The sequence below is a fragment of the Mesorhizobium sp. WSM4310 genome (assembly GCF_007003935.1).
GTDB lineage: Bacteria > Pseudomonadota > Alphaproteobacteria > Rhizobiales > Rhizobiaceae > Mesorhizobium.
On the sequence record NZ_VFTA01000005.1, the window covers coordinates 113514 to 168308 of the forward strand.

59 protein-coding genes (2 of these 59 running past the window's edge) are annotated in these 54795 nt (G+C 62.8%); 29 read left to right on the forward strand and 30 right to left on the reverse strand.

What is annotated here, in order from left to right; all coding sequences use genetic code 11:
- The 3 genes in view from FJV80_RS08225 to purB are tightly spaced (at most 59 nt apart) and all read left to right on the forward strand, a layout consistent with a single transcriptional unit that may run on beyond the window.
- A protein-coding gene (locus tag FJV80_RS08225; protein WP_095770877.1) for a DUF2259 domain-containing protein crosses the window boundary here: on the forward strand, positions 1–445 show its 3' portion. 281 nt of this gene lie to the left of the window's left edge; 445 of the gene's 726 nt are visible here — the last part of the coding sequence; the start codon falls outside the window, past its left edge; its stop codon occupies positions 443–445.
- A complete protein-coding gene (locus FJV80_RS08230; protein WP_095791544.1) occupies positions 442–960 on the forward strand; it encodes a hypothetical protein in 519 nt (172 codons plus the stop codon). Before FJV80_RS08225 ends, FJV80_RS08230 begins: the two co-directional genes overlap by 4 nt.
- Before the next feature lie 59 nt (positions 961–1019).
- Positions 1020–2327 (forward strand): adenylosuccinate lyase, encoded by a 1308-nt coding sequence (gene purB / locus FJV80_RS08235; RefSeq protein ID WP_038646437.1) that lies wholly within the window; start codon positions 1020–1022, stop codon positions 2325–2327.
- A 47-nt stretch (positions 2328–2374) separates the two neighbouring features.
- Here purB and FJV80_RS08240 read toward each other — a convergent pair whose 3' ends face one another.
- Entirely contained in the window at positions 2375–3187 is an 813-nt protein-coding gene (locus FJV80_RS08240) for a VOC family protein (protein WP_095770878.1), read from the reverse strand.
- A gap of 245 nt (positions 3188–3432) precedes the next feature.
- On the opposite strand from FJV80_RS08240, the gene FJV80_RS08245 reads away from it, so the two are divergent.
- Positions 3433–3981, forward strand: coding sequence for an alpha/beta hydrolase (locus FJV80_RS08245; RefSeq protein WP_142876089.1), 549 nt, complete (start codon positions 3433–3435; stop codon positions 3979–3981).
- A gap of 124 nt (positions 3982–4105) precedes the next feature.
- Here the strand turns inward: FJV80_RS08245 and FJV80_RS08250 are convergent, their stop codons facing one another.
- Together FJV80_RS08250 and FJV80_RS08255 are read right to left on the reverse strand one after the other, a co-directional pair.
- Complete coding sequence (locus FJV80_RS08250; protein WP_095770350.1) at positions 4106–4879, reverse strand: HpcH/HpaI aldolase/citrate lyase family protein; 774 nt, start codon at positions 4877–4879, stop codon at positions 4106–4108.
- Positions 4880–5046: 167 nt separating this feature from the next.
- Positions 5047–5367, reverse strand: coding sequence for a DUF1476 domain-containing protein (locus tag FJV80_RS08255; protein WP_095770351.1), 321 nt, complete (start codon positions 5365–5367; stop codon positions 5047–5049).
- A gap of 276 nt (positions 5368–5643) precedes the next feature.
- On the opposite strand from FJV80_RS08255, the gene purC reads away from it, so the two are divergent.
- The 7 genes from purC to FJV80_RS08290 all read left to right on the forward strand — a co-directional run bounded on the left by purC (position 5644) and on the right by FJV80_RS08290 (position 9446).
- Complete coding sequence (gene purC, locus FJV80_RS08260) at positions 5644–6438, forward strand: phosphoribosylaminoimidazolesuccinocarboxamide synthase (protein ID WP_010909103.1); 795 nt, start codon at positions 5644–5646, stop codon at positions 6436–6438.
- A gap of 43 nt (positions 6439–6481) precedes the next feature.
- Positions 6482–6724, forward strand: coding sequence for a phosphoribosylformylglycinamidine synthase subunit PurS (purS, locus tag FJV80_RS08265; protein WP_095788262.1), 243 nt, complete (start codon positions 6482–6484; stop codon positions 6722–6724).
- Between the two features lie 19 nt (positions 6725–6743).
- Positions 6744–6998 carry a hypothetical protein gene (locus FJV80_RS08270; RefSeq protein WP_142876090.1) on the forward strand — a complete coding sequence of 85 codons (255 nt, stop codon included), beginning with the start codon at positions 6744–6746 and terminating at the stop codon, positions 6996–6998.
- The gene (gene purQ / locus FJV80_RS08275; RefSeq protein ID WP_142876091.1) at positions 6995–7663 is read left to right on the forward strand and encodes a phosphoribosylformylglycinamidine synthase subunit PurQ; all 669 of its coding nucleotides are present in this window, start codon (positions 6995–6997) and stop codon (positions 7661–7663) included. Before FJV80_RS08270 ends, purQ begins: the two co-directional genes overlap by 4 nt.
- 70 nt (positions 7664–7733) lie before the next feature.
- On the forward strand, positions 7734–8399 hold the full coding sequence (locus tag FJV80_RS08280) for a glutathione S-transferase family protein (RefSeq protein ID WP_142876092.1): 666 nt from the start codon (positions 7734–7736) through the stop codon (positions 8397–8399).
- Positions 8396–8803: a hypothetical protein gene (locus tag FJV80_RS08285; RefSeq protein WP_095770354.1), complete on the forward strand. Its 408-nt coding sequence runs from the start codon at positions 8396–8398 to the stop codon at positions 8801–8803. The genes FJV80_RS08280 and FJV80_RS08285 overlap by 4 nt, the downstream gene beginning before the upstream one ends.
- Position 8804: 1 nt before the next feature.
- Positions 8805–9446 carry a Pr6Pr family membrane protein gene (locus tag FJV80_RS08290; RefSeq protein WP_142876093.1) on the forward strand — a complete coding sequence of 214 codons (642 nt, stop codon included), beginning with the start codon at positions 8805–8807 and terminating at the stop codon, positions 9444–9446.
- 9 nt (positions 9447–9455) lie between these two features.
- On the opposite strand, the gene FJV80_RS08295 is transcribed toward FJV80_RS08290, so the two are convergent.
- Positions 9456–9707 carry a DUF1127 domain-containing protein gene (locus FJV80_RS08295; protein ID WP_142876094.1) on the reverse strand — a complete coding sequence of 84 codons (252 nt, stop codon included), beginning with the start codon at positions 9705–9707 and terminating at the stop codon, positions 9456–9458.
- Positions 9708–9800: 93 nt separating this feature from the next.
- Between FJV80_RS08295 and FJV80_RS08300 the strand changes: the two genes are divergently transcribed.
- Complete coding sequence (locus tag FJV80_RS08300) at positions 9801–11213, forward strand: PLP-dependent aminotransferase family protein (protein WP_142876095.1); 1413 nt, start codon at positions 9801–9803, stop codon at positions 11211–11213.
- 15 nt (positions 11214–11228) lie between these two features.
- Here the strand turns inward: FJV80_RS08300 and FJV80_RS34465 are convergent, their stop codons facing one another.
- Entirely contained in the window at positions 11229–11393 is a 165-nt protein-coding gene (locus FJV80_RS34465) for a hypothetical protein (protein WP_185975163.1), read from the reverse strand.
- Positions 11394–11646: 253 nt separating this feature from the next.
- Between FJV80_RS34465 and purL the strand changes: the two genes are divergently transcribed.
- The 5 genes from purL to FJV80_RS08325 all read left to right on the forward strand — a co-directional run bounded on the left by purL (position 11647) and on the right by FJV80_RS08325 (position 16716).
- Entirely contained in the window at positions 11647–13878 is a 2232-nt protein-coding gene (gene purL / locus FJV80_RS08305; protein WP_142876096.1) for a phosphoribosylformylglycinamidine synthase subunit PurL, read from the forward strand.
- A 47-nt stretch (positions 13879–13925) separates the two neighbouring features.
- Positions 13926–14459 carry a hypothetical protein gene (locus FJV80_RS08310; protein ID WP_095788112.1) on the forward strand — a complete coding sequence of 178 codons (534 nt, stop codon included), beginning with the start codon at positions 13926–13928 and terminating at the stop codon, positions 14457–14459.
- A 122-nt stretch (positions 14460–14581) separates the two neighbouring features.
- The gene (locus FJV80_RS08315) at positions 14582–14815 is read left to right on the forward strand and encodes a BolA family transcriptional regulator (protein ID WP_010909092.1); all 234 of its coding nucleotides are present in this window, start codon (positions 14582–14584) and stop codon (positions 14813–14815) included.
- Positions 14816–14968: 153 nt separating this feature from the next.
- A complete protein-coding gene (grxD, locus tag FJV80_RS08320; protein WP_010909091.1) occupies positions 14969–15304 on the forward strand; it encodes a Grx4 family monothiol glutaredoxin in 336 nt (111 codons plus the stop codon).
- A 143-nt stretch (positions 15305–15447) separates the two neighbouring features.
- Entirely contained in the window at positions 15448–16716 is a 1269-nt protein-coding gene (locus FJV80_RS08325) for a multidrug effflux MFS transporter (protein WP_142876097.1), read from the forward strand.
- Positions 16717–16726: 10 nt separating this feature from the next.
- Here the strand turns inward: FJV80_RS08325 and FJV80_RS34960 are convergent, their stop codons facing one another.
- The 4 genes from FJV80_RS34960 to rpsD form a co-directional block, all read right to left on the reverse strand.
- Complete coding sequence (locus tag FJV80_RS34960) at positions 16727–16960, reverse strand: hypothetical protein (RefSeq protein ID WP_245437693.1); 234 nt, start codon at positions 16958–16960, stop codon at positions 16727–16729.
- Between the two features lie 248 nt (positions 16961–17208).
- Positions 17209–18036: an inositol monophosphatase family protein gene (locus tag FJV80_RS08335; protein ID WP_095791552.1), complete on the reverse strand. Its 828-nt coding sequence runs from the start codon at positions 18034–18036 to the stop codon at positions 17209–17211.
- On the reverse strand, positions 18026–18913 hold the full coding sequence (gene ttcA, locus FJV80_RS08340) for a tRNA 2-thiocytidine(32) synthetase TtcA (RefSeq protein ID WP_095770881.1): 888 nt from the start codon (positions 18911–18913) through the stop codon (positions 18026–18028). The genes FJV80_RS08335 and ttcA overlap by 11 nt, the downstream gene beginning before the upstream one ends.
- Positions 18914–19046: 133 nt before the next feature.
- Positions 19047–19664, reverse strand: coding sequence for a 30S ribosomal protein S4 (gene rpsD / locus FJV80_RS08345; protein ID WP_010909086.1), 618 nt, complete (start codon positions 19662–19664; stop codon positions 19047–19049).
- Positions 19665–20035: 371 nt separating this feature from the next.
- Between rpsD and FJV80_RS08350 the strand changes: the two genes are divergently transcribed.
- Positions 20036–20233 (forward strand): hypothetical protein, encoded by a 198-nt coding sequence (locus FJV80_RS08350; protein WP_027042433.1) that lies wholly within the window; start codon positions 20036–20038, stop codon positions 20231–20233.
- A 95-nt stretch (positions 20234–20328) separates the two neighbouring features.
- Here the strand turns inward: FJV80_RS08350 and FJV80_RS08355 are convergent, their stop codons facing one another.
- Positions 20329–20517, reverse strand: coding sequence for a DUF3008 family protein (locus tag FJV80_RS08355; RefSeq protein ID WP_010909084.1), 189 nt, complete (start codon positions 20515–20517; stop codon positions 20329–20331).
- Positions 20518–20675: 158 nt separating this feature from the next.
- Between FJV80_RS08355 and FJV80_RS08360 the strand changes: the two genes are divergently transcribed.
- Positions 20676–22058, forward strand: a complete 1383-nt coding sequence (locus FJV80_RS08360; protein ID WP_142876098.1) for an RNB domain-containing ribonuclease — start codon at positions 20676–20678, stop codon at positions 22056–22058.
- A 24-nt stretch (positions 22059–22082) separates the two neighbouring features.
- On the opposite strand, the gene murI is transcribed toward FJV80_RS08360, so the two are convergent.
- Positions 22083–22871, reverse strand: coding sequence for a glutamate racemase (murI, locus tag FJV80_RS08365; RefSeq protein ID WP_142876099.1), 789 nt, complete (start codon positions 22869–22871; stop codon positions 22083–22085).
- Entirely contained in the window at positions 22864–23775 is a 912-nt protein-coding gene (locus tag FJV80_RS08370) for an RNA methyltransferase (RefSeq protein ID WP_142876100.1), read from the reverse strand. Before FJV80_RS08370 ends, murI begins: the two co-directional genes overlap by 8 nt.
- 549 nt (positions 23776–24324) lie before the next feature.
- Here FJV80_RS08370 and FJV80_RS08375 point away from each other — a divergent pair.
- From FJV80_RS08375 to FJV80_RS08385, 3 genes are all read left to right on the forward strand, one after another.
- On the forward strand, positions 24325–25302 hold the full coding sequence (locus tag FJV80_RS08375) for a right-handed parallel beta-helix repeat-containing protein (protein ID WP_142876101.1): 978 nt from the start codon (positions 24325–24327) through the stop codon (positions 25300–25302).
- 316 nt (positions 25303–25618) lie between these two features.
- Entirely contained in the window at positions 25619–26830 is a 1212-nt protein-coding gene (locus tag FJV80_RS08380) for an NADP-dependent isocitrate dehydrogenase (RefSeq protein WP_095770367.1), read from the forward strand.
- A 78-nt stretch (positions 26831–26908) separates the two neighbouring features.
- Complete coding sequence (locus FJV80_RS08385) at positions 26909–27535, forward strand: glutathione S-transferase family protein (RefSeq protein ID WP_142876102.1); 627 nt, start codon at positions 26909–26911, stop codon at positions 27533–27535.
- A gap of 14 nt (positions 27536–27549) precedes the next feature.
- On the opposite strand, the gene FJV80_RS08390 is transcribed toward FJV80_RS08385, so the two are convergent.
- From FJV80_RS08390 to recA, 4 genes are all read right to left on the reverse strand, one after another.
- On the reverse strand, positions 27550–28029 hold the full coding sequence (locus tag FJV80_RS08390) for a DUF2269 domain-containing protein (protein WP_142876103.1): 480 nt from the start codon (positions 28027–28029) through the stop codon (positions 27550–27552).
- Complete coding sequence (locus tag FJV80_RS08395; protein ID WP_142876104.1) at positions 28026–29321, reverse strand: SDR family oxidoreductase; 1296 nt, start codon at positions 29319–29321, stop codon at positions 28026–28028. The genes FJV80_RS08390 and FJV80_RS08395 overlap by 4 nt, the downstream gene beginning before the upstream one ends.
- A gap of 10 nt (positions 29322–29331) precedes the next feature.
- Positions 29332–31998 (reverse strand): alanine--tRNA ligase, encoded by a 2667-nt coding sequence (gene alaS / locus FJV80_RS08400; RefSeq protein WP_142876105.1) that lies wholly within the window; start codon positions 31996–31998, stop codon positions 29332–29334.
- 259 nt (positions 31999–32257) lie between these two features.
- Complete coding sequence (gene recA / locus FJV80_RS08405; protein WP_010909075.1) at positions 32258–33355, reverse strand: recombinase RecA; 1098 nt, start codon at positions 33353–33355, stop codon at positions 32258–32260.
- 280 nt (positions 33356–33635) lie between these two features.
- On the opposite strand from recA, the gene FJV80_RS08410 reads away from it, so the two are divergent.
- Entirely contained in the window at positions 33636–34580 is a 945-nt protein-coding gene (locus FJV80_RS08410; protein WP_142876106.1) for a carbohydrate kinase family protein, read from the forward strand.
- Positions 34581–34652: 72 nt separating this feature from the next.
- Entirely contained in the window at positions 34653–35570 is a 918-nt protein-coding gene (locus FJV80_RS08415) for a pseudouridine-5'-phosphate glycosidase (protein WP_095788101.1), read from the forward strand.
- 182 nt (positions 35571–35752) lie between these two features.
- On the opposite strand, the gene FJV80_RS08420 is transcribed toward FJV80_RS08415, so the two are convergent.
- Positions 35753–36076 (reverse strand): TfoX/Sxy family protein, encoded by a 324-nt coding sequence (locus FJV80_RS08420; protein ID WP_095770372.1) that lies wholly within the window; start codon positions 36074–36076, stop codon positions 35753–35755.
- Between the two features lie 89 nt (positions 36077–36165).
- Here FJV80_RS08420 and FJV80_RS08425 point away from each other — a divergent pair, with 89 nt between their 5' ends.
- Positions 36166–36663, forward strand: a complete 498-nt coding sequence (locus FJV80_RS08425; RefSeq protein WP_095791560.1) for a GFA family protein — start codon at positions 36166–36168, stop codon at positions 36661–36663.
- A 10-nt stretch (positions 36664–36673) separates the two neighbouring features.
- On the opposite strand, the gene FJV80_RS08430 is transcribed toward FJV80_RS08425, so the two are convergent.
- Positions 36674–37030 (reverse strand): hypothetical protein, encoded by a 357-nt coding sequence (locus FJV80_RS08430; protein ID WP_142876107.1) that lies wholly within the window; start codon positions 37028–37030, stop codon positions 36674–36676.
- A 121-nt stretch (positions 37031–37151) separates the two neighbouring features.
- Positions 37152–37532, reverse strand: a complete 381-nt coding sequence (sufA, locus tag FJV80_RS08435; RefSeq protein ID WP_013532156.1) for a Fe-S cluster assembly scaffold SufA — start codon at positions 37530–37532, stop codon at positions 37152–37154.
- Positions 37533–37738: 206 nt separating this feature from the next.
- Here sufA and FJV80_RS08440 point away from each other — a divergent pair, with 206 nt between their 5' ends.
- Positions 37739–38353: a hypothetical protein gene (locus FJV80_RS08440; protein ID WP_142876108.1), complete on the forward strand. Its 615-nt coding sequence runs from the start codon at positions 37739–37741 to the stop codon at positions 38351–38353.
- A gap of 4 nt (positions 38354–38357) precedes the next feature.
- On the opposite strand, the gene FJV80_RS08445 is transcribed toward FJV80_RS08440, so the two are convergent.
- The 6 genes from FJV80_RS08445 to FJV80_RS08470 form a co-directional block, all read right to left on the reverse strand.
- Positions 38358–38750: an SUF system Fe-S cluster assembly protein gene (locus FJV80_RS08445; RefSeq protein WP_095770883.1), complete on the reverse strand. Its 393-nt coding sequence runs from the start codon at positions 38748–38750 to the stop codon at positions 38358–38360.
- 5 nt (positions 38751–38755) lie between these two features.
- Positions 38756–40000: a cysteine desulfurase gene (locus FJV80_RS08450; RefSeq protein ID WP_142876109.1), complete on the reverse strand. Its 1245-nt coding sequence runs from the start codon at positions 39998–40000 to the stop codon at positions 38756–38758.
- Positions 40001–40004: 4 nt separating this feature from the next.
- Positions 40005–41273, reverse strand: a complete 1269-nt coding sequence (sufD, locus tag FJV80_RS08455; protein ID WP_095791838.1) for a Fe-S cluster assembly protein SufD — start codon at positions 41271–41273, stop codon at positions 40005–40007.
- Between the two features lie 25 nt (positions 41274–41298).
- A complete protein-coding gene (gene sufC, locus FJV80_RS08460; protein WP_015318168.1) occupies positions 41299–42054 on the reverse strand; it encodes a Fe-S cluster assembly ATPase SufC in 756 nt (251 codons plus the stop codon).
- 27 nt (positions 42055–42081) lie between these two features.
- A complete protein-coding gene (gene sufB, locus FJV80_RS08465; protein ID WP_095770374.1) occupies positions 42082–43599 on the reverse strand; it encodes a Fe-S cluster assembly protein SufB in 1518 nt (505 codons plus the stop codon).
- A 190-nt stretch (positions 43600–43789) separates the two neighbouring features.
- Positions 43790–44953 carry a cysteine desulfurase family protein gene (locus tag FJV80_RS08470; RefSeq protein WP_142876149.1) on the reverse strand — a complete coding sequence of 388 codons (1164 nt, stop codon included), beginning with the start codon at positions 44951–44953 and terminating at the stop codon, positions 43790–43792.
- A gap of 240 nt (positions 44954–45193) precedes the next feature.
- Between FJV80_RS08470 and FJV80_RS08475 the strand changes: the two genes are divergently transcribed.
- Together FJV80_RS08475 and FJV80_RS08480 are read left to right on the forward strand one after the other, a co-directional pair.
- Positions 45194–45868, forward strand: a complete 675-nt coding sequence (locus FJV80_RS08475; RefSeq protein WP_027046762.1) for an alpha/beta hydrolase — start codon at positions 45194–45196, stop codon at positions 45866–45868.
- 21 nt (positions 45869–45889) lie between these two features.
- Positions 45890–46540 (forward strand): FMN-binding negative transcriptional regulator, encoded by a 651-nt coding sequence (locus FJV80_RS08480; protein ID WP_142876110.1) that lies wholly within the window; start codon positions 45890–45892, stop codon positions 46538–46540.
- 12 nt (positions 46541–46552) lie between these two features.
- On the opposite strand, the gene FJV80_RS08485 is transcribed toward FJV80_RS08480, so the two are convergent.
- From FJV80_RS08485 to FJV80_RS08500, 4 genes are all read right to left on the reverse strand, one after another.
- A complete protein-coding gene (locus FJV80_RS08485) occupies positions 46553–47128 on the reverse strand; it encodes a phosphatase PAP2 family protein (protein WP_246688929.1) in 576 nt (191 codons plus the stop codon).
- A 285-nt stretch (positions 47129–47413) separates the two neighbouring features.
- Positions 47414–49063, reverse strand: coding sequence for a glycosyltransferase family 39 protein (locus FJV80_RS08490; protein ID WP_185975164.1), 1650 nt, complete (start codon positions 49061–49063; stop codon positions 47414–47416).
- A 40-nt stretch (positions 49064–49103) separates the two neighbouring features.
- Complete coding sequence (locus FJV80_RS08495) at positions 49104–49436, reverse strand: lipid-A-disaccharide synthase N-terminal domain-containing protein (protein WP_010909058.1); 333 nt, start codon at positions 49434–49436, stop codon at positions 49104–49106.
- Complete coding sequence (locus tag FJV80_RS08500; RefSeq protein WP_115139404.1) at positions 49429–50163, reverse strand: glycosyltransferase family 2 protein; 735 nt, start codon at positions 50161–50163, stop codon at positions 49429–49431. Before FJV80_RS08500 ends, FJV80_RS08495 begins: the two co-directional genes overlap by 8 nt.
- Positions 50164–50470: 307 nt before the next feature.
- Here FJV80_RS08500 and tyrS point away from each other — a divergent pair, with 307 nt between their 5' ends.
- Positions 50471–51724 carry a tyrosine--tRNA ligase gene (tyrS, locus tag FJV80_RS08505; RefSeq protein WP_142876112.1) on the forward strand — a complete coding sequence of 418 codons (1254 nt, stop codon included), beginning with the start codon at positions 50471–50473 and terminating at the stop codon, positions 51722–51724.
- A gap of 6 nt (positions 51725–51730) precedes the next feature.
- Here tyrS and FJV80_RS08510 read toward each other — a convergent pair whose 3' ends face one another.
- Positions 51731–54795, reverse strand: the 3' portion of a protein-coding gene (locus tag FJV80_RS08510; protein WP_142876113.1) for a DUF3971 domain-containing protein. 310 nt of this gene lie beyond the right edge of the window; only the last 3065 of its 3375 coding nucleotides appear in the window; its start codon lies off the right edge, out of view — the gene reads right to left on this strand; the stop codon is at positions 51731–51733.

Sequence of the window (54795 nt, forward strand, 5' to 3'; positions counted from 1 at the left end):
GCAAAAGGGCGAGGCCATTGTCAGCCAGGCCGAGCTGAGCGCCAATCGCGGCATCACCGCCGGTTTCAACCCGGTGACCGAGCTTTCGGCCGATCCGCACCGCATGGCGGTCAATCCGCGGCCGATCTTCTCTCCGGTCGACCAACCGCTCGAGTTCCGGCTGGACGAGATCGGCATGAACAGCACCGAAGGCTGCGACAGCCAGGGCGAGATCAATGGCTTCCGGCTGCTGCGCGTCGCGGCGCAGGATGGCGGCACCACCAAATTGCTGCACGAGGACAAGTCGATCCCCAAAAGCCGCGGCTGCCCGAACGGTTACCGCATCGGTGCGGTCCAGACATTCTCCATGGATAGCCTCAGCGCCTATGCGGTGCTGATCGCGGTGCGCCAATATGGCTTCGAGGGTCCGGACTTCCGCTGGATCGCCGTGACCGGCCGCCTGTGAGTACGCACGTCGCCATACTCAGCCGCAACCTGAACTTCGTCCGCCGCGCCTTGCCAGGGTGGCGCGCGACGCTTTTCGGCTCGTTCTTGTGGGCCGCAACCATGGGCACGAGCGCGCTCATCAACCTGTTGCTGGACGATTGGGTGACGCCGGAGAAAATCCGCACCGTATCGCTGCTGTTTGCGGGCGGCGGCGCCCTCGCCTTTCCGGTCGGCCTGTTCGTGGCACGGCTGGTCTCACTGGGAAGGCGCCGGGAGGCAGCCTTCGCGGCGACAATGGTATGCCTTGCCGCCGCGACGATCGGGCTGACCGACGGGCTCTATGCCTTGCAGTACCGGTCATACTATGCCGAATGGCATGCACCGGTCTTCACCCTCACCTGGGGGTTTCAACTCGCCTTCACGATGGCGGTGGCGTCCTACCAGTTCATGGTGCTGGGCATCAGGCTCTATTTTCCGCTTGGGTTCATCGCCTTGTTTGCCGCCAGTCTCTGGTTTGCACAGCAGCGGCGTTGAGCATTTCGTCTGTCTCTGTTAGGAGGCGGGCTAACCCTCCGACACATCAGGACTGACCGATGATCCCTCGCTATTCCCGGCCGGAAATGGTCGCCATCTGGTCGCCCGAAACCCGGTTTCGCATCTGGTTCGAAATCGAGGCCCATGCCTGCGACGCGCTGGCCGAACTCGGCGTCATCCCGAAGGAAGCGGCAAAGACCATCTGGGAAAAGGGCGGTGCCGCGAAATTCGACGTCGAGAAGATCGACGAGATCGAACGCGTCACCAAGCATGACGTCATCGCCTTCCTCACACATCTTGCCGAATTCGTCGGACCGGATGCGCGTTTCATCCACCAGGGCATGACGTCTTCGGATGTCCTGGACACCTGCTTTGCCGTCCAGCTTACCCGCGCCAGCGACATTCTGCTCGCCGACATTGACGGCCTGCTTGCCGCGCTCAAGCGCCGCGCCTTCGAACACAAGGACACCGTTACCATCGGCCGCAGCCACGGCATCCATGCCGAGCCGACAACCTTCGGCATCAAGCTGGCGCAGGCCTATGCCGAATTCTCGCGCTGCCGCGAGCGGCTGGTGCACGCACGCGAAGACATCGCCACCTGCGCCATTTCCGGGGCGGTCGGCACCTTCGCCAACATCGAACCCTATGTCGAGGAGCATGTCGCGGCAAAGCTCGGGCTGAAGCCGGAGCCGGTGTCGACGCAAGTGATCCCGCGCGACCGCCACGCCATGTTCTTTGCCACGCTCGGCGTCATCGCCTCGTCGATGGAGCGGCTGGCGACCGAGATCCGGCACCTGCAGCGCACCGAGGTGCTGGAAGCGGAGGAATATTTTTCGCCGGGCCAGAAAGGCTCGTCGGCAATGCCGCACAAGCGCAACCCCGTGCTGACGGAAAACCTCACCGGCCTTGCCCGCATGGTGCGCTCCATGGCGCTGCCGGCGATGGAGGATGTGGCGCTCTGGCACGAGCGCGACATCTCGCACTCCTCCGTCGAGCGCATGATCGGTCCGGACGCCACGGTGACGCTGGATTTCGCGCTGTCACGGCTGACCGGCGTCGTCGACAAGCTGGTCGTCTATCCCGAGAACATGCTGAAGAACATGAACAAGTTCCGCGGCCTGGTGCATTCGCAGCGCGTCATGCTGGCGCTGACGCAGGCAGGCCTGTCGCGCGAGGACTCCTACCGGCTGGTGCAGCGCAACGCCATGAAGGTGTGGGAACAAGGCGCTGATTTTCTTGAGGAACTTTTGGCCGACAAGGAAGTCACCGCTGCCCTGCCGGAGGCGGAAATCCGTGAGAAATTCGACCTGGGCTACCACACCAAGCATGTCGACACGATCTTCAGGCGGGTGTTTGGAGAGGCTTGAGCTTCCTTCACCCCGTAGACGGGAGAAAGAAGCCGTGCCGACGCCGATCACGCCTTTCCGGGAACGGTCCTGATCACCGTGCCCCAGGGATCCTCACGGGTCGTTTCGCCGGTCACATTGTCCGAACGCATCTCGACCCAGGCGAGGCCCGAGCGCGACGGGTCGCGACGGCCGGCGCCGGCGCTCTGCCAGGCATTGGCGCCGATGTGATGATGGTAATGGCCTGACGACAGGAACACTGCCTGACCGCCATATCTGGCCACCGTGTCGAAGCCGAATTCCTGGTTCCACCAGGCTTCCGCCTCTTCCGGCCTGCCGACACGCAGATGGACATGGCCGACGATGCTGTTTTCCGGCGCGCCTCGCCACCCCGCATCGCCGGCCGGCACTTCGCCGACGACAGCCGGAATGTTGAGCCGCTCGGTCGCCATGGCGATCTTGTCGCCGTTCCATTTCCAGTCCTGCGGCCGGCGGTCGGCATAGATCTCGATGCCGTTGCCTTCGGGGTCGGTCAGGTAAAGCGCTTCGCTGACCAGATGGTCGGACGCGCCCTCGATGGCGATCTTGTCTGATATGGCGTGGTTGATCCAGCGGCCGAGATCGGCACGGCTGGGCAGCAGGAAAGCCGTGTGGAACAGGCCGGCGCTGCGCGGATCGTCCGGCTTGGCCGAAGCATCCGGCTCGAGGACCAGCAACGGACGGCTGCCGGCGCCGAGCGTGATCGCGCCATCGGCACGGCTCAATTCCTGCAGGCCGACAACCCGGCGATAATAGGCAGCGAGGCTCTCAGCATCGCGCGCCTTCAGCCCGACGCGGGCAACGCTCACCGGCGTGGTGGCGGCAAATGGCAGTTCGCTCATCATGGTCTCCATCGCGGCGACGCTTGATGAAGCTCCCAATGCCAGGGGCTCGGCGCCGCCGATTATTGTACGTCGTGTCAGCGCCAAAATCCCGGTCCTCCACGGCTGTTTCTCTCCTAACGACAGATCGTCGATCGCGATCGTTCACACAAGACAGCGAAAAGCGAACATGGTGTTCACCATTACGAGCAGAAGCGCGTCCATCAACGGTTGCACGAGGCAATCACGCTCGCTATCTCAGCTCCATGAAAGTCAAAGATGCAGATATCCTGATCGTCCCGGGCTACACCAACTCCGGACCCGAGCACTGGCAAACCCGCTGGCAATCGAAACTGTCGACGGCGCGGCGCGTCGAGCAGGCTGAATGGTCGAAGCCGGTCCGCGAGGACTGGACGGCGAGCGTGGCCAAAGCGGTCAACGAGGCCGAGAGGCCTGTGGTCATCGTCGCGCACTCGTTAGGGGTGGCTGCGGCCGTGCAGGCCATCCCGCAATTCGTCAGACCGGTCGCCGGCGCCTTCTTCGTGGCGCCGCCCGATGTTGCCAACCCTGGGATCAAGCCGAAGCACCTGATGACCTTCGGACCCTACCCGCGCGAGCCGCTGCCCTTTCCGTCGGTCGTGATCGCCAGCCGCAACGACCCGTTCTGTCCCTTCGGTGTCGCCGAGGACATAGCCGGCGCCTGGGGTTCGCTGTTCATCGATGCCGGCGAGACCGGCCATCTCAACCAGGATTCTGGCTTCGGCCCCTGGCCCGAAGGCTCGATGACCTTCGCCAAGTTCCTGACGGATCTGTGATTGAGACCCAAAGTCGGCGCACAGACTCCCGAAGAAACCGCCGAGCTCCAATAAACAATAATTTAAGGTGGCTCGCGAGCGCCTAACCGCCCGGCGCCGTGACGGCAGTTCCTCCGGTTCGGGTTCAGACTCCGATCGAATCCTTGATATCTTTCAGCAGGGTCCTTGCCCCCAACGAAATCAACGCGTGCTCGGAACCGGTGGCGAGCAGGCGATAGCCCATCGAGACGACCCGGCCGGCAATTGCTGGTTCGACGACATAGATCGCAGCATGTTTTCCGGCCTTGCGGGTGCGCTCGGCCACCGACGCCACCGTCTCCATCATGCTCTCCAGCGTCGAACTGACCGTGGCGCCATTGGTCCAGGCAATCGAGAAATCCGACGGCCCGAGGAAGATGCCGTCAATGCCGGGCGTGTCGAGAATGCCGTCGAGCGCGTCGAGCGCGGCGCGCGTCTCGACCATGGCAAAGGCCATGGTGCGCTGATTGGTGTCGCGCAGCCATTCGGCATAGTCGCCCTTGCCGTGGCGCGGAAAGGCATAGGTGGGGCCCCACGAGCGCTCGCCGAGCGGTGGGTATTTCATCGCCGCGGCGAACAGCTTTGCATCGGCCACCGAATTCACCATCGGCGCGATCACCGCCTCTGCGCCGAAATCGAGCGCCCGGCTTGCCATGTCGAAACGGCCGACGGGGATGCGCACCAGCGCCGGCTTGTTTGCGGCAAGCACGGGCAAGAGACCGCGCAGCACGCTGTCCTCGTGATGACCGCCATGCTGCATGTCGAGCGTGATGGCATCGAAGCCCTGTTTGGCGAGGATCTCGACGGTCAGGGCATCCGGCACGCCGGACCAAGCGGTGACCAGCGTTTCATCGGCGGCAAGGCGGGACTTCAGGGACATCTAGTCTTCTTCCTCGTTAATGTCGGCAGTTTCAGCCGGAAACCACGCCAAAGGCAAAGAAAAACCGCCCGGCTTGGCCGGGCGGTCGATTGGTCCAGTCATTCATTTTTGCCGCAGGTTCCGTCGCAAAACCGGGACACTCTTGCGAAACCCTGCGTCGGCCCGGATCAGGTGTTCTTGATCTGCTCGATCGCCTGCGCCATCAGTTCGTCCATGGTGCGGCGGATCTGATGGTCCGACTGGTCGACGCCGGCGGCATCGAAATCCTTACGGATCTTGCGGAACACGTCGTGATCACCGGCTTCCTCGATGTCGGAAACAACGACTTCCTTGGCATAGGTATCGGCGTCGGCACCCGACTTTCCGAGCTTTTCGGCGGCCCACAGGCCGAGCGCCTTGTTGCGGCGCGCCGACGCCTTGAACCGAAGCTCTTCGTCGAACACAAATTTGCGCTCGAAGCCCTCTTCGCGATCTTTCATGCTGCTCATGGCGTCCCTCCGGGTCAAATGCGATTCGTTGGCAAGAGATATGTGTGTTGCCAAAGCACAAACCAAAACGTCGCGAGCCGGTCAATACGCTTCGTCATATGCTGCGCTGCGGCATTTCAGTCCGGAAAGCGGTTGATTGGACGGATTTGCCGATTGAGCAAACGGTGTGATTGGGATAGACCCGGCATTGAACCCAACCGTCGCCGCAACTAATATAGGCAGACGGACAGGAACTGGTCGCTTGCCGCCTGCCCGCAAATCCAGAGAAAAAATCAGATGAAAAATCGCCGCCGCATTTATGAAGGCAAGGCCAAGATCCTCTATGAGGGACCGGAGCCGGGTACGCTCATCCAGTTCTTCAAGGATGACGCGACCGCTTTCAACAAGAAGAAACACGAGGTCGTCGACGGCAAGGGCGTGCTCAACAACCGCATTTCCGAGCACATCTTCAACCACTTGAACCGCATGGGCATCCCGACCCACTTCATCCGCCGGCTCAACATGCGCGAGCAGCTGATCAAGGAAGTCGAGATCATCCCGCTCGAAGTGGTGGTGCGCAACGTCGCCGCAGGTTCGCTGTCGAAGCGCCTCGGCATCGAGGAAGGCACCGTCCTGCCGCGCTCGATCATCGAATTCTACTACAAGGCCGACGCGCTCGACGATCCGATGGTGTCGGAAGAGCACATCACCGCCTTCGGCTGGGCAAGCCCGCAGGAGATCGACGACGTGATGGCGCTCGCCATCCGTGTCAACGATTTCCTCTCCGGCCTGTTCATGGGCGTCGGCATCCAGCTCGTCGACTTCAAGATCGAATGCGGCCGCCTGTTCGAGGGCGACATGATGCGCATCGTCGTCGCCGACGAGATTTCGCCGGACTCCTGCCGCCTGTGGGACGTGGCAACGCAGGACAAGCTCGACAAGGACCGTTTCCGCCGCGACATGGGCGGCCTCGTCGAGGCCTACCAGGAAGTCGCCCGCCGCCTCGGCATCATGAACGAGAACGAGCCACCGCGCCCGACCGGCCCGGTGCTTGTCGCCTCGACCGACGTCGTCAAAGGCAAGCCGCACTGATAGCGGTTCGCGATCCGATACTTAGAACAGGAGCATGTCCAGCGTGATCAAGGCCCGCATTACCGTCACCCTCAAGAACGGCGTCCTCGACCCGCAAGGCAAGGCGATCGAACACGCGCTGTCCGGTCTGGGCTTCGACGGCGTCGGCGCGGTACGGCAGGGCAAGGTGTTTGACGTCGAACTGGCGGAAAGCGACAAGGCCAAGGCCGAAGCCGATCTGAAAGCTATGTGCGACAAGCTGCTGGCGAATACGGTGATTGAGAATTATAGTGTGGCCATAACCTGAGGTTGTGTCGGAGGGGTTGGTGGCCGAGATCGATGGCAGCTTGATATTTGAAACCCTCAAGTCCATCCAGTCTCGGTTAGACAGGATGGACTTGACGCTCGGAGAGGTGAAATCCGAGCTTGGTTCCATTCGAGGTCATCTCATAGCCACTGAAAATGACGTGAAAAACATCTATGGTGTGCTCGCTCGCCAGGATGATCGGCTCGAACATATCGAACGCCGTCTCGACCTGCGCGAACTAGCCGAAGCCCAGAGGCCTTACGAACCAAAATGAAATCTGCCGTCGTCCTCCTGCCTGGCCTCAACCGCGACCGCGACATGATCGCGGCGCTGACCAAGATTTCGGGAAAACCGCCGGTTACCGTCTGGCAGACCGCCACTGAAATCCCTGACGTCGACCTGATCGCCATTCCAGGCGGCTTCTCCTTCGGCGACTATCTGCGCTGCGGCGCGATCGCGGCGCGCATGCCGGTGATGCGGGCCGTCGCCGAAAAGGCCGCCAAGGGCGTCACGGTCATCGGCGTCTGCAACGGTTTTCAGATCCTGGTCGAGGCCGGCCTGCTGCCGGGGGCGCTCATGCGCAACACCTCGCTGAAGTTCGTCTGCCGGCAGATCAAGCTCGAGGTCACCAACGCCAACACCATGTTCACCCGCCGTTACCAGCCGGGTCAGATCATCCGCTCGCCGGTGGCGCATCACGACGGCAATTACTTCGCCGAAGCCGAAACCCTTGCCCGCCTCGAAGGCGAAGGCCAGGTGGTGTTCCGCTATGCCGAGGGTACCAATCCCAATGGCTCGATCAACGACATTGCCGGCATCATCAACGAACATGGCAATGTGCTTGGCCTGATGCCACATCCGGAAAACCTGATCGAGGCCGCCCATGGCGGCAGCGACGGCCGGGCGCTGTTCGAAGGCGCGCTCGGTATCGCCGCTTGACGATCTCAGCCGAGAATGCGGTAAGCCTTACACGGACATCGAGTCCATTGCTCTGGGGAGAGAGACGGTCATGAAACTCTATTCGCGGCCGTTGTCGCCCTATTCGTCGATCGTGCGGGCGCTTGCCTATATCAAGGACGTGCCGCTCAAGATCATCGCGCCGCCGCCGGGTTTTCCAATCCCCGAAGCGTTTCGCGCCATTTCGCCACTGAACCGGATTCCGGTGCTGATCACAGGCTCGGGCGAGACGATCCTCGAATCGGTGGTCATCGCCGAATATCTCGAGGAGCGGTTCCCGGAGCCAGCGCTGCTGCCGCCTGACTCCAAGGATCGCGCGCTGGTGCGCATGTTCGCCCGCATCACCGACCTCGACGTGCTGACGCCGACCATGAAGCTTTTCGAGCTTCATTTCGTGCCGAAGCGCAACAATGCCGACATCGATGCCCAGTTCGCCCGTCTGCATCACGGACTGGCAGCGATCGAGGCGCGCATGGCGCAAGGCCCCTTCGCGCTCGGCAACGACATCAGCCTTGCCGACGCCTGGCTGACGCCGACCCGGTTCATCTTCAACAATTTCCGCGCCATGACGGGCCGCCACGACCTGCTCGACGCCTATCCCAAATTCGATGCCTATGAGCAGATCGCCTCGCAGCATCCGGCCTTGTCGCGGGTCTGGGGCGAGATGACCGACGGCTTGAAGATCTTTCTGTCCGAACTCGAGATGGGTGCCGCTTGATCAAGAGCAAGACGATCGTTCTCGTCGCAGCCGCAGGCTTAGCCCTGGCGTCCTGCCAGTCGAGCCCGAAGAGCACGCCTGTGCCGTCGGGCAAAAGTGCGGCGCTGCTGGCCATGGAACAAGTGGCGATCGCAGCCCACAAATGCTGGATCGCCAGCAAGGACCCGGCCTTCAAGCAATATCAGATGGCTAATGAACTGAACTCGTTCAGCGGCACGCCGCGTTTCCTTTTGGTGCCGGCCAAGCATTATGGCGGCAAGCCGCTGCTGGTCGTGCAGGCGCAAGGCAATTCGAGCCGTGTCGACGTGTTCGGACCGCTGATGAACGACCCGCTCGGCGCACGCATCGGCTCGGACATTGCCCGCTGGCAGACGGGCAATCCGGCCTGCGCCGCGACCGCCTGACATGGGCCGCTTCCTGCAGGTGGTGGGTCTGGCCATCGGCCTGGCCGGCCTCGTCCTGCAGTTCTGCATCACCGTTCCGGCATCGATGGAGGCCGGCCGCAGCCTGCTCGGCTCTATCGTGTTCTACTTCAGCTTCTTCACCATCCTGACCAACATTGGTGCCGTGCTGGTGTACACATCCCTGCTCTCATCCACGGGCTATGCCTGGCTGCCGGCCTTCGCCGTGCCGCAGATGCGTGCGGGTGTTGCGGTTTCGATCACCGTCGTCTTCATCTTCTATGCCACCGTTCTGGCACGGCTCTGGCAGCCGCAGGGCCTGTTCCTGCTCTGCGATGTGCTGCTGCACTATGTGACGCCGGTGCTGTTCGTGCTGTGGTGGCTGGCAGCAGGGGCCGACGGCAGAACGAGGTGGAGCGACATTTCCTGGTGGATGCTCTACCCCATCGCCTATCTCGCCTATGCGCTGGTACGGGCACCGATCGCGGGCGAAGTGCCCTACCCCTTCCTCGATGTCGCCAAGAACGGCGCCGCCAGCGTCGCCATTGCGGCCTTGGCCATCACCGCGCTGTTCCTGGTGATCTCGATCATTGCCGCTTTTATCGATCGCGGCATCGGCCATCGCGAGGCCAAACCGGTCCGTTAAGAATGGCGTCTATTCCCAAAAGCGCCTGATGCCCTCGCGGTGGGCATCGCAGCGGGAGATACCGATATCCTTGAGCTGATCGTCGGTCATCTCCAGCAAAGCCAGCCGGCCGCGCCGGCGCTCCAGCAAATGGCCGATCCATCGTGCCAGCGAGCTGACCAGACGCACCAGACGGCCGACAAAGCCTCGCTGGCCTGACGGGCGCAGCGCCTCGCCTGGAAATGCGGCTCTGGGATGACGGATTGTCGCGATTGTATCCATTTTCTTTCTGCCAAGACTCTCAATTGCACCCCTTTTGGCGCCCGATTGATATGTATTGACTCATAATTCGGTGCAATATAGAAAATTGTCACCATGACAAATTGGCTTCCAGATCTGACCGGCGGCGCCGGACCCCTCTATCAACGCCTCGCGGACTCCGTTGAGGCGGGCATCGACCAGGGCGTGATCGGCGCCGGAACAAAACTGCCACCCCAGCGCGACCTCGCCTATGACATCGGCACCACGGTCGGTACGGTCGGCCGGGCCTACCAGTTGCTGCGTGAGCGCGGGCTGGTGAGCGGCGAAGTCGGGCGTGGAACCTATGTGCTTGGCCGGCGCGCCGAAGGCGTGAAACCGGAGGCGCCCGACGTCAGCGTGGAAGGCACGCGCTATGTCGATGCGCCTCAGGACAAACTGCGTTTCGACAGCACGGCGGCACCCGATGTCGGCCAGGGCACTGATATCGCCGATGTGCTGTCGCGCACCGCGCAGGATCATCCCCATGAAATCTCGAGCTACACGCGTGATTTTCCTGGCCGCTGGTACGAAGCCGGCGCCCGCTGGCTGTCGAGAAACACCTTCCGCCCGGCCGCCGACAGCATCGTTCCGACGCTCGGCACCCATGCCGCGGTGATGGCGGCGATCGCCGCACTCACCACGCCGGGCGACTATGTCGCCTTCGAACACCTCACCTATTCGCAGATCTCGCGCAGCGCCGGGCTGATCGGCCGGCGCACGGCACTGGTGGCCTCGAATGACGAAGGCCTCGACCCTGCCGATTTCGAGCGCGTCTGCGCGCAAAAGCATCCGAGGATGATCTTCCTGATGCCGACGGCGCAGAATCCGACCTTGACGACACTGTCCGCAGCGCGCCGCGAGGCGATCGCGCGTGTCGCGCGCGAATACAACGTCATCCTGATCGAGGATGATCTTTACGGCCACCTGACGGACGATCCGACACCGTTGCTTGCTGAATATGCCCCAGAGAGAACCATCGTCGCCGGCGGTCTGTCGAAATCGGTAGCGGCCGGTATCCGCGGCGGCTGGCTCTCCTGCCCTCCCGCCTATCGCCACCGGATCCGTGTCGCCCACAAGATGATCACCGGCGGCATGCCCTTCCTGCTGGCGGAGGTGAATACGAGGCTGGTGCTCTCCGGTCAGGCCAGCGATATCCGCAAGCGCAGCATCGCCGAAATCAGCGCCCGTATCGCGATCGTGCGCGAAACCTTGGCCGGCTTCGCGTTCAAGTCACATGACAAGGTGCCCTTTGTCTGGCTGACTTTGCCCGACCCATGGCTTTCCGGCACATTCAAGAATGCCTGTCTCGAACACGGCGTGCTGATCGACGACGAGGACGAGTTCAAGGCCGGCCGCTCCGAACAGGTCTTTCACGGTGTCCGCTTCGGCACCTCGCAGCCGAGGCAGCGCAGCGATGTCGCCGACGGCGTTGCCGTCATCTGCCGTCTCCTCGACGAAGGCCGCGCCGGCTACGACAGCTTTTCGTGAGAAACCTGAATCAGATCAGCCCTCGGCCTTGAAGTTTTTGGCTTCCTCCTTGGCCTTGTCCTTGCCGTGCTTCTCGGCCATTTCCTTCGCCTGTCCGGGCGAAACGTCTGTGGTTTCGGCGAGATGAAGAGCCTCCTTGTCCGAGAGGCGATTGTCTTTGTTGTTCTGCTTGGTAGCCATGGTCCTGATCTCCTGAAGGGTTGGAACCCAACGGCCGGGATGCCATAGCGTTCCCATGCGGCTTTGCATTCCTCACGGTGACCTCGCGGATCACCGCTGGCGCGACGGGCGCCTGAAAGCTCCCGGTGCGGACTACGCCGACCGTCACCTTGTTGCTTTCTGTCTTTTTCGCTCATCGACGGGTGTATCGGCCGCAAAGCTTGCGATAAGAGGGGACTCAAAATCCCCGCTCCATGGACATAAATCACCGCCCATGACCATTTCCAATTCCGTGCCGATCACCCCACAGCTCATCGCCGCGCATGGGCTGAAGCCAGACGAATATCAGCGCATCCTGGACCTCGTCGGGCGCGAACCGAGCTTTACCGAGCTCGGCATCTTCTCGGCGATGTGGAACGAGCACTGCTCCTACAAATCCTCGAAGAAGTGGCTGCGCACGCTGCCCACCACCGGACCGCAGGTCATCCAGGGGCCAGGCGAGAATGCCGGCGTGGTCGACATCGGGGACGGCGACTGCGTCGTCTTCAAGATGGAAAGCCACAACCACCCCTCTTTCATCGAGCCCTACCAGGGCGCGGCGACCGGCGTCGGCGGCATTTTGCGCGACGTCTTCACCATGGGCGCACGGCCGATCGCGGCGATGAATGCACTGCGCTTCGGCGCGCCCGATCACCCCAAGACCAGGCATCTCGTCGCCGGCGTGGTTTCGGGCGTCGGCGGCTACGGCAATTCCTTCGGCGTGCCGACAGTCGGCGGTGAGGTCAATTTCGACGCCCGCTACAACGGCAACATCCTGGTCAACGCCTTTGCCGCCGGCCTCGCCAAGACCAATGCCATCTTCCTGTCGGAGGCCAAGGGCGTCGGCCTGCCGGTCGTTTATCTCGGCGCCAAGACCGGCCGCGACGGCGTCGGCGGCGCCACCATGGCCTCGGCCGAATTCGACGACAAGATCGACGAGAAGCGCCCGACCGTGCAGGTCGGCGATCCCTTCACCGAAAAGTGCCTGCTCGAAGCCTGCCTCGAACTGATGGCCTCGGGCGCCGTCATCGCCATCCAGGACATGGGTGCGGCCGGCCTCACCTGTTCGGCGGTCGAGATGGGCGCCAAGGGCGACCTCGGCATCGAGCTCGATCTCGACAAGGTGCCGGTGCGCGAGGAGCGCATGAGCGCCTATGAGATGATGCTGTCGGAAAGCCAGGAGCGCATGCTGATGGTGCTGCGGCCCGAGAAGGAAAAGGAGGCCGAGGCGATCTTCCACAAATGGGGCCTCGACTTTGCCATTGTCGGCAAGACCACCGACGATCTGCGCTTCCGCGTGCTGCATCAGGGCGACCAGGTCGCCGATCTGCCGATCAAGGATCTCGGCGACAAGGCGCCGGAATATGACCGCCCCTGGATCGAGCCGAAGAAGCCCGCACCGCTCGCCGCCAACGACATTCCGCAGGCCGATGTTGCCGATGCGCTGCTGAAGCTGCTCGGCGGGCCGGACCTGTCGTCGCGCCGCTGGGTCTGGGAACAGTATGACACGCTGATCCAGGGCAATTCACTGCAGCTTCCCGGCGGCGATGCCGGCGTGGTGCGGGTGGAAGGCCATGCGACCAAGGCGCTCGCCTTTTCGTCCGACGTGACGCCGCGCTATTGCGAAGCCGATCCCTATGAGGGCGGCAAGCAGGCCGTGGCCGAGTGCTGGCGCAACCTGACCGCCACCGGCGCACTGCCGCTGGCGGCCACCGACAACCTCAATTTCGGCAACCCGGAACGGCCCGAGATCATGGGCCAGTTGGTCGGCGCGGTGAAGGGCATTGGCGACGCCTGCCGCGCGCTCGGCTTCCCGATCGTGTCGGGCAATGTCTCGCTCTACAACGAGACCAACGGCCAGGGCATCCTGCCGACACCGACTATCGGCGGCGTCGGCCTCATCGCCGACTGGTCGAAGATGGTGCGCACCGGCTTTGCGGCCGAGGGCCAAATGATCCTGCTGGTCGGCGCGCCCGCCTCCTGGGGCACGCATCTTGGCCAGTCCGTCTACCTCAGGGACATCCATGGCCGCACCGACGGGCCGCCGCCGCCGGTCGATCTCGCGCATGAGAAGCGCGTCGGTGACCATGTGCGCTCGCTGATCGTCTCCGGCATCGTCACCGCCGCGCATGACGTTTCCGATGGCGGCATCGCCGTGGCGCTGGCCGAAATGGCGATGGCGTCGGGCATCGGCGCGACCGTTCCCGGCCTTGTCGGCACCGATCCGATCCCGGTCTGGTTCGGCGAGGATCAGGGCCGGTATCTGCTGACGCTGTCGATCGACCCGCATGGCGAGGAATGGGACGCCATCCGCAAGCAGCAGGGCGAACTCGGCATCTTCGCGCCATGGATCGGCTCGACCGGCGGCGATGCGCTGAAGCTCGGCGATGCCAGGACGATTCCGGTCAGTGAATTGACCGCCGCCCACGAAGGCTGGTTCCCCCGCTTCATGGACCAGGCCAGTTGAGCAGAGCATGATCCCGAAAAGTGGGAACCGGTTTTCGGAAAAGATTCATGTTCAATCACAGGAAACTGGCTGCCCGGGTGCTGCTTGCAGTCGTTTTCTGGCCGTCGCTGTTCTTCTTCTGGTTCCTCGGGCCGTTCGTTTTTTTCCTGCTGTCGACGACCTCAAGCGAGGTTTGCCCGAGGCTGGATACGCGTGCCGAGTTCCTTGACGCGGCCAATGGCGGGCTGCCGATGCTGGTGCTGCAGAACCTCATCTATGCAGTTCCGATAGTCTGTTTGGTGCTCTGGAACCGGCTTCTGCCGGAGCCGGCGCGGGCAATGCAGATCGTCACCTGCATCAAGCTTTTCGCCGTCGCGGCCGTCCTGGGGGCCTTGTGGGAGTATGGCTCTTCGCTTGTCTGCGACGGCTATGGCCAACCGTTCTTCTCGCCCGCCTGGCGGATGACCAGCTACCTGCCGATCGCCAACCTGGCGGTCAACATCCCTCTCTATGGTCTGGTTTTCAGCCTTGGCCGCGCCTTCTCGATGCGCGAAGACGACCCAGCGGCCGATGCCGTCGATCCGGACAGGAATGCGTCCTAGGCGACAATCACGCTGGTGCTGGACGGAACGGCTTCAATCGCGGCCGGAAAGGCTTTAGGTTTACCCCGACTCTCATCGCACGGGCGGCCATGCTGCCGCTCGCCCGAAACAGGAATTGTGCAATGGCAATGGACGCCCACGACATCGAAAAACTGATCAAGGACGGCATCCCGGACGCCAAGGTGACGATCCGCGACCTCGCCGGCGACGGCGACCACTATGCGGCTGAAGTCGTCGCCGAGAGCTTTCGGGGAAAAAGTCGCGTCCAGCAGCACCAGATGGTCTATGACGCGCTGAAGGGCAATATGGGCGGCGTGCTGCACGCCCTTGCGCTGCAGACCAGCGTTCCCGACTGAGGCCGTTCCGGCCAACACCCGCTTGGCCCAAACCCGCCCATCCTTTGCGCCATTTCGGCCATGGCGCGGCTAATGTCTTGTTTCGGGCAACCTATGGGTTTATTTGAGAGACATGTTTCGAGCCTGACTCCCACAGGCGTGAAAGGATATTCCATGAGCGGCATCAACGACTACATCGACAATGAAGTGAAGGGCAACGACGTCGTCCTTTTCATGAAGGGCACGCCCGGTTTTCCGCAGTGCGGTTTTTCCGGCCAGGTCGTCCAGATCCTCGACTATATCGGCGCCGACTACAAAGGCGTGAATGTCCTGGATTCGGCCGAACTGCGCCAGGGCATCAAGGACTATTCCAACTGGCCGACAATCCCCCAGCTTTACGTCAAGGGCGAATTCGTCGGCGGCTGCGATATTGTCCGCGAGATGTTCCAGGCCGGCGAGTTGCAGACCTTCCTGGTCGAAAAGGGCGTCAGCGTCAAAGGCGCCGCCTGATTTCGGTTTTGGGCATGTCGTAATGACTGCACTGAACACCGGGGCAGCTCCACCTCGGCAATTTTTATGTCCCGATATCGGGACCAAGACGAGCCAATGCGCCGGCCCGCCGGCGCGTTTTCGTTTGAGAGATCGGACTTGCCGTGGATCAGCAATCGACAGCGCCGCAATCGGCAAGCAAACTGCCTATTCCGCGCTGGGAGTTCATTGCGCTGTGCGCGGCGCTGATGGCGCTGAATTCCCTGGCCATCGACATCATGCTGCCGGCGCTGCAGCAGATCGGCGCCTCGCTCGGCGTCGAGAATGAAAACCACCGGCAATATGTGATCACCGCCTACATTCTGGGTTTTGGTGGCGGCCAGCTGTTCTTCGGGCCGATCTCGGACCGTTTCGGCCGCCGCTCGCCGCTCGTCGCCGGGCTGATCATCTATGTGGCGGCTGCGGCCGCCGCCGCCATCGCGCCAAGCTTTGAAACGCTGCTGATATGCCGCGCCGTGCAAGGCATCGGCGCGGCGGCCACGCGCGTCATCGCGGTCTCGATCGTGCGCGATACGTTCGAAGGCCGGCGCATGGCGGAGGTGATGTCGCTGATCTTCATGGTGTTCATGGCGATACCGGTCATTGCGCCGGGCATCGGCCAGTTCATCATGCTGTTCGCCACCTGGCACTATATCTTCGTCACCATGGCCGTCGGCGCGCTGATCGTGTCGGCGTGGTCGCTGCTGCGCCTGCCTGAAACGCTGCGCCCCGAATATCGCCGGCAATTGACGGTTTCCTCGGTCCTCGGCGGATTCGGCATCGTGCTCACCAACCGCATCGCGCTCTGCTACGCCTTTGCCAGCACCTTCATCTTCGCCGCCATGTTCGGCTTCATCGCCTCGGCGCAGCAGATCTATGTCGACATCTTCAACGTCGGCGAGATGTTCCCCGTCATCTTCGCCGGGGTCGCCGGCGTGCTGGCTTTTTCCAATTTTCTGAATTCGCGGCTTGTCGGCCGCATCGGCATGCGCCGTCTGTCGCAGAGCGCGCTGCTTTTGTTTCTGGTCATCAGCCTGGCCTGGCTGGTCGTTTCGCTGGAAATCAAGATGCCGCTCTGGCTGTTCATCACTTTCTTTGCCAGCGCCATGCTTCCCTTCGGTGCGCTTGGCGCCAATTTCAACGCATTGGCGATGGAGCCGCTCGGCCAGCTGGCCGGCACGGCGTCGTCCATCCTTGGCTTCATGCAGACGTTTCTCGGCGGCATTCTCGGCACGCTGATCGGCCAGGCTTTCAACGGCACGGTGACGCCGCTTGCCGCCGGCTTCTGCAGCGTCTCGGTCGCGGCGCTGCTGATGATCCTCATCGCCGAGCGCGGCAAGATGTTCCAGCCGCATAACCCACCCATTTCAGGGCATATTACCGACCTGCATTAGACGAGGTGCGTCAGGAGGCACCTTCAACCGCCGCCGTGAAGCGGGGCGCAAGCATGCGCCCGGCGATTGCTCCGCCCATGCTGTCCGAAAAAGGCAAAGGCAGCGCGTCGTCGAGGGCCTTGAGGATGGATGCCACGAAGGCCCGGCTGAGCTGCGGATCGGCGCCGAGATCCGAATAGGTGGCGCGAGGCTTGCCGATCAGCGTGCCATTGCGGCGCAGCGAGAACTGCAGCGTCAACGACATGCCCGCGGTCCCCGCTGGCGGCCTCCAGCAGGCATAGATAGCCTCCGACATCTCCTTGAGGGTGTCGACAGGTTCGGAGCTGTGGCAGGGGCGCTCTTGCGCGATTGCCGCGGTGGCGTTTGCAAGCAAGATGGCAGCAAGAGCCGCCGCAAGAATTGCGCGCCGAGATTTCATTCGAGAGAACCCCGCGAAAGCGCCAATTCTTCGGCCGCACAAAACCGGCAGTCAAGCGCGGGCCAGGAATTGACCTACCCAGCCCACAGTTCGCGGCGCAACTCCTGCCAGCTTTCGCGATCAGGAGCGACCAGCAAGCCGCCGCCAACATGCGACGGCAGATAGGCCGTGCCATCGAAGCGCGCGGCATGGCCGCCGGCCTCCGCATGGATCAGCACGCCGGCCAGATGGTCCCAGGGCATCAACTTGTTGTAGACGACGAAATGGCCATGGCCGCTCGCCAGCAAGCGATATTCGTGGGCGGCGCAGCGGTAGTTGAACTGCGACAGCGTTTTGGTCTGGTTGCAGGCCAGCCGCGTGCGGTCGGGCTCGGCCATATACTGCCAGGAAACCGCGCCGGTCATCCCGGAGATCGGCGCGCTAGCCGCAACCCGCACTGTCTCCAGTGTACCATGCGCATGGCGGATATGGCTGCCGGCACCCTTGGCACCGATCAGCCAGTCCTTGCCGACCGGATCATGGATGATGCCGGCGACCGTCTCGCCCTTGACCACGACGCCGAGCATGACGCCGAACAGCGGCACGCCGGAGGCGAAATTGAAGGTGCCGTCGACCGGGTCGATGACGAAAGCCAGATCGGCGTCGCCCAGGCCATCGAGCAGCGCCGGGTCGTCGGAACAGGCTTCCTCGCCGACGACCATGGCCGAGGGATAACGCTGGCGCAGCCTGGCGGTGATCAGCCGCTCGGCGTTGACGTCGGCTTCGGTCACCAGATCTGCGGCCGAGGTCTTCTGCCTGATGTCGCCATCGCCCAGCCGGCGAAAGCGGGGCATGATTTCGGTGTCGGCGGCCTCGGCCAGCAGGCTGGCCAGCCAGTCGATCGCGTTGTCGTCAAATGTCATCTGAAGCGTCTTGTCCTGTGATGAGGGTCTGGTTCAGGGCGGCGAAATCGAACAGCTTCCTGTCGAGCAGATGCGACGGCCGGGTGTTGGACAGCGCGCGGATCATGGTGTCCTTGCGGCCGGGCATGCGCCTTTCGATGTCTTCCAGCATCGCCTTCATGGCGTTGCGCTGGAGACCTTCCTGGCTTCCGCAGAGGTCGCAAGGAATGATCGGGAACCGCATCGCCGCGGCGAATTTTTCGAGGTCGATCTCGGCGCAATAGCTCAGCGGCCGCAGCACCATGACGTCGCCTTCGTCGTTGAGCAGCTTTGGCGGCATGGCGGCGAGACGGCCGCCATGGAACAAGTTCATGAAAAAGGTTTCGAGAATGTCCTCGCGATGATGGCCGAGCACCAGCGCCGAGCACCCCTCCTCGCGCGCGATGCGGTAGAGATGGCCGCGCCGCAGCCGCGAGCAGAGCGAGCAATAGGTGCTGCCTTGCGGCAGCTTGTCGGTGACCACCGAATAGGTGTCCTGATACTCGATGCGGTGGGCAATGCCGTTGGCGTTGAGATAGTCGGGCAGGATGTGCTTGGGGAAATTCGGCTGGCCCTGATCGAGATTGCAGGCCAGCAACTCGACCGGCAGCAGCCCGCGCCATTTGAGGTCGAGCAGCAAGGCAAGCAGGCCGTAGGAATCCTTGCCGCCCGACAGCGCGACCAGCCAGCGCTGTCCCGGCTCCACCATCGAGAAATCCTCGATCGCCTGGCGGGTCAGCCGCAGCAGCCGCTTGCGCAATTTGTTGAACTCGACCGAGGACGGCACATCGGCGAACAGCGGATGGGAGCCGCCTTCGGCGGCCGGCTCAAGCGTCTCGATGTCTGGCAGCATATTCATGGCGCGGCGGCCCCAGGATGTGATGTCCGTCCGGATTAGCGCATCGGCCGCAAAATCGAAACGGCAAAGCCGATGCGCCAAACAAAAAGGCCGCCTCGAGGGCGGCCTTTCGGTATCGCTAAAAGGCGTTCGCTTAGCGCGAATAGAATTCGACGACCAGGTTCGGCTCCATCTGCACGGCGAACGGAACGTCCGCCAGGCCAGGGATGCGCGAGAAGGTCGCAACCATCTTGTTGTGGTCGGCTTCGATGTAGTCCGGCACGTCGCGCTCGGCGAGGCCGACCGATTCCAGGACGATGACCAGCTGCTTCGACTTTTCGCGCACTTCGATGACGTCGCCCGGCTTGCAGCGGTACGAGCCGATGTTGACGCGCTTGCCGTTGACGTTGACGTGGCCGTGGTTGACGAACTGACGGGCGGCGAAAATGGTCGGCACGAACTTGGCGCGGTAGACGACCGCGTCGAGACGCGATTCGAGCAGGCCGATCAGGTTCTCCGAAGTGTCGCCCTTGCGGCGGTCGGCCTCTTCATAGACCTTGCGGAACTGCTTTTCCGAAACGTCGCCATAGTGACCCTTCAGCTTCTGCTTGGCACGCAGCTGCAGGCCGAAATCGGAAAGCTTGCCCTTGCGGCGCTGGCCGTGCTGGCCGGGGCCGTATTCACGCTTGTTGACCGGGGACTTCGGGCGGCCCCAGATATTTTCGCCGAGACGGCGGTCGATCTTGTATTTCGCGGATTCGCGCTTGCTCATCGCATTCCCTTTTCAAAACAACACACCCGCAACCTCATGGTCCGGGTGAAGGAAACGCGCCCTCCTCTGGCCTCCGTTTTCGAGACCTGACAGGGTTTTCCCACGCAACGCGGCGGAAAACCCACGGGACACGTCAGTTCAAACAAAACCAGAAACCAAGGCAACCGGTCCTGCGCATACAAAACAAACACCGGACATCGCTGCCCGGCGTTGGCGGCTGGTTAAACCGAGATTTAACCGGTGTCAAGCTTGTGAGTGGCGCGGCGCAACGCAACCCTATAGCGTCCCAGCGTTGAGCGATGCCGGATGTGGCGGGAGGTTTGCGCCAACGGCACCGGGAAGAGATCTGGAGCTAGAGGAGTCCAATCAGCATGAAGAAGTTCTTCCTTACCTTGGCCGGTGCCGCGGTGTTGGCCGGATCGATGGCGGTGGCGCCGGAACCAGCCATGGCGCGCCATTGGCACGGCCATAAGCAGGTCTGCCGCATCATCGTGAAGAAAAGGGTGGTGTGGCGGCATGGCCACCGCAGGGTGATCGTCGAGCGGATACGGCGCTGCCATCGCTGGTAAGGCAAAACATCCGCCTACAGACTTTGCTTTAGAAACAAGGCCCGCGGTTCCGTTGCGGGCCTTGTTTGTTCGGTCCGGCGTTTCGCGAACGACACTCAGTCTTTCGACTTCTTTTCCGGCAGCCCTTTGCGCTTGGTCTCGGCGAATTCCTCGAGCTGCTTTTCGCTCATGGATTCGTACATTCCTTTGGAAGCGCCTTTGAGCTCGCTCTTTTTCGTCTCGCCGCGCTTGGCGGAGAGCGCGGCGCCGGCGGCTTTCTGCTGGGCTTTCGAGGTGGCTGGCATGGCGGTTCTCCTTTGCTGTCAGGGAAACGCCGCTCTTCGGCGGCGGTTCCAGCGCCTGTGGTCCAGTTTCTCTTCCGATCGCCGCCGGTCAGGCAGCCAGCTTTGGCGAATTGGTCGGCAGCCTTCCCGTGTCCGAAGCCCTGGTGTAGGACGGCTGAATGAAGTCCCTGACAGACCCCTCACAAGCGCTCTCCACCGGCCTGGCGAAAATCCGCACCGAGTTCCACGTGCCGGATGGATTTCCGGCTGACGTGATGGCCGCAGCGGAGGCGGCGGCCAGACGTGTGCCGAACCAGCATGCCGATCGAACTGACATGCCCTTCGTCACGCTCGATCCGGCGGCCTCCACTGATCTTGACCAGGCGTTCTCGATCGAGGCAAGCGGTGGCGATCTTCTCTTGCATTATGCCATCGCCGACGTTGCATGGTTCGTCGAGGACGGCGACGCGCTGGATCGCGAAGCCTGGACGCGCGGCGAGACGCTGTACCTGCCCGACGGCAAGGCCGGGCTCTATCCGCCGGCACTTGCCGAGGCTGCGGCGAGCCTGTTGCCGGATGGACCGCGTCCAGCTGTCGTCTTCACCGTCCGGGTCGCTGAGGATGGCGCGGTAAAGTTGGACGGCGCGGAGCGGGCAATCATCCAGAGCCGCGCGAAGCTCGCCTATGACAGCGTGAAGGCCTCCGATGTTCCGGCCGACTTCGCCGAAATGGCGCGGCGCATGGCGGCAAACGAAGAGCGGCGCGGCGCTTCCCGCGTCGACCCGCCCGAGCAGGAGGTGGAAAGGCTTGCCGATGGCAGCTTCCGGCTTTCGTTCAGACCGCTGCTGCAATCCGAGCAGGACAACGCCGCGCTTTCACTGGCCGCCAACATGGCGATCGCCGACGCCATGCTGGCGCACAAGACCGGACTGTTTCGGGTGATGTCTGGGCCAGACGCCTCCAAGGTGCAGAGATTGCGCAACGCGGCAGAGGCGCTCGGTCTGTCCTGGCCGGCCTCAACCAGCCTGCGCGACTACCAGCGCACACTCGATCCGGCTGATCCGAAACAGGCGGCGTTGATGCTGGAAATCCGCCGCGCGGGCAATGGCGCGTCCTACCAGCCCTACCAGGAGGGTGTCGTTCCCTGGCATGAGGCGATGGCTGCGACCTATGCCCATGCGACCGCGCCGCTCAGGCGACTGGCCGATCGCTATGTCGTGCGCTGCGCGCTGGCTATCGCCAACGGCCAGCCCGTGCCGCAGGCCGTCAGCGATGCGTTCGCCGGACTGCCGAAGGTGATGGGACGTGCGGATGCCCGCGCTTCGCAGATCAGCCATGCAGCCATCGACCTTGCCGAGGCGGTGATGCTGAGGGGACGCGAAGGGGAAACGTTCAAAGCCGTCGTCACCGACTTCGTCGACCATGGTGTGCGCGTCCAGCTTGCCGACATGCCTGTCGTTGCCACCGTAAAGGCCTCCGGTCTCAGGCAGGGCGACGGTGTGACGCTAAAGCTGGGCTCGGCCGATCCGGATCAACGCAGCATCGTCTTCGAACCTGTTTGAGCGACTGGCGTTGGGCGACATCAATCAGCGCACGGACAGTCCAAAGCCCTGCATCAGCCGGCCGACGGCGAAATCCGCCTTGCCTGACGTAAAGACCGCGATATCGGGCTCGCCTTGCGGCAGCGCCCCGTCGACGGGCGGCAAGAGCGAAAGGGCACGCCTCGCGATCGCTTCGGCCGGGTCGATCCAGTCGACCGGCCAGGGCGCGGTCTTGCGCATGCGGTTGACCAGGAACGGGTAGTGGGTGCAAGCCAGCACGACGATGTCGGTCCTGAGCCCCTCATTTTCCATGAAACAGGGCGCGATCTCGGCGCGCACGGCTTCCTCGTCGACGAAACCCTCGCGCATATAGACTTCGGCAAGGCCCGCCAGCCTGTCGCTGCCAACCAGGCGGACATGGCATTTCTGCGCCCATTTACTGATCAGGTCGCGCGTGTATTGCCGCTTCACCGTGCCCGGCGTCGCCAGCACGGAGACCAGCCCGGAGCGGGTGCGCTCCGCCGCCGGCTTGACCGCCGGCACGGTGCCGACGAAGGGATGGCCGGGAAATCTCTCGCGCAGCGCATCGATCACCAGCGTCGAGGCGGTGTTGCAGGCGATGACGGAAATCGCAGGCGCAAACCGGTCGAGCAATTTGGCGAAGAGTTCGAGTATGTGGGTGCGCAGTGCCGGTTCTTCCCAGGCGCCGAACGGAAAGGCCGCATCGTCCGCGACATAGACGAAGCGCCGGTCCGGCATCAGCACGCGCGCCTCGCGCAGCACGGTCAGCCCGCCGACGCCGGAATCGAACATCAGGATCGGCTGCTCAGTCATTATCGGTTCCCTTGCCGCCCAGCGGTGGCGCGTCCTCATCGTCACCCACAGGCTTGTGCGCCTGGCGATCGGCCTCTGCCTTGCCGGCGCGCGCCGCGGCCGGAAGCCGCCTTGGATCATCGCCCGGCGAGCCGTCGCCGCGCGGCATTGCCGGCGAAAACCTGTCCAGCGAGGAGATGATGCCGCGCAGCACCTTCAGCTCCGGCTCGGCGAAACCGGCGCGCGTCAGCACGGCGCGCAGATTGTCCACCATCTTGGGCTTCTTCGGCGCCGGCCGGAAATAGCCGCGCGCTTCCAATGCGCCTTCGAGATAGGCGAAAAGGCCGTGCAGCTCTTCCTTGCTGGCCGGCTTCATCTCCGGCCCGGTGAAATTGGTCTTGGTCTCGTCCTCGAGGCCCGACTTCATCCACTCATAGGACATCAGCAGCGCCGCCTGGGCGATGTTGAGCGAGGAGAAATCGGGATCGACGGGAAAGGTTACGATCTCGTCGGCGAGCCCGACCTCGTCATTGTAGAGACCGAAGCGCTCGCGGCCGAACAGGATGCCGGTGCGCTGCCCCATGCCATGACGGGCGCGCAGCACCCTGCCCGCCTCCACGGGGCCGCGCACGGCCTTGAAACCGTCGCGGTGCCTGGCGGTGGTGGCGAAGACGAAGTTCAGATCGGCAAGGGCCGAGGCCAGATCGTCGAACACCGTCACGGCGTCGATGACATGGTCGGCGCGGCTGGCCGCGGCGCGCGCCTTCTCGCTCGGCCAGCCGTCACGCGGATTGACCAGGCGCAGTTCCGACAGGCCGAAATTGGCCATGGCGCGCGCGACCATGCCGATGTTCTCGCCGAGCTGCGGCTCGACGAGGATGATCGCCGGACCGCCAGGGCCACGCTGAAAGTCTGTTGCGGTCATGTGTTCCAGATGATTGCGCTACGAGGTCACCGCGTCCTGCCATATCGATACGGCTTTTTGAAGAGTTGTCGGTGACCTGGCGACAAATAGCCTTGTCCCGCACCCCCTGTGTTGGCGCGAAAAATCCAAATTCGCTCCACCGGCGGGCTGGAGCAAATGGTCACACGCCCGTACAAGCAAACGAGCCACGTGCTCCATCTTCTCAAGGGATGGTTGAGATGTGGGCATCGCGGCCGCTCTGGCAACGACAAGCTATCCAACCCTATACTGCTTGATGGCTCTGCCTTACTTTTTTATCGGCGACATCTTCCGGTTACAGAAATAACCTATTAGCTATATGTATAGTTAAATACGGCGATGCGGCCGCCGCTGTGACATAATCTTAGAAAATTGCAATATCAAAACCGCTTGGGGCCAAGCTGTATCGGTAAATTCATTTGAAGACGGAGCGTGTCTTGCACGCTCCTGTCACTTATCTGTGCCCCAAGCGTTTCCACACGGGTTTTCAATAGCCGACACGGGTGTTGGCCAAACTTCAGGAGGGGGCAAATGAACGTCTTACGGTTTTTCCTTTCAATCGCTGTGTTGCTTCTGGCATCGGTCTTCGTGATTGCTCCGGCTTCCGCGCAAGCGACACGGACCTGGGTTTCCGGCGTCGGCAACGACGCCGATCCGTGCAGCCGGACGGCACCTTGCAAGACGTTTGCCGGCGCCATCTCGAAGACGGCGACGGCCGGCGAGATCAACTGTCTGGACCCGGGCGGATTTGGCGCGGTCACCATCACCAAATCCATCACAATCGACTGCAGAACGACTGAAGGCGGTGTGCTTTCGGCGCTCGTGAATGGCATCATCATAAACACGCCCGTCGGCTCCGTCGTGCATCTTCGCGGCCTCGACATAGACGGCGTGGGCACTGGACTCGACGGCGTGCGGATGATCGGCCAAGGTCAACTGCATATCGAGGACTGCAACATCGAGCGGGTGACCAGCAATGGCGTCGAATTTCTTCCCAACGGCGCCAGCGAACTCTACATAATCAATACACGGATAGCCGAGGCAGCCGGTGGCGCCGTTCTTATCAAAACGACTGGCGCCATCGGCATCAATGCCATCCTGTCCAGGGTGGAACTGACCAACAGCGCCAATGGCATTCTTGTCGACGGCACCGGCAACACCTCTGCCATGAACGTGGCGCTGACCGACAGCCTGGTCAGCGGCAACAGCGGCAACGGGGTGGCGGTCAAGTCCGTCGCCGCGGCATCGTCGGTACGCGCGACGATCGTCAACACCACGATCAGTTCCAATGCCGGCGTCGGCGTGAATGCCAACGGCGCCGCCGCCAGCGGCGCCGGCAGCGCCATCGCCTTTCTCGGCGCCTCGACGGTGTTCGGCAATGTCACCGGGGTCAGCAACACCAGCAGCGGCGCCGTCCAGTCGTTCAAGAACAACATGATCTCCGGCAACGTGGCCGACGGCACGCCAATCGCGGCCTTCCCCGGCCCTGGCGGCACGCCGCTGCAATAAGCGCCTGCCGCCTGCATGCGGCAGCATGAAACAAAGGCGATGCCGCCTGCCTCTCGATGGGCAGTGCGGCATCGATTTTTGTTCACGATTGCTGGATCGATTCACCGTTTCGCGGAAACGCCGCCTGTCCCCTTGTTTTACGGCAATTTCGAACGAAAACCCGCTTCACGCTTTTCCTAGACTAGAATTGCGCCGGCAGCAGCCTGCTTCCGCATTGCCCGGTTTGCGCCGCCCGGATCGCTTTGCTATAGGCGAAGTCCCTATCCTGGCGGGGCCGACCCGCCATCCCCCAACTGTTGAACGAGGCATTCTTTCCATGGCGAAGATCAAGGTGGCGAACCCGGTCGTCGAACTCGACGGCGACGAGATGACCCGCATCATCTGGCAGTTCATCAAGGACAAGCTGATCCACCCTTATCTCGACCTCAAGCTCGAATATTACGACCTCGGCATCGAGCACCGCGACGCCACCAACGACCAGGTGACCATCGATTCGGCCAACGCCATCAAGAAATACGGCGTCGGCGTGAAATGCGCGACGATCACCCCCGACGAGCAGCGCGTCGAGGAATTCAAGCTGAAGAAGATGTGGAAGTCGCCCAACGGCACCATCCGCAACATCCTCGGCGGCACCATCTTCCGCGAGCCGATCATCATGAAGAACGTGCCGCGCCTGGTGCCGGGCTGGACCAAGCCGATCATCGTCGGCCGCCACGCCTTCGGCGACCAGTACCGCGCCACCGATTTCCGCTTCCCCGGCAAGGGCAAGCTGACGATCAAGTTCGTCGGCGAGGACGGAAAGGTGATCGAGCATGACGTGTTCGACGCTCCCGGTGCCGGGGTCGCCATGGCCATGTACAATCTCGACGAGTCGATCCGCGAGTTCGCCCGCGCCTCGCTGAACTACGGCCTGCTGCGCAACTATCCGGTCTACCTGTCGACCAAGAACACCATCCTGAAAGCCTATGACGGACGCTTCAAGGACATTTTCCAGGAAGTCTACGAGGCTGAATTCGAGGCCGAGTTCAAGTCGAAGAAGCTGTGGTACGAGCACCGCCTGATCGACGACATGGTGGCCTCCAGCCTGAAATGGTCGGGCGGCTATGTCTGGGCCTGCAAGAACTACGACGGCGACGTGCAGTCCGACACGGTGGCGCAGGGCTTCGGCTCGCTCGGCCTGATGACCTCGGTGCTGATGACGCCGGACGGCAAGACGGTGGAAGCCGAAGCCGCGCACGGCACCGTCACCCGCCACTACCGCCAGCACCAGAAGGGCGAGGAAACCTCGACCAATTCGATCGCCTCGATCTTCGCCTGGACGCGTGGCCTCGCGCACCGCGCCAAGCTCGACGACAATGCTGAACTGAAGCGCTTTGCCGAGACGCTGGAAAAGATCTGCATCCAGACTGTCGAGTCCGGCTTCATGACCAAGGACCTGTCGCTGCTGATCGGTCCCGACCAGCCCTGGCTCTCGACCACCGGCTTCCTCGACAAGATCGACGAGAACTTGCAGAAGGCGATGGCTTAAGAGCCCAGTTTTACACAAGCGAAGGCTCCGAAAGGAGCCTTCGCTTTTTTGGGCCAGCGAAAGCGAGGATCTGACAGCATGACCAGGCCGATCCTCTATGGCGCGGACTACAGTGTCTATGTGCGCATCGCGCGGATGGCGCTGGAGGAGAAAGGCGTCGACTACGAACTGGTGCCGCTCGACATCTTCGCCGCCGAGGGCATCCCGGCCTGGTATCTGATACATCACCCGTTCGGCCGCATCCCGGCCTTGGAGCATGACGGTTTTCGCCTTTTCGAGACGAATGCGATCACCCGCTATGTCGACGAGGCCTTCGACGGCCCGGCGCTGCAGCCCGCCGATGCGCGCGGCCGCGCCAGGATGGGCCAGATGACAGGCATGCTCGACGCCTACGGCTACCGCGCCATGGTCTGGGACGTTGCCGTCGAGCGGCTCGAAAAGCCAGAGCCGGATTTGAGCCTGATCGCCGGCGGGCTGCGGCAGGCGGAAACGGTCCTCAGGGTGCTCACATCACTCAAGGCTCCCGGGCCATGGTTGCTCGGCAATCGGGTGACACTGGCCGACCTGCATGCGGCGCCGATCATCGCCTATTTCCTCAAGGTTGCCGACGGGCAAAAGCTTCTGGCCGAGTTTCCCGAGATTCTGGCATGGTGGGACCGGATCGCGGCCACAGAAGCCTTTGCCATGACCGAAAAGGCTGATTGAAACCCGAGGCGGCGCTAAAACCTTATCTCGGGCCGGGTCACCATCAGCCAGAGGATCGCAAGCACCGCGCCAAAGGCTGGAAAACCGCAAGCAAACCAGATGCGAAAGAGGCGTTTCTCTTCGGCGGGCAGCGGCGCGTTCTCGATGGCCGCCTGCCGCGCCAGATTGCGGATCCTGATCTGAATCCAGACCACCGGCAGCCAGAACAGGCCGGCCACGACATAAAGCAGCAAGGACAGCGCGATCCAGCCTTCGGAGAGCGGCCAGCCCGCAGCCTGCGCCAGCAACACGCCGGTGGCCGGCTGCACGATGACGGCGGTCGCCGTAAAAATGGTGTCGGCGATGACGACCGTGCCCGCGACATGGGCGACGAGATCGGCGCGGCCGCTGCGTTGCGCCATCAGCATGAAGAAGGCAATGCCGGCGCCGGCGCCGAACAGAACCGTGGCGCCGATGACATGCGCCCAGCGCAATATGTCGACCCAGAGGCTCATCGCTCGTCGAGCACCGCGAGCGCAACCAGCACCAGGCAAAGCGCGGGGATCGTCTTGACCAGCGGCCCCAGTGGATCAAGCCATAGACCTGGGACAAGAAGCGACGCCCCCGCCAGATAGGACAGGGTGATGGCAATCATCGCCAGCAGCGCGCGCCGGGCCAGGGATCGGACCACGACGGCCGCGCCAACCAGGATGTCTGCCGTACTTCCGGCCAGAACCGCGATCTGGGCCAGGCTCGCCGACACGCCGTGCGAAACAAGGATATCCGCCGCCGCCTCTTGCCGGATCAGGCCGATGACACCCGAAACAAGCCAGAATAGGGACAGGCAGGCGAAGATGACAGGCTTTGTCAGCCAGAGGCGGGCGAACCATCGTTCCTGGACATTGGCCGGCATGTCGGCCAGCGTTGCTTCCAGCGGCAGAAGCGGACGGCCGGAAATTCGGTTCCAGGCCGCTGCGTCGCCCGTGACACCGCCCGCCACGGCAGCAAGGGCTGCGCTGCGCAGCGGGGACCGCCAACCAAGAGTTCCAAGCACATCTGCAACCGCGCCGGCGAGCCGGCCGAGAATGGCTGGCATCGGCACCACTCTCGCAGGCGGCAGACCAAGCCACGCGCGCAAGGTGGAGAGGACCTCGGCGAGCGGTCTGGCATTGGCTTCGACGAGATCGACGGCGAGTCGGGGCGGCAGCGATCCGGCGACCGCGCGCGCCACCGCTTCGGCAACGTCGGTGACCGCCACGGTCTGGACCGGCTGGAGCGGCATGACGGCCGGAACAAAACCGGGGAATGCCGCAAGGGCGCGCAAAAGTGCCGTCCCGCCATAGGCAGCGGGCGCGATCACAAGGCCCGGCCGCAGGATGGTCCACTCCAGCGAGGAGCTTGCGACGGCCTTGTCGCCTTGCGCCTTGGTGCTGAAGAAAGGATTTGCCGAGGCGAGATCGGCACCGATCGCGGAGATCTGCGCAAAGCGGTGCACACCGGCCTGTTCGCAGGCCGCAACGAGTGCCACCACCGAGCCCCGGTGAACGGCGTCGAGGCGGTCGCACGGGCCGTCCTGCAAGGCGCCCGCCGCATTGACCACCGCGTCCATGCCCGCAACCACCGGCAGCCAGTCTTCAGCGGCAAGGAGTTTCGACATGTCCGCCGCGATCCAGCGCACCGCCGGCCGGCGTCGCCCGGCATCCTGAACATCGCGACCGAGGCCGGTCACGTGATGGCCGTCGCGAAGCAAACGGCCGATGACAGCGTCCCCGATCAAACCATAGCCACCGAGGACGAGAACATTCATGTCATGGCTTTCAGGCGGCTTCGAGAGCCGCCTTCACAGCCGCGATCGCATCATTGGCCTTCGAGGCATCCGGGCCGCCAGCCTGGGCCATGTCGGGCCGACCGCCACCGCCCTGTCCGCCCAAGGCGGCGGAGGCGACGCGCACCAGGTCGACGGCGCTGAAGCGGCCGACGAGATCGTCGGTGACGGCGACGACGACGCTTGCCTTGTTGTCCTCGCCGGCACCGACGAAGACGACGACGCCGGAGCCGAGCGAAGTCTTTCCGGCATCGGCCAGCGGCTTGAGATCCTTCGGCGAGACGCCGGAGACCGCCTTGCCGAGGAAACCGACGCCGGCGACCGTCTCGTTCTCCGAGGGCGCACCCGCCGCGGCACCGCCGCCGAGTGCCAGTTTCTTGCGCGCTTCGGTCAGTTCCTTCTCGAGCTTCTTGCGCTCTTCGAGCAAGGTCTCGACGCGCGCCGGCACGTCGGCGGGTGAGATTTTCAGCACGGCTGCCGCCGCCTTCAGGCGCCTGTCCTGCTCGTCGAGATATTTTCTGGCCGCCTCGCCGGTCAGCGCCTCGATGCGACGCACGCCAGCGGCGACCGCGCTATCGGAGACCACCCGGACCAGGCCGATATCGCCGGTCGCCCTGACATGGGTGCCGCCGCAGAGTTCGACCGAATAGGGCCGGTTGGCCTTGGCGCCATGCAGGCCCGTGCCCATCGACACGACGCGCACCTCGTCGCCATACTTCTCGCCGAACAGCGCCATGGCGCCCTCGGCGATGGCGTCGTCGACCGACATTAGGCGTGTGGTCACCGGGCTGTTCTGCACGACGATTTCATTGGCCATGCGCTCGACCTCTTCGAGTTCCTCGGCCGAGATCGGCTTGTTGTGCGAGATGTCGAAACGCAGGCGCTCGGGCGCGACCAGCGAGCCCTTCTGCGCGACATGGGTGCCCAGCACCTCGCGCAGCGCTTCATGGATCAGATGCGTGGCGGAGTGGTTGGCGCGCAGCCTGGTGCGGCGTGCATGATCGACCTTGAGCTCGACGGCAGCGCCGGTCTTGACCGTGCCGCTCGCCACCTTGCCCAGATGCACGAACAGGCCGTCGGCCTTCTTCTGCGTGTCGGATATCGCGATCGAGAAACCTTCGCCCGAGATGACGCCGGTGTCGCCCATCTGGCCGCCGGACTCGCCATAAAACGGCGTCTGGTTGACGACGACCGCAACGGCATCACCCTTGCCGGCGCTGTCGACGGTCTTGCCGTCCTTGACCAGCGCCTGGATGAGGCCTTCCGCCTGCTCGGTCTCGTAACCGAGGAATTCTGTGGCGCCGGTCTTTTCACGCACCGAGAACCACACCGTTTCGGTGGCGGCCTCGCCGGACCCGGTCCAATGCTTGCGCGCCTCGGCCTTCTGCTGCTCCATCGCATTGGTGAAGCCGGCCAGATCGACCGAGATGTTGCGCTGGCGTAACGCATCCTGCGTCAGGTCGAGCGGGAAGCCGTAAGTGTCGTAGAGCTTGAACGCCGTCTCGCCATCCAGCATGTCGCCGGCATGCAGCGTTTCCGTCGCCTCGGAGAGCAGGCCGAGGCCGCGCACCAGCGTCTTGCGGAAGCGCGTCTCCTCGAGCTTCAGCGTCTCGGTGATCAGCTGTTCGCCGCGCGGCAGTTCGGGATAGGCCTGGCCCATTTCGCGCACCAGCGCCGGCACCAGCTTCCACATCAGCGGTTCGTTCGCGCCGAGCAGCTGCGCGTGGCGCATCGCGCGGCGCATGATGCGGCGCAACACGTAGCCGCGGCCTTCGTTCGACGGCAAGACACCGTCGGCGACCAGGAAGGAGGACGACCGCAAATGGTCGGCAATGACGCGGTAGGAGGCCACCGTTTCCGTATCGGGCGCGCGGCCAAGCGCGGAGGACGCCGCATCGATCAGGTGACGGAACAGGTCGGTCTCGAAGACGCTTTCCACCCCTTGCAGGATGGAGGCCATGCGCTCCAGGCCCATGCCGGTGTCGATGGACGGGCGCGGCAGGTCGATGCGCTCCTCCTTCGTCACCTGTTCATACTGCATGAACACCAGGTTCCAGAATTCGAGGAAGCGGTCGCCATCCTGTTCGGGGCTGCCGGGAGGGCCACCCCAGATGTGCTCGCCACGATCGATGAAGATTTCCGAGCACGGCCCGCACGGACCTGTGTCGCCCATCGCCCAGAAATTGTCCGAGGTCGGGATGCGGATGATGCGATCGTCCGAGAAACCGGCGATCTTCTTCCAGAAGCCGGCCGCCTCGTCGTCCGTGTGGTAGACGGTGACCAGCAGCTTGTCCTTCTTCAACCCGAACTCCTTGGTGATCAGGTTCCAGGCAAGCTCGATGGCGCGCTCCTTGAAGTAATCGCCGAAGGAGAAATTGCCGAGCATCTCGAAGAAAGTCAGGTGGCGCGCGGTGTAGCCGACATTGTCGAGGTCGTTGTGCTTGCCGCCTGCGCGAACGCTCTTCTGGGCGGTGGTGGCGCGCGAATAGGACCGCTTCTCCAGACCGGTGAAGACGTTCTTGAACTGCACCATGCCGGCATTGGTGAACATCAATGTCGGATCGTTGCGCGGCACGAGCGGGCTCGAGGCCACGACCTCGTGGCCCTCCTTGCGGAAATAGTCGAGAAATGTCGACCGGATCTCGTTCACGCCACTCATGACTGCTGCCTTTTCGCGAAAACCGCCGGCGCGGCCGGCGGAAACTGGTGTCTGCTTTCCAGAAATAGACTTGGCCTTTTAGCGGCCACGCTCCAGCCTGTCCAGAAACACGGAACTGGGCCAATCCTGGGAGTCTATTGGTCCCAAAAACGAAAACCGCCGGCGCGAAGGCCGGCGGTTTTGGACGCGATACTAAAGAACTCGGTTACTTAAGCATCGGATCATAGGTCGACTTTATGGCCGAACTCTGTCCGTTGCCCTACATCGCGCCGGCTTCGTCCTCAAAACCGTCGTCGCCGCCTTCAGAGCCACCATTTTCGAGGAACTTTTCGGCGATAAGCCCGGCATTCTGCCTGAGCGCCAGTTCGATCTCGCGTGCGGTATCGGGATTGTCGCGCAGGAACAGTTTTGCATTTTCGCGGCCCTGGCCGAGACGTTGCGAATTGTACGAGAACCAGGCGCCGGACTTCTCGACCACGCCGGCCTTGACGCCGAGATCAACCAGCTCGCCGGTCTTGGACACGCCCTCGCCATACATGATGTCGAACTCGACCACCTTGAAGGGCGGCGCCAGCTTGTTCTTGACCACCTTGACGCGGGTCTGGTTGCCGACGACCTCGTCGCGATCCTTGACCGAGCCGATGCGGCGGATGTCGAGGCGCACCGACGCATAGAATTTCAGCGCGTTGCCGCCGGTCGTGGTTTCGGGCGAACCGAACATGACGCCGATCTTCATGCGGATCTGGTTGATGAAGATGACCATGGTGTTGGAGCGCGAGATCGAGGCGGTCAGCTTGCGCAGCGCCTGGCTCATCAGGCGGGCCTGCAGGCCGGGCAGCGAATCGCCCATCTCGCCCTCGATTTCGGCGCGCGGCGTCAGTGCCGCGACCGAATCGACCACCAGCACGTCGATGGCGCCGGAGCGCACCAGCGTGTCGCAGATCTCCAGCGCCTGCTCGCCTGTGTCGGGCTGCGAGATCAGCAGGTTCTCAAGATCGACGCCGAGCTTGCGGGCATAGACCGGGTCGAGCGCGTGTTCGGCGTCGACGAAGGCGCAGATGCCACCCTTCTTCTGGGCTTCGGCCACCGTGTGCAGCGCCAGCGTCGTCTTGCCCGAGCTTTCCGGCCCGTAGATCTCGATGATGCGGCCGCGCGGCAGGCCACCGACGCCGAGCGCGATGTCGAGACCGAGCGATCCGGTCGGCACCGTTTCAATCTCGACGACCTGCTCGTTCGCGCCGAGCCGCATGATCGAGCCCTTGCCGAAAGCCCGCTCGATTTGCGACAGCGCCGCATCCAGAGCCTTTGATTTGTCCACTGCCTTATCCTCTACAAGCCGCAAAGAATTCTGAGCCATGATACATCACCCCTTGGTCGTCAATGAAGGCCGGACAATCCGTAATCCCTGCCATTTTGTACCTTTTTTGTTCTCGTTTGGCAAGAGGGATCAAATATCTGAAAAGCCAGTCATATCCGGATTTGTTCTTTTTCCGTACCAAGAGATCGAACAGGAATGCACCCCGCATTGGGCCAGACTGCTCGGTTGTATCGATCCGCCGAATCGCCATCTTGCTGGCGAAGGCTATGACGCAGTCTAGCGCTTGTGCAGTTGCAATAACAAAGGGCATATCGCCGGCATGGTGAAATCCATAGAGATATTGGCCGTGGGCGGCGCCCATATCGACCGGCGCGGCCAGGTGTCGGGCACGTATGTGCCGGCGGCGTCCAATCCCGGCACGATGCGCGAGGACGTCGGCGGCGGCGTGTTCAACGCGCTGCGCAGCACGGTGCGGCGCGGCGTATCGGGCTCGCTGATGTCGATGCGCGGCGGCGATGCAGCGGCGGACACCATTTCGCGAGCCATCGCCGAGGCAGGCATCGCCGACCTGTCGGCGGTCTTCCTCGACCGCACGACGCCGAGCTACACCGCGCTGATCGATCGCGAGGGCGAGTTGATCGTCGGCTTTGCCGACATGGTGCTCTACGATCTGGCGTTTCCCAAGCAGATGAGACGGTCCAAGGTCCGCGAAGCGATCGCTGCCGCCGATGCCATCCTGTGCGACGCCAATCTGCCGTCGGCGGCACTGGAGCGGCTGGTTTCGCTTGCGGCCGGCAAGCCGGTGTATGCCATTGCCATCTCGCCGGCCAAGGTGGTGCGGCTGATACCGGTGCTCAGCGCGCTGGCGCTGGTCTTCATGAACCGGCGCGAAGCCGTCGCGCTGGCCGGCGTCAACGCAAACGCCGCCGAAGGAGATGTCGTCGACGGGTTGCGATGCAGCGGCCTTGCCAGCGGCGTCGTGACGGCAGGCAGCGCGCCGGTGCTGGGTTTCGATGAAGCAGGCGCCTTTACGATCCAACCGCCTGCCCCGAGAAAAGTCGCTGACGTCACCGGCGCCGGCGACGCGCTGGCGGGTGCGACGGTGGCAGCCCTGCTGCGCGGCCTGCCGCTGCGCCAAGCCTTGCGCGAAGGCGTCGCGGCGGCGACGCTGGCCATCGAAAACGTCGACGCCATCCCCGATTTTACCGCGGCGAGCTTCGCCGAAGCTCTGGCTCTTGTGCCGGACGCGCAGGAAGTGGCATGAGACCGGCAAATTCATAGTGCCGCTGTGTTGCCGGGCGCCCCCCATGCGCCGCACCGCGAGTTGGAGATCCAGATGAGACCCGAAACCGCCCGCCCCTTCATCGACATCCACGCACCAGTGGCGCAAGCCCTGGCCGCCGGGCGCCCGGTTGTGGCGCTGGAAAGCACCATCATCACCCATGGCATGCCCTACCCCGACAATGGCGCCATGGCAGCCAATGTCGAGAAGATCATCAGCGACGGCGGCGCCGTACCGGCGACGATCGCGGTGGTTGGCGGCCGCATCAAGATCGGCCTGTCTGACGGCGAGCGCGAATCGCTGGCCATGACCGGTGACGCCATGAAGCTGTCGCGCGCCGACCTCGGCTTCGCCGTCGCGCAAGGACGCACCGGCGGCACGACCGTCGCAGCCACCATGATCGCGGCTGAAATGGTTGGGATAAAGGTGTTCGCCACCGGCGGCATTGGCGGCGTGCACAAGGGCGCGGAGAAGAGTTTTGACATCTCCGCCGATCTCGACGAATTGGCACGCACGCCGGTGATCGTCGTCTCGGCCGGCGCCAAGGCCATCCTCGACATCGAAAAGACGCTGGAAGTGCTGGAGACGCGCGGCGTGCCTGTCGTCGGCCATGGCTGCGAGACGATGCCCGCCTTCTGGTCGCGGCAGTCGCCATTCCGCGCCCCGCTGACCTTGCACGGACCGGAAGAGATCGCGCATTTCTACCAGACCAGGGTTGCGCTGGGGCTCGGCGGCGGCATGCTGGTCGCCAATCCGGTGCCGGAAAACCAGGAAATCCCGGCCGAGGAGATGGCCGGCTACATCGAAGCCGCGCAAAAGGCCGCCGAGGCGCTCAACGTGACCGGCAAGGCGGTGACGCCGTTCCTGCTGGGAAAAATCCTGGAGTTGACCGGCGGCCGCAGCCTCAAGACCAACATCGCGCTGGTCGAAAACAATGCGCGGCTGGCGGCCGAGATCGCCAAGGCCCTGTAGGTTCAAGCGGCAAATGCCCCCTCACCCGGATTGCCAAGACCGAATTGCAAAAGAGCAATTCGGGGCAATCCGACCTCTCCCCGAGGGGATAGGAGCTTGCAGCGCCGGCGCTTTCCTCTTCTCCCCAGCGGGAGAACGTGGCCGCGCAGCGGCCGGATGAGGGGCCTCGCGCTTGCGGGGATCTACTTGCCTGCGCGCCGCCCTGCCTCATAGGCGCGGCGTGCCCACACCGCCATCTCGTCGGGATCGTCAAAGGCGCTGTCGGGAATGCTCCAATAGGGCATGGCGACCAGCTTGCCGTGGCGCTTGCCGGTATAGGTCCATTGCTTGCAGCCCGCGGCTTCGAAATCGGGCGCGCTTTGCTCGTCGGCCTTGAGCAGCAATTCGCCGCGCAGCACGATGGCGACGATGACGCCGTCGAAATAGATGCCCTTGCCGCCGAACAGCCGGCGGATGCTGACCGGGCCTAGCCCTGAGAACAGTTCGGCGATGCGTTCATTGTCCATGCCGCGATCATGTCACCGGCATTTGACATTGTCATCGCGCAACCAGAACCATGCTGACAAGTTAAGCCCATTCCATCGGAGTTCTTGTCATGCCGCTTCTGCTCAAGGGGTCCTGCCGCTGCAACGCCGTGCGTTTCGAGGTGGAGAGCCACACGCCCGTGCCGTTCATGCTGTGCTACTGCTCGATCTGCCGCAAGCAGCAGGGTGGTGGCGGCTTCGCCATCAATCTCGGCGCCGATTACCAAACGCTGAACATCCGGGGCAAGAGAAGCCTTGGCGTCTACCGCGCCGAGATCGAGGACGACGAGCATCCGCACTGCGAGGTCTCGACCGGCGAGCGCAATTTCTGCCGCAAATGCGGCTCGGCGCTCTGGCTTTACGACCCGACCTGGCCGGACCTTGTGCATCCCTTCGCCTCGGCGATCGACAGCGACCTGCCGAAGCCGCCTGAAAAGGTGCATCTGATGCTGAAATACAAGGCGAACTGGGTCGAGCCCGATATCGGCAAGGGCGACAAGACGTTCGATGTCTATCCCGAGGAATCAATCGCCGACTGGCACAAGCGGACGGGGATGTGGGTGGAGTAGAGGGAAAATCCTATTGTGCTTTGATCATTTTTGACAGCCCTCGAACTGTAGACGCCAGGAAGGCAACGGTTACAAAGCCGAAGAGGGTGATCATGTCGCTCCTATGCACCTCAAGCGCACAAAATCCGAATAAAATAGCAACAATCACGCCGGATAACTGGCACGCTATATACAATAGCTTTATCTTGTTCGGTATTCCCTTGCCGAATACATAAAAATCGAGCGACATCCGTGTCTGATAGTCGTTCAAATTCATCTGCTGAAACAGGTTATTTTTCACATACCGGTAAACCCGGTAATATGCGAAAAGGGAAAACAAAATAATGAGAACCGACGCGAGAACCAAAGGAGGCAGATGGCTATTCATCGCGGCACCCCGAAACCATCAAACACTGGACGGCGGGAATTTATGACGACAGCGCTCTATTTAGCGTAAACTACGACGCGCGCTTTTGATTTATCCAGCTATACCAGAATCCGATCGCATTTCAGGCCGAGGCGCGTGCTTCCGCCAATGCCTTGAGGTCAGCCGGCTTCAGTTCGACGGATTCGCCGCAGCCGCAGGCCGAACTCTGGTTCGGGTTGTGGAAGGTGAAACCGGTGCGCAGCGTGGTCTGCTCGAAATCCATCTCGGTGCCGAACAGGAACAGCGCTGCCTCCGGTGCGACATAGACGTGGGCGCCGTCGCGCTCGATGTGGTCGTCCTTGGTGTTGGGCTCGGTCACCAAGTCGACCGTATATTCCATGCCGGCGCAGCCGCCCTTCTTTATGCCCAAGCGAATGCCGTGCGCGTTGTCACGGGTAGCCACGATCTCGCGCACGCGGTCCGCAGCCTTTTCGGTCATCGTGATGACGGCAAAGCGTCCCATTCTTTTTCCTTCTCCAATCCATGCAGGTTCAAGGCCTGCGGGATGAGTCTTCCCCTAAGATGGTGAAGATTGTTGGCTGGCGCAACCCCGGACCCGCAAAGCGCCTTACCAGGCGCTGCGCCTAACAAGAAGACAGACTTTCACTCTCATCTGCAAATACCCACAACTCGATACCACGACCTTGATTGCCCTGCATGCAAGCATTAATGTTCACGCTGCGATCTGCCGACTATGGTTGTTTTTTTGGAAAAGACGGACAACTACTTATGATGCAACTCGATCATACCAGAGATGTTTTGATTTTTTCTGACGATTTAGGAACAATAAAAAGTAACTTTACAAAACTTTTTGCGATTTTAATATTTATTTCTTTTATATTTTTATTATCTCATCAAAGATCGAATCTTTTAGGCCAGGCCATGTTCACGTTCGTCATTACAATACTGTTTTTTGTTATGGGTCTTGCTATCTACCGTACATATTTCAGCCGCCGCTCGGTAGTGGTATCCCCTGATGGCATCAAAGACTCGGGTATCACAATCGAAACGGTACCATGGTCCGCGGTAGACGCAGTTGAACTGAAGACGGTTTCCCGTGCCCTAACAGGCCAACAACCCGTTGCCGTCCTTTTGCGACTGAGGCCCCGCGCCGGTGACACTCTTAAGCTGACTCGGCGTGGCAGAATGTTGTTTCTTAACAACGATGCGCTTTGGATCCCGGTCGGAGGTGGCATGATAGTCGACGGAAACCCATCCAGTCCCGAAAGTTTTTCGAGAACGATCGCGGCTTACGCCCGAACCTATGGCAAGGGGCTTAAGTAATTCGTCAATACCACCCAACCGCCACCTGCGCCTCTTCCGACATGCGGTCGGGCGACCAGGGCGGGTCGAAGGTCATGTTGACCTCGACGCCGGACACGCCTTCGACGGCGCCGACAGCATTTTCGACCCAGCCGGGCATTTCGCCTGCCACCGGGCAGCCCGGCGCGGTCAGCGTCATGTCGATCTTGACCGAACGGTCGTCCTCGATGTCGATCTTGTAGACGAGGCCGAGCTCGTAGATGTCGGCCGGGATTTCCGGATCGTAGACGGTCTTCAGCGCCGAGACGATGTCGTCGGTCAGCCGCGCCAGTTCGTCGGCGGGAATGGCCGTGGCGGAAACGACGCTGTTGGCGGCGGGTTCCGGAGTGGTCTCGGCAGTGATGCTCGCATCATCCATGATCGTCACCCAAAGAATTTGCGCGCTTTTTCAAGCGCCTCGGCCAAGGCGTCGACTTCGGCCCTGGTATTATACATGCCGAACGATGCCCTGCATGTGGAGGTTACGCCAAAGCGTTTCAACAGCGGCTGGGCGCAATGAGTGCCCGCACGGACTGCCACGCCCTGCCTGTCTATCACCATCGACACGTCATGGGCATGAATGCCCTGCAGTTCGAAGGAGATGATCGCGCCCTTGCCGGGCGCATCGCCAAAGATGCGCAGCGAGTTGATGGCGCGCAGCCGTTCATGCGCATAGGTCTTGAGGTCTTCCTCATGCGCCGCGATGCGCTCGCGGCCGATCTTTTCCATGTAGTCGAGGGCCGCACCCAGCCCGATTGCCTGGACGATCGGCGGCGTGCCGGCCTCGAAGCGATGCGGCGGCTCGTTGTAGGTGACGATGTCTTCCGTCACCTCCTCGATCATCTCGCCACCGCCCATGAAGGGCCGCATGCCCTGGAGAATGTCCTTCTTGCCGTAGAGCACGCCGATGCCGGAGGGCCCGTAGACCTTGTGGCCGGTGAAGACGAAGAAGTCGCAGTCAAGATCCTGCACGTCGATCGGCATGTGCACGGCGCTCTGGCTGCCGTCGACCAGCACGGGAATTCCACGCGCATGCGCGATGCGCACGATCTCCTTGATCGGCGTCACCGTGCCCAGCGCATTCGACATCTGCGTGATGGCGACGAGCTTGGTGCGATCGGTCAGCCGCTTCTCGAATTCCTCGATGTGGAAGGCGCCGAGATCGTCGACCGGCACCCAGACCAGTTTGGCGCCCTGCCGCTCGCGGATGAAATGCCAGGGAACGATGTTGGAGTGGTGCTCCATGATCGACAGCACGATCTCGTCGCCCTCGCTGATGTTGGGCATGCCATAGCCATAGGCGACCGTGTTGATCGCCGAGGTCGTGTTCGAGGTGAAGACGATGTTGTCGGTGCTTGGCGCATTGAGGAAGCGGCGCACTGTCTCTCGCGCCTTTTCATAAGCGTCGGTCGCCGCGTTGGAGAGGAAATGCAGGCCGCGATGGACGTTGGCGTATTCCTGGGAATAGGCATGCTGGATCGTGTCCAGCACCACCTGCGGCTTCTGCGCCGAGGCGCCGTTGTCGAGATAGACCAGCTTCTTGCCGTAGACTTCACGCGACAGGATCGGGAAGTCGCGGCGGATCGCCTCGACGTCGTAGAAATCTCCGATCTTGCCTGGAGCGTTCATCATCTCACCCGTGCGTTACGAACCATTCGTCGAGCCTGGCTTCCAGCGCCTCGACGATCGTCTCGTCGTCCAGTTCCTCGATCACCTCAGCGACGAAGGCCTTGACGAGCAGGCCGCGAGCAGACTTCTCGTCAACGCCGCGCGCCATCAGGTAGAACAGATGGTCGTGGTCGATCTCGGTCACCGTCGCGCCATGGCCGCAGACGACGTCGTCAGCGAAGATTTCGAGCTCAGGCTTGGTCGAGAACTCGCCATCATCCGACAACAGCAGCGTGTTGCAGGCCATCTTGGCGTTGGTCTTCTGCGCATATTGGTGGACATTGATGCGGCCCTGGAAGACGCCGCGCGCCTTACCCGTCACCACGTTGCGGATCACTTCCGTCGAGGTCGTGTGCGGCACGGCGTGGTCGAGCACCATTGTCACGTCGCCATGGGTATCACCGGCCAGAAGGTTGATGCCGCGCAGTTTGAAATCGGCGCCTTCGCCAGTCGTCTTGACCATGACCTCCTGGCGCACAAGCTTGCCGCCGGCGTTCATGACAAACAGCGTCAGTTTCGCGTTCTTGCCGATATGGGCCTTGAACTGCGCCAGATGGGTCGCCGTCTCCGGCTGCTCCTGGACGATCAGCCATGTCACCTCGGCGCCCTCGCCGAGCACGAGTTGGCTGACCGAACTGACCAGCGCCGCGCCATCACCCGCCTGACGCTCGACGATGACGGCCTTGGCGCCGGCGCCGACGCGAACGGCCAAGCGCACATGGGTCTGGCCGCCAGCCTGCACATTCTGCAGTTCGATCGGCTTTTCAAGTTCCGTGCCATCGGCGATGTCGACAAAATAACCGTCGGCGACGAAAGCGGTGTTCAGCGCGCCTATGGCATCGTCGCTGCCATAGGGATCGAGCCCCGGCGCGATGCTGCCATCAACCAGCTTTTCCGACAGGCTTTGCACGGTGACACCGTCAAGGACCGGTACCTTCACATCGGATTTGCCGTTCAGGACCGGCAGGACGGCGGAGCCTTCGACGATCGGCGCGAAAACCTTGGCCATGGCGGTCGGGTCGAAATCCGGCACCACGCTCAACAGTCGGCGCAGATCGGTATAGTGCCAGGATTCGATGCGCCGCGTCGGCAGGCCGTGCTTGATCGCCTCGATCGCGTCGTCGCGCTTCAGCATCACCGCGCCGTCTCCCGGCAGCAGCGACAGCCGGTCGCCGAACGCGTCGATCAACGCTGTCTCGGCCGGTGTCCGCTGCGGTTGTGTGTGGATATTCATCAGTTTGACCTTGCCTTCTGGCATCTCACGCGGCTTCGCCGATCACGCCGGCATAGCCGTTGGCCTCGAGGTCGAGCGCCAGCGACTTGTCGCCGGATTTGATGACCTGGCCCTTGTAGAGCACATGCACGCTATCGGGCACGATGTGTTCAAGCAGCCGCTGGTAATGGGTGATGACCAGGAACGCCCGGTCGGGCGCGCGCAGCGCGTTGACGCCGTCGGAAACGATCTTCAGCGCATCGATGTCGAGGCCGGAATCGGTCTCGTCGAGCACGCAAAGTTTCGGCTCCAATAGCTTCATCTGCAGGATCTCGGCGCGCTTCTTCTCGCCGCCGGAGAAGCCGACATTGAGCGGCCGCTTCAGCATCGCCATGTCCATGCTGAGCGAGGCGGCGGCTTCCTTCACCCGCTTCAGGAATTCCGGGATCTTCAGCGGCTCCTCGCCGCGCGCCTTGCGCTGCTCGTTCATCGCCACTTTCAGGAATTCCATGGTCGCCACACCCGGTATCTCCATCGGATACTGGAAGGCGAGGAAAATGCCCGACGTGGCGCGCTCGGCCGGATCCATCTCCAGGATCGACTGGCCATTGTAGAGGATGTCGCCCTCGGTGACCTCATAGTCCTCGCGGCCGGCGAGGATATAGGACAGCGTCGACTTGCCCGAGCCGTTCGGGCCCATTATCGCGGCGACCTCGCCGGCCTTCACCGTCAGGTTCAGGCCGCGGATGATTTCGGTGCCGTCATCGACGATGCGGGCGTGCAGGTTCTTGATCTCAAGCATTCTTTTGTTTCCTGAATATCTGTCCGGTCAGCCGACCGAGCCCTCAAGCGAGATACCGATCAGCTTCTGCGCCTCGACGGCAAACTCCATCGGCAGCTGCTGGATGACGTCCTTGACGAAGCCGTTGACGATCAGCGCGATGGCTTCCTCCTCGGGAATGCCGCGCTGCATGACGTAGAACTTCTGGTCCTCGGAAATCTTGGACGTCGTCGCCTCGTGCTCGAACTGCGCCGTCGAGTTCTTGGCTTCCATGTAAGGCACGGTGTGGGCGCCGCACTGGTCGCCGATCAGCAAACTGTCGCAGTTGGTGAAGTTGCGGGCATTGGTCGCCTTGCGGTGCGCCGAGACCTGGCCGCGATAGGTGTTCTGCGAGAAGCCGGCGGCGATGCCCTTGGAGATGATGCGGCTCGACGTGTTCTTGCCGAGATGGATCATCTTGGTGCCGCTATCGACCTGCTGATAACCGTTGGAAACGGCGATCGAATAGAACTCGCCTGAGGAGTCGTCGCCGCGCAGGATGCAGCTCGGGTACTTCCAGGTGATGGCCGAGCCGGTCTCGACCTGCGTCCACGAAATCTTCGAACGGTCGCCACGGCAGTCGCCGCGCTTGGTGACGAAATTGTAGATGCCGCCCTTGCCCTCGGCATCGCCGGGGTACCAGTTCTGCACGGTCGAATATTTGATCTCGGCATCGTCGAGCGCCACCAGTTCGACGACCGCCGCGTGCAGCTGGTTCTCGTCACGCTGCGGTGCGGTGCAGCCCTCGAGATAGGAGACGTAAGCCCCCTCCTCGGCGATGATCAACGTGCGTTCGAACTGGCCGGTGTTCTTCTCGTTCATGCGGAAATAGGTCGACAGCTCCATCGGGCAGCGCACGCCCTTGGGCACGAAGACGAAGGAGCCGTCGGTGAACACAGCCGAATTCAGCGTGGCGTAGAAATTGTCCGATGTCGGCACGACCGAGCCGAGATATTTCCGCACCAGTTCCGGATGCTCGCGGATGGCTTCCGAGATCGAGCAGAAGATGACGCCGGCCTGGGCCAGTTCCTTCTTGAAGGTGGTGACGACGGATACGGAATCGAACACCGCGTCGACGGCGACGCGGCCGGATTTGTAGACGTTGTCGCTGGGCTCCTCGAGATCGGATGCATCGGTCTTCTGCACGCCGGCAAGGATCTCCTGCTCGCGCAGCGGGATGCCGAGCTTTTCATAGACCTTCAAGAGTTCCGGATCGACATCGCTGAGTGAGGACGGGCCGGGCGTGCTCTTGGGCGCCGCATAGTAATAGATGTCCTGGAAATCGATCTTCGGATAGTGGACGCGTGCCCAGGTCGGCTCGTCCAGCGTCAGCCAGCGCCGATAGGCTTCCAGACGCCATTCCAGCATCCAGGATGGCTCGTCCTTCTTGGCCGAAATGAAACGGATGATGTCTTCGCTCAGGCCCTTGGGAGCCTTGTCGACAGCGATTTCAGTCTGGAATCCATATTTGTATTGGTCGACGTCGATCTTTCGGACCCGATCGATCGTGTCCTGCACAGCAGGCATATGCGTTCTCCATCCACGCCGGGGTCAAGGCCCGGCAGTTTTCAAACTATGGCACCGCCAACGGCAGCCCCTGGAGGCGCCGGAAGTGGCGTAAGTTCCATATAGTGCGTTTCGACCGGAAATTCACCCGGCCACTTGCAAACGCACGGCTCTACCAGGCTGCGAAGCCTGAATTCCTTTTTCACCGCGTTCAGGCGGCCTGTTCCCTGCCCGCCCGGCGCTGGGCAATTCCCGCCAGCGCGGTGCGGAACAATTCAATGTCCTCGGCGCCCGTCGCAGCACCGATCGACACGCGCAAGGCGCCAAGACTGTCGCCATAGCCCATGGCTTTCAGCACGTGGCTCGGCCCGACCTTGCCCGACGAACAGGCGGAGCCGGCCGACAGCGCCACACCGGCGAGATCAAAGGCGATCTGTGCGGTTTCGGCCTTGATGCCCGCAATAGCGAAGAATGTCGTGTTGGCAAGCCTTGGCGCGTCGGTTCCAAAGATTTCCGCGTCCGGCACCAGCATTTTCACGATGGCTTCGATCTCATCGCGTCGCTGGCGCACCGCATCGATCGCCGGCAGTCCGGCCAGCGCTTCGCGCGCGGCGGCACCAAAGCCTGATATGGCGGCGAGATTTTCGGTTCCGCCGCGATGGCCCTTTTCCTGGCCGCCGCCATTGATCAGGGGCTTCGGCATCATCAAATCGGCGGCGGCGGCGATGGCACCAACACCCTTGGGACCGCCGATCTTGTGCGAAGACAGAATCAAATAATCGGCGTAACCCTCTGATATGTCGATGGAAACGCGGCCGGCGGCCTGAACCGCGTCGACGACAAGAATGCCGCCCGCGGCCTTGACGATTTCGGCGATGCGAGCGATCGGCTGGATCACGCCGGTCTCGTTGTTGGCGGCGTGGATCGCGACCAGCGGCAGACCATCGGCCTTGTCATGACCTGCAAGTGCCGCGGCCAAGGCGGCAAGGTCGGCAATGCCGTTGGCATCGACGCCGATGCGCGTCACTTGCCCCGCCGGGAAGCGTCCGCCATTCAGCAGGCAGGGATGATCGGCCTCGCAGACGTAGAGCCGGCTCATGCGCACGCTGCCGCGCCCCATCTGCCAATCGGGGGTCAGCAGCGTCGAGGCAGCTTCGGTCGCACCGGAGGTGAACACGACATGTTCGGGCCTGGCATTCACCAGAGCCGCGACCTCGCGCCTTGCCGTCTCGATCAGGCGCCGCGCGGCGCGGCCTTCGGCATGGACCGATGATGGGTTGGCCGCCACGTCAAGCGCCGCGACCATAGCCTCGCGCGCCGCTGGGAGCAGCGGCGCACTGGCATCGTAGTCGAGATAGGCGCGTTTTGCGGCCATTTTCGTCCAGTTGATCCCGTCAGAAGCCATTCGGTCGTCGTATGGCGTTATTTCCTTGAAATTCCAAGGCGAGCCGTCCTATTTACGCGGCTTGCGGCGCGGGTGGCCGGGCTCGACGTCTGGCCACTCAGTTTTGAATAGTTCTAAACTAGCTTCTAAGAAGACGCTCGCCCTGCGTCAAGGCCAGAGGAAGGTCCGTTCCGGGCGCCGCGCATTCGTATTACCCAAGTGGAGTATTTTATGCCTGAGGTCATTTTCACCGGTCCGGCCGGCCGCCTGGAGGGACGCTACCAGCCCTCCAAGGAAAAGAGCGCGCCGATCGCCATCGTCTTGCATCCGCATCCGCAATTCGGCGGCACGATGAACAACAAGATCGTCTACGACCTCTTCTATATGTTCCAGAAGCGCGATTTCACCACGCTGCGCTTCAATTTCCGCGGCATCGGCCGCAGCCAGGGCGAATTCGACCACGGCACCGGCGAGTTGTCGGATGCCGCCGCCGCACTCGACTGGGTCCAGTCGCTGCACCCGGATTCCAAGAGCTGCTGGGTCGCCGGCTATTCGTTCGGCTCGTGGATCGGCATGCAGCTCTTGATGCGCCGGCCCGAGATCGAGGGCTTCATCTCGATCGCGCCGCAACCCAACACCTATGACTTCTCGTTCCTGGCGCCCTGCCCGTCGTCGGGCCTGATCATCCATGGCGATGCCGACAAGGTGGCGCCGCCGAAGGACGTGCAAGGCCTGGTCGACAAGCTGCACACGCAGAAGGGCATCACCATCACGCAGAAGACCCTGCCCGGCGCCAACCACTTCTTCGCCAACCACGCCGATCTTTTGATCGAGGAATGCGCGGACTATCTCGATCGCCGGCTGGCGGGCGAATTGTCCGATCCACGGCCCAAGCGGCTGAGATAAGCAGGAAAGGCGCCAGCGCCGATGTACGAGCCTCCCCATTTCCAGGAAACGCGGCCCGACGTGCTGCATGGACTGATCAGGGCGCATCCGCTCGGCATGCTGATCTCGAACGGGCCTGACGGCCCGGTCGCCAACGCCATTCCCTTCCTGCTCGACGCCGCAGCGGCGCCGAACGGCAGAATGCGGGCTCACCTGGCCAAGGCAAACCCACACTGGCGCCTCATTGCCGACAATCCGGCATCGCCCGTGCTGATCGTCTTCCAGGGCGCCGATGCCTATGTGACGCCCTCTTGGTACGAGACCAAGCGCGAGACCGGCAAGGTGGTGCCGACCTGGAATTATGCCATCGTGCAGGTGCGCGGCACCGTAAAGGTGATCGACGACCAGGCGTGGCTGGCGCGGCAGATTGGCGATCTGACCAATTCCCAGGAAGGTGCCCGCGAGGCACCCTGGGCAGTGACCGATGCGCCGCCGCCCTTCATCCAGTCGCAGATCAAGGGCATTATCGGGCTGGAGATCGAGATCAGCGATATCCACGGCAAGTGGAAGGTCAGCCAGAACCGCCCCGTCGCCGATCGCACCGGCGTGGCGCAGGGACTGGAAAGCGAAGTCGCCGACGCATCCGACATGGTTCGCCTGGTAAGATCCTACGGCGGCCTGGACAACAATTAATCCGGCAAAGACTTATCTGTCCGGTGCAATCAGCCGGAAGGATGCCTTGCGGACCGGCAACCCTGACGGCGTCGGACGGAAGATGAAGCCGAGCCGGGCAAAGACCAGCCCGCAAGCCAGCGCGAAGGCGCAGCCAAGGCCGAAGCCGGCCACCGTGTCGCTCGGATAGTGTGCGCCGACGAAAACCCTGGTCGAGGCGAGACAGGCGGTGATCACCAGGGCAATGTACCAACGCCGCGGAAACAAAAGCAGGAGAACGCCGAACACCGCCCCCATCGTCGTGGCATGGCCGGATGGAAAACCGGCGAAGCGCGCGTCAAAGGCGAAGGGGTGCAGGGCGAGCACGCCAAAATCCTGGAAGTAGAGCGGGCGGGCCCTGCCGATCGCATATTTCAGGACATTGACCAGCAGGCCCGACAGGCCGACAGCGCTCAGCACCAGAAAAGCCAGGCAAGTCCAGTTGTAGACGAGCATCCGCGATCGCCGTGAAAGGCTGCGCCAATCGGTCAGATTGGCCCCAACGAGCAGAAGCGCCGACGGGATCAGGTACCAGCCACCGAGAGCGAACTGGGTGAGGAATTCAGCCACCCCGGCTCCCGGCCATTGGCCATGGACCAACCCTGCCGGTGTATCGAGGCGAACAAAGGCCGCCGCCGTCAGCAACATCCAAACGACGAGCCAGACCGGCCATGCGATGTTGGGGTAACGCGCGGGGCGAGCGGCAAAGCGTCCTCTCACGATCCGCATGGTGTCGCGAAAATTGTCCAGGGACCGTCGCCCTACCCCAAGGAGCCGACCGGAAACTGAAGGGCGCGATTTTACGAGCATTGGGAATTCGACCCCATTGTTGCCGTCATGGGCATCGACGAGCCATCATGGGGCCACACGATAGAGGCCGAGCGACAATTTGTCTCCCGACGAATAGTTGAGGCCGTCGATCTCCGCGACCCGTTTCACGGATTTGCCTTGCACCGACAGAATGCCATTCAGTTTCTGCTCGTCCTCGATCGGCGCCAGCCCTAGCGCGCAGGCAGGATCGGCAAGCAGATGCTGCGCCACGCCGCCGGCATCGGTCAGCACCGTTTTCGTGCCGACCAAGAACACCAGGCTTGGCTCCTGATACCGCGCCGAGGCCAGCACCGTCGTGTCGCAAGGCTTGTTGGCAAGCACCGCCTGCTTGATCGCCGGGCTCAGCCAGATCGGTTTCAGCGATGGGGCGATGACGCCGAACAGCAAGGCATAGGTGATGCCGGCACAGGCCGCGGTGGCGCCGATGCGGGGCAACGGCACCTGCAGCTGCCGCGAAAACGCGAAATAGCCCGTACCCAATGCGGCGGCCGCCGCCGGTATGCTCCACCAGGAGAAGCTGTGGGTGAGATAGATCGGCGCCCCGATGCAAACCGCCGCCAGTCCAAGGCTGACCACGACCAGGCCGAAGGCGGTCGACCACCACAGCCACTGCTGCCAGCGCTTCAGCGGCGCATTGGCGTCCTCGGGCTGCAATGTCAGCAGCCAGCCGATCAGCAGCGCCATGCCGGGATAGGCCGGGAGCACATAATGCGGCAGCTTGGTCGGGATCAGCTCGAACACCAGCCAGAACGGGATGTACCAGGCGAGGCAGAAGCGCAGCCTGACATCGTCGCGCAGGCGGTTGAGGGCCTGGAGGCCGGCGCCGACCGCGATCAGCCCGAAAGGCCACATGAACAGCGAATAGGTCAGCATGTAAAAACCGGGCGGCAGGCCGTGCGATTCCTCGCCCGACGCGACCTTGCCGAGCATGTCCTTGCCGACGGCTTGCTGCAGGAAAGCGCCATGGCTTTTCCAGGTGATCGCGGCAAGCCAGGGCAGTGCGATGACCACGACCAGCAACAGGCCGCGTCCGACCCTGAGCTTCGACAGCCAGCGCCCGTCACGCTCGAACGCGAACAGCACCGCGATGGTCAGCGCCGACAGCAGCGGCGCGATCGGCCCCTTGATGAGGATCGCCGCGCCTTGCGCGATCCAGAAAATCCACCAGAGATGGCCGGCGACTGGTTCTTTGCGGCGCGATGCGAGATAGATCTGCGCCAGCGCACCTTGCGCCGCCACGCAGCAGGCAAGCAGCATCGCATCGGTCTTGGCGTCGCGCCCTTCGAAGGCCGTGGCGAAGATCGCAGCCATCACCAGGCCGGCGGCGATACCGGCACTGGCGCCGAAAAGATTGGTCCCCGTCCAGGCGATCGCCAGCACCGCAATGGCAATGCCCAGTGCCGAGATCGTGCGATAGACCCAGATCGGCGCCTCGGCGCCTGTGCCGCTCAGCGTCACCGCCGCCGACTGCAGCCAGTAGATACCGATCGGCTTCTGGTAGCGCGAGGCCTCCTGGAAGCGGATGTCGACATAGTCGCCGCTCTCGGCCATCTGCTTGGTCGCCTGGACGAAGCGCGACTCGTCCCGGTCGATCGGCGGCAGCGATGCCAGCCCCGAGAGCGTCATCACCAGGCTGAACAGGAAAAGAAGAATGTAGTTCCTGTTCAACGCCATGCATCAGCCTCTCTAACCATTTTTCGACGTGACGGGCCGCTCAATCGACCTTGGTCATCGCCGCCTTGCGCTCATTGGCGATCAGCCAGAGATTTCTGATGTAGATAAACATGCCCATGGCCTGGCCAGCGATGAACACCGGATCCTGGCGCTGGATGGCATAGATCAGAAGCAGACCGCCGCCGAACAAGGAGAAGAACCAGAAGGCCACCGGCACGACGCTGCGCTTGGCCTTTTCCGAGGCGAGCCATTGCACGACGAAGCGCATGGTGAAGAAGAACTGCGCAACGAAGCCGAGCAGGATCCACGCATCGAATTGCTTGATGAAAACCTGGTGAAGCCAGGTCCCCAGTTCCTGAAGCACGTTAAACACGCTTGATTTCCTCTACTTTTGGCATCCTGCGGCGTCGGCGGCGCAGCCACCAGACACCGCCGAGATCGAGCGCGCCCTGCAGGCCACGGTCGAAAATGCCGTAGTTCGACTTGCCGTGACGGCGCGAGCGGTCGACGACATCGCAATGCACGACGCGATAGCCTTCCTGGATGACCAGGGCTGGGACGAAGCGGTGCGTGCCGTCGAAGAAGGGCAGTTTGCGCAGGATATCGGTGTGGACAGCCTTCAGGCCGCAGCCCGTATCACGCGTCTCGTCATGCAGGATGGCGTTTCTCAGCCAGTTGGCGAAGCGAGACGCCAGCTGCTTGACCTTGCTGTCGCGGCGCTTGAGGCGCTGGCCCTGGGCGGCGCCGAAATCCGGCCCGGCCTGCCGCAGGGCGTCGACCAACACCGGAATGTATTGCGGATCATTCTGGCCGTCGCCGTCTATGGTGGCGACGATGCCGCCGCGCGCCGCCCAGGCGCCCGAGCGCACCGACAGGCTCTGGCCGGCGGATTTCTGGTGCCGCAATTCCCGCACCGGAAAAGAGCGAAGTGCCGTCTGTTCGGCAAGCACGGCAGCCGTCTCGTCGGTCGAGCCGTCATTGACGATGATCAGTTCGAAGTCGCGCCCGGCCATCGCCGCCTCGATCTCGTCGATCAAGAGCGGCAGGTTTGCCGCCTCGTTCCTGCAAGGAATGACAATGGATATCAATGCGTCCGGCATGTCGCGTCGGGGCTCTGTCGTCGAATGTGGCATTGATGGATGCCGTGCGGTGCCGCTCGAGGTCGTGGGCTGCAAGAACCTTTGGCGCGGCGCCTCATTACCCCGGCCGAAACGATGAAGCAAGCGTGACGGCATTATCCGCGCGGGCCGCAAAACCGGATTCCACTTTTGCTGATCGCGACCTCCTGGTTGGCGCGCGATCTGACGCAAAACCGGATTCCACTTTTGCTGATCGCGCTTGGATGCTAAACGCGCCCGTTCACATATGCCCGCGCCGGACCGGGCGGACGCTTTCGGGAAAGAAAACATGCCTGCCTTCAAATCCGATTTCCTGCGCACGATGAGCGAGCGTGGCTTCATCCACCAGATTTCGGATGAGACCGGCCTCGACGAGCTTTTCGCCAAGGAAACGGTCACCGCCTATGTCGGCTATGACGCCACCGCCACCAGCCTGCATATCGGCAATCTGATCTCGGCGACCATGCTTTACTGGCTGCAGGAAACCGGACACAGGCCGATCGCCCTGATGGGCGGCGGCACGTCGATGATCGGCGACCCGTCCTTCCGCGACGACCAGCGCAGCCTTCTAACGCCGGAAGCGATCGCCACCAACATCGAAGGCATCAAGCGCATCTTCGGCCGCATCCTGCGCTTCGGCGACGGCCCGAACGACGCCATCATGGTCAACAATGCCGACTGGCTGATGAAACTCAACTATGTCGAGTTCCTGCGCGATGTCGGCCGGCATTTCTCCGTCAACCGCATGCTGACCTTCGACAGCGTCAAGCTCAGGCTCGACCGCGAGCAATCGCTGTCGTTCCTCGAATTCAACTACATGATCCTGCAGGGCTATGATTTCGTCGAGCTCGCCCGGCGCCAGAACTGCCGCCTGCAGATGGGCGGCTCGGACCAGTGGGGCAACATCATCAATGGCGTCGATCTCGGCCATCGCATGGGCGCGCCGCAGCTTTACGCCCTGACCACGCCGCTGCTGACGACATCGTCGGGCGCCAAGATGGGCAAGTCGGCGAAGGGTGCGGTATGGCTCAACGGCGACCTCTTCTCGCCCTATGATTTCTGGCAGTACTGGCGCAACACCGAGGACGCCGATGTCGAGCGCTTCCTGAAGATATTCACCCGCCTGCCGCTCGACGAAATCGCGCGCCTGGCCGCCCTCGGCGGCTCCGAGATCAACGAGGCCAAGAAGATCCTGGCCACCGAGACGACGGCAATCGTCCACGGCCGCGAAGCGGCGAACCAGGCCGAGGAAACCGCGCGCAAGACCTTCGAGGAGGGGGCGCTCGCCGAGACATTGCCGACCGTCGGGGCCGACAAGGCGGCACTCGAAGCCGGCGTCGGCATCCTGTCGCTGCTGGTCACGGCCGGGCTGGCATCGTCCAATGGCGAGGCGCGGCGCCACATACAGGGCGGCGCGGTTCGCATCAACGACCAGTCGGTCAATGACGACCGCCGCATGGTGACGCTTCAGGATCTGAGTCCAGAAAACGTCGTAAAGCTTTCATTGGGTAAGAAAAAACACGTTCTGGTGCGGCCGGCCTGAGGCCGTTCATCGATATTCGAAGATCGACCTGAATATGCCCGGCGCGATCACCGACAGCGGGTTGACGTCGAGCACCGGCTTGTTGGCATTGCCCCTGAGCCGATAAGTGACACCGATCAGGCCGCGGTCGCGGCCGTTGCCCAGCAGCGCGCCGACGATGGGCAATTCGCCGAAGATGCGGTTGAGGCCATAGACCGGCATGAAGGTGCCAGTCATGTCCATATTGTTGTTCTGGTCGTAGAGGATGCCCTGGAACGTCGTGCCGATGCGCGGACCGCGCAGCACGCCATTGGCCAGCTTCAGATAGCCGCTGCCTTTCTCGATCTCGGCATAGCCGCGTTCGAACTTGACCCGCGATGTGTCGAGATTGCCCTTGACCGCCTGGTTGAGACTGCGGTTGTCGCCGGCCGGCGTGGTCGAGACAATCGAGGCGAGCTTCGGTTCGTTGACGATGAAGAAGTTGCTGGTGTCGACCTTGCCCGTCATCGGCCCGTCGCCGGCCCCCGTCAGCGCCAGCATGATCGAGCCGCCTTCCATGTGCTCGTAGACGTTCAGGAACCTCAATATCGCGCCGGCGTCCGCCGACTTCACGTTGAGCGAGCGCCGGCCGTCGCCGGTAGTGTTGCTGATGGTGATGGCCGCGCCCGAACTTGCCGTGGCGCTGACCTTCAGCCCGTTCACCCTTGAGCCGGCCGCGCTGTAGTCGAGCTTCAAATTGGACAGTTGCTCGTCATGGAAGCCGGTGAGCTGCTCGACGTCGGCGCTGACGGAAATGTTGTCCGTTCCGGTCGTCTTGGTCGCGGTGTCCACATCGGACGTGAACTGCTTGATGAGCGAACGAGCGTCGAGCGCCTTGCCGTTTATGTCGACGGCGTAGCCCTTGCCCGAGCGCTTCACCGAAATCGCGACGTCGTCACCCCGGTTCAAGGTGACCTTGCCGAACCTGGCCGACGACAGGGCGCCGTTGACCAGCACGATGCTGCCGTCGATGGAGAATGTTTTGCCGTCGAGGTTGAAATCGGACAGTGTCGTGGTGTCGCCGGCCTTGGTCATGACGAAGGTGACGTTGGCGGGAACCCCTGCCCCCTTGCTCCAGCCGGCCCAGGGAATGTCCAGCCTGGCATTGGTCAGGTCGGCCGAGACGTTCTGGTTGCCGCTGCCGCTCTTGTCGATCGCGACCTTCACCGTTCCGCCAAGCAGCGGCGTCAGGCCGGGCATGGCCGCGGCACGGACCTTGTCGTCGAGCACCAGGGCCACCTTGCGGCTGCGCGCCGGCCCGTTGTCCGCCAACGGTTCGATAAGGTCGAGTTCGGCCGGAATGCCGTTGAGCGCTGCCTTGGCGGAGATCACCGCCTTTTCCGGGTCGACGGTGATCGAGCCGTCGGCATCCGTCACGGTCTGTCCCTCGAACGGCTTGGCCAGCGATAGGCCGGTGTAGTCGAGCGACACCAGCCAGTCGAGCTTCGACGTATCGACGCCTGACTGCAGCGGAATGTCGGCCCGGACATGGCCAGTGACGCTGCCGGACAGATCCTCCGGCAGGAAGCCGACATGGCGCATGGCGTTGATCGGCTCGTAGGAGGCGAGTTCGGCGACAGCTGGCGCCTCGCCCTCCACATCGATGTCGAGTGCACCGATGACCGGCGGGCGGTTGGCCGCCTTGACCGCCAGCGTACCGTTGCTGGCCGCCACGGTGCGGCCGCTGGGCATGAAGACGGTGCCCGAGGAGAGCGAAATGTCGACGTCATTGCCGTGGAAGGCGACGACGCCGACCGCGTCGCGTATCGGCGGGATGCGGCCGGCCGTGTCAAAACGCGAGCCTTCGATCTGGAAGCGGCCGAACACCTCGTCGGCCGAAAGCGGCACGCCGTTGCCGAGGCGATCCGGCACGACCTGGAACTGGAGGTTGGCATCGACGACGCGGCCGCCGAACAGATTGTCCAGCACCCAGAGCCGCGCATTGCGCGCCGAAAACCACGGCCACAGCTGCTTGACGTGCGAGACCGGCATGTCGTGCACGTTGAGCGCCAGATTGATCCCGGGGGCCTTGCCGTCAACGAAAGCCACGGCCGCGGTGCCGAGTACCTCGCCGGCAGCGGCGGACCTAACCGCGATCTGCTCGGCCACCAATTTATGGCTCTCGGTCTGATAGACGCCGGCGATGCGGGCGAGGAAGGTCAGCGCGGGCTCGGGCGATTCCGATGGCGCCAGGGTCGAACCGTCGCTGGTCAGGTCATAGCGGTAGGACGGTTCCTCGCCCGCCGCCCCTGTCGCCGGCTTTGGCCCTATCGAGCCGCCGAAATTGAAAGAGGACCGGCCGGATTTCAGCAACAGCCTGTCGACCTGGATCTTGTTGCTGCCATGGACAAGCGTCGCATTGACATCGACATCGGCAGGCAGCAAGCCGCGCGTGCCAAGATCGAGCACCGACCCGGCGGACGACAGAGAGGCCGTCAGCCGTGATTCATTGGTGCCGGATCCTTCCGCTCCCGTCAGCTTCAACGCGATCGCGCCCAGCTTCCCGGCGCCGGTGGCGTCGGCAGATGACAGATCGACGCTCGCAGTCAGCGCCGTGACGCGATGGGCGGCGACATCTCGGGTGGCGGAGGCGGCAACCGTGACCTTCCTGCCGTCGACATCCGCCTCTGAGGAAAACTCCACGGCGCCCGGCCCCGATTGTACGACGGTGGCGTCGGCGATCTTGACCAGCTTGATCGCCCCCGCGTCTGGCAGCACGAATTCGACATTGCTGAGATCGATCCGGCGCATCGAATCTTCCCGCACGGCGTCGAGCGCGCGATGTATGTTGCCGAACAGCGCGTCGGACAGTCTCTCCGGATCGACGAGGCCGTCCTCATTGCGCAATTGCGCTGTCCAGTCGCCGCCGGACGGCATCGCCGCCACAACGATGTGAGCATCCGATATCCTGGCGCTGGTCAGCCGCACCTCTCCCCAAAGAAGCGGGATTAGGCGCATGCCGAAGCGGACGCGGCCAGCATCCGCCATCGGTTTGTCGTCCGATGTCTTCAGGCTGACGTCGCTGACCTGAAGCGCGACGAAGCTCGAACTGT

Coding starts and splice junctions, on each gene's coding strand:
- purB (WP_038646437.1), top strand. CDS start 1,020: ATGATCCCTCGCTATTCCCGGCCGGAAATGGTCGCCATCTGGTCGCCC.
- FJV80_RS08240 (WP_095770878.1), bottom strand. CDS start 3,187: ATGAGCGAACTGCCATTTGCCGCCACCACGCCGGTGAGCGTTGCCCGC.
- FJV80_RS08245 (WP_142876089.1), top strand. CDS start 3,433: ATGAAAGTCAAAGATGCAGATATCCTGATCGTCCCGGGCTACACCAAC.
- FJV80_RS08250 (WP_095770350.1), bottom strand. CDS start 4,879: ATGTCCCTGAAGTCCCGCCTTGCCGCCGATGAAACGCTGGTCACCGCT.
- FJV80_RS08255 (WP_095770351.1), bottom strand. CDS start 5,367: ATGAGCAGCATGAAAGATCGCGAAGAGGGCTTCGAGCGCAAATTTGTG.
- purC (WP_010909103.1), top strand. CDS start 5,644: ATGAAAAATCGCCGCCGCATTTATGAAGGCAAGGCCAAGATCCTCTAT.
- purQ (WP_142876091.1), top strand. CDS start 6,995: ATGAAATCTGCCGTCGTCCTCCTGCCTGGCCTCAACCGCGACCGCGAC.
- FJV80_RS08280 (WP_142876092.1), top strand. CDS start 7,734: ATGAAACTCTATTCGCGGCCGTTGTCGCCCTATTCGTCGATCGTGCGG.
- FJV80_RS08290 (WP_142876093.1), top strand. CDS start 8,805: ATGGGCCGCTTCCTGCAGGTGGTGGGTCTGGCCATCGGCCTGGCCGGC.
- FJV80_RS08295 (WP_142876094.1), bottom strand. CDS start 9,707: ATGGATACAATCGCGACAATCCGTCATCCCAGAGCCGCATTTCCAGGC.
- FJV80_RS08300 (WP_142876095.1), top strand. CDS start 9,801: ATGACAAATTGGCTTCCAGATCTGACCGGCGGCGCCGGACCCCTCTAT.
- FJV80_RS34465 (WP_185975163.1), bottom strand. CDS start 11,393: ATGGCTACCAAGCAGAACAACAAAGACAATCGCCTCTCGGACAAGGAG.
- purL (WP_142876096.1), top strand. CDS start 11,647: ATGACCATTTCCAATTCCGTGCCGATCACCCCACAGCTCATCGCCGCG.
- FJV80_RS08310 (WP_095788112.1), top strand. CDS start 13,926: ATGTTCAATCACAGGAAACTGGCTGCCCGGGTGCTGCTTGCAGTCGTT.
- FJV80_RS08315 (WP_010909092.1), top strand. CDS start 14,582: ATGGCAATGGACGCCCACGACATCGAAAAACTGATCAAGGACGGCATC.
- grxD (WP_010909091.1), top strand. CDS start 14,969: ATGAGCGGCATCAACGACTACATCGACAATGAAGTGAAGGGCAACGAC.
- FJV80_RS34960 (WP_245437693.1), bottom strand. CDS start 16,960: ATGTCGTTGACGCTGCAGTTCTCGCTGCGCCGCAATGGCACGCTGATC.
- FJV80_RS08335 (WP_095791552.1), bottom strand. CDS start 18,036: ATGACATTTGACGACAACGCGATCGACTGGCTGGCCAGCCTGCTGGCC.
- ttcA (WP_095770881.1), bottom strand. CDS start 18,913: ATGAATATGCTGCCAGACATCGAGACGCTTGAGCCGGCCGCCGAAGGC.
- rpsD (WP_010909086.1), bottom strand. CDS start 19,664: ATGAGCAAGCGCGAATCCGCGAAATACAAGATCGACCGCCGTCTCGGC.
- FJV80_RS08350 (WP_027042433.1), top strand. CDS start 20,036: ATGAAGAAGTTCTTCCTTACCTTGGCCGGTGCCGCGGTGTTGGCCGGA.
- FJV80_RS08355 (WP_010909084.1), bottom strand. CDS start 20,517: ATGCCAGCCACCTCGAAAGCCCAGCAGAAAGCCGCCGGCGCCGCGCTC.
- FJV80_RS08360 (WP_142876098.1), top strand. CDS start 20,676: ATGAAGTCCCTGACAGACCCCTCACAAGCGCTCTCCACCGGCCTGGCG.
- murI (WP_142876099.1), bottom strand. CDS start 22,871: ATGACTGAGCAGCCGATCCTGATGTTCGATTCCGGCGTCGGCGGGCTG.
- FJV80_RS08370 (WP_142876100.1), bottom strand. CDS start 23,775: ATGACCGCAACAGACTTTCAGCGTGGCCCTGGCGGTCCGGCGATCATC.
- FJV80_RS08375 (WP_142876101.1), top strand. CDS start 24,325: ATGAACGTCTTACGGTTTTTCCTTTCAATCGCTGTGTTGCTTCTGGCA.
- FJV80_RS08380 (WP_095770367.1), top strand. CDS start 25,619: ATGGCGAAGATCAAGGTGGCGAACCCGGTCGTCGAACTCGACGGCGAC.
- FJV80_RS08385 (WP_142876102.1), top strand. CDS start 26,909: ATGACCAGGCCGATCCTCTATGGCGCGGACTACAGTGTCTATGTGCGC.
- FJV80_RS08390 (WP_142876103.1), bottom strand. CDS start 28,029: ATGAGCCTCTGGGTCGACATATTGCGCTGGGCGCATGTCATCGGCGCC.
- FJV80_RS08395 (WP_142876104.1), bottom strand. CDS start 29,321: ATGAATGTTCTCGTCCTCGGTGGCTATGGTTTGATCGGGGACGCTGTC.
- alaS (WP_142876105.1), bottom strand. CDS start 31,998: ATGAGTGGCGTGAACGAGATCCGGTCGACATTTCTCGACTATTTCCGC.
- recA (WP_010909075.1), bottom strand. CDS start 33,355: ATGGCTCAGAATTCTTTGCGGCTTGTAGAGGATAAGGCAGTGGACAAA.
- FJV80_RS08410 (WP_142876106.1), top strand. CDS start 33,636: ATGGTGAAATCCATAGAGATATTGGCCGTGGGCGGCGCCCATATCGAC.
- FJV80_RS08415 (WP_095788101.1), top strand. CDS start 34,653: ATGAGACCCGAAACCGCCCGCCCCTTCATCGACATCCACGCACCAGTG.
- FJV80_RS08420 (WP_095770372.1), bottom strand. CDS start 36,076: ATGGACAATGAACGCATCGCCGAACTGTTCTCAGGGCTAGGCCCGGTC.
- FJV80_RS08425 (WP_095791560.1), top strand. CDS start 36,166: ATGCCGCTTCTGCTCAAGGGGTCCTGCCGCTGCAACGCCGTGCGTTTC.
- FJV80_RS08430 (WP_142876107.1), bottom strand. CDS start 37,030: ATGAATAGCCATCTGCCTCCTTTGGTTCTCGCGTCGGTTCTCATTATT.
- sufA (WP_013532156.1), bottom strand. CDS start 37,532: ATGGGACGCTTTGCCGTCATCACGATGACCGAAAAGGCTGCGGACCGC.
- FJV80_RS08440 (WP_142876108.1), top strand. CDS start 37,739: ATGTTCACGCTGCGATCTGCCGACTATGGTTGTTTTTTTGGAAAAGAC.
- FJV80_RS08445 (WP_095770883.1), bottom strand. CDS start 38,750: ATGGATGATGCGAGCATCACTGCCGAGACCACTCCGGAACCCGCCGCC.
- FJV80_RS08450 (WP_142876109.1), bottom strand. CDS start 40,000: ATGAACGCTCCAGGCAAGATCGGAGATTTCTACGACGTCGAGGCGATC.
- sufD (WP_095791838.1), bottom strand. CDS start 41,273: ATGAATATCCACACACAACCGCAGCGGACACCGGCCGAGACAGCGTTG.
- sufC (WP_015318168.1), bottom strand. CDS start 42,054: ATGCTTGAGATCAAGAACCTGCACGCCCGCATCGTCGATGACGGCACC.
- sufB (WP_095770374.1), bottom strand. CDS start 43,599: ATGCCTGCTGTGCAGGACACGATCGATCGGGTCCGAAAGATCGACGTC.
- FJV80_RS08470 (WP_142876149.1), bottom strand. CDS start 44,953: ATGGCCGCAAAACGCGCCTATCTCGACTACGATGCCAGTGCGCCGCTG.
- FJV80_RS08475 (WP_027046762.1), top strand. CDS start 45,194: ATGCCTGAGGTCATTTTCACCGGTCCGGCCGGCCGCCTGGAGGGACGC.
- FJV80_RS08480 (WP_142876110.1), top strand. CDS start 45,890: ATGTACGAGCCTCCCCATTTCCAGGAAACGCGGCCCGACGTGCTGCAT.
- FJV80_RS08490 (WP_185975164.1), bottom strand. CDS start 49,063: ATGGCGTTGAACAGGAACTACATTCTTCTTTTCCTGTTCAGCCTGGTG.
- FJV80_RS08500 (WP_115139404.1), bottom strand. CDS start 50,163: ATGCCGGACGCATTGATATCCATTGTCATTCCTTGCAGGAACGAGGCG.
- tyrS (WP_142876112.1), top strand. CDS start 50,471: ATGCCTGCCTTCAAATCCGATTTCCTGCGCACGATGAGCGAGCGTGGC.